Below are 41,380 nucleotides of genomic sequence, written 5' to 3'. Positions count from 1 at the left end.
GCCCGACCACGTCGAAGGTGATGTGGAACATCATCAGGGCAATGGCCAGGCCACCGACGATGGAGACGGTATTGGTAATACGGGACAACAGTCGACCAATGTGAAGCATGGATTGATCTCCACGATCAGATTCTGTAACCAGAAAAAGAGCGGCCCGTCGGGATATCTCCACAACGGACCCGCGCCACCTCATAGACCGTAGCTGGACACATCCACCTGCGAATAGACTTCACGCCAGAGAATGTCCCTCAGGGCTTCTTCGCTATCCATCTCCGCCCCCAGGCGGATCCAGCGGTCGAGGATCTTACGGAACTGCCTGATGCTCTCTTCCGTGTTCTCCAGGCCATAGCGTTCGGCGTATGTGGCGGCAATGGTATTCACATCATCCGCGACGAACTGCTCGGTAAAGTCCGCCAGGCCCGGGTCTGCCTCATGGACACTGATTCCCTGTTCCCGCGCATCCTTCAGGTTCTGGTCATTGCTCAGGTGGTAAGCCCAGATAATATGAGCGGCCATCGCGGCACTGGCCCTGAGGACATCGGTACGCCCCGCTTCACTCAGGGATGCCCAGGTATCCTGGTTAATGTTGGCCAGTGCGGTACCACCGTAACCACCCCCGGGGGCCCCGACGGTGATGTCGGTAACCACCTCATTCAACCGGAACACCGTCAGTTCCGTCGCTGTCTGAATGGTGCAGTCCACAACGCCCTGATCGAGTGCGTCGTAGACTTCATTGACAGACATCTGGACCGAGTTGGCCCCGATTGCCTGGGCCCAGCGGGAATGTTGCGGACCGCCACCGCGCAGTCGCATGCCCCGCGCGTCCTCCAGTGAGGTGACCGGCTGGTTGCAGAGCAGGGGCAACGGAGAGGTTGTGCCGGTCGCGGTGAACACCTGATTCTGTTGACGAAACTCCTCGACACACTCCTCACAGTGCGCCATGACATACTCGGCAACCGCGCCGCCGAATATGGCTCCGTGAGGTCCACTGAACTCCTGCTGGTCCAGGAGCATGGTCAACTCCGTGACCATGTGGGTGGAGGGGAACTCGTTCATGAAGTAGGTGGTCAGCACAACGCCCGCATCGGCCATGCCATCGCGCAGACCGGGCGAGGTTTCCATCAGGTTCAGGAGTGACAATGGATAAACCTTGGCCGACATCTCACCGTCACTTGCTTCCTCAAGGGCATCCGCCCATACCTGGGCGGATTCCGCAGGGATGGAACCCTGGGGGTAACCCAGGGCAAAACGCAGGTCAGCCTGGGCAATAGAACCCAGGCAAAGGCAGGCAGAGGCTGACGCCAGGGTCAGCAGTTTCTTGATAGTCATCTTTTCCCTCTTGGACTTATTGTCAGGATTGGTTATTCACTTCTGCATACAGCTCTTTCTTGGACAGCTTGCCCACGGGGGTTTTGGGCAATTCATCCCGGATCTCCATGCCCTGGATCATTTCGTGTTTACCGAGGCGGGAGCGTAAAAAGGTCTGCATGTCTTGCAGGGTTGGGTGAGGCGTGCCGTCCATGATCGTGACATAGGCCCGGGGGCTTTGACCCCGGTAACTGTCAGGCACGCCGATAACGGACACTTCCGACACGGCGGGATGCTCGTATATGGCTTCCTCGATGTTGCGCGGATACACGTTATAGCCGCTGCAGATAATCATGTCCTTGGTTCTGTCGACAATGTAGATGAACCCGTCTTCGTCCATGAAAGCCACGTCACCCGTGCGGAAATAGCCCTGCGAGGTCATTGATTCAGCGGTGGCGTCGTCACGCTTCCAATAGCCTTGCATCATGTTGGGGCCCTTGATGCACAGCTCACCGCGCTCGCCCGGGGGCTGCACCGTTTCCTCACCGTCCATCGACAGGATCTGCAGGTCCACGCCGGGCACGGCAACACCACAGGAACCCGCTGGCGCTGTCATTCCCTGGGGAGTAAAGGTGCCGACGGTTGACGTTTCCGTCATGCCCCAGCCTTCCTTGACGGTACACCCGGCCCGTTCCCTGAACCGCTGCTGTAACTCCACGGGCAGTGGTGCACCGCCAGAGTTGCAGAGTTTCAGGGAGTCCAGCCGGTAGTTCTCCAGTTCCGGGTAGGACAACAGCGCCGAGAGCATGGTTGGCACCGCCGGGAAAACGGTAATCCGTTCCTGCTGTATGGTCTCGAGGGCCTGCTTTGGATCAAACCGGAGCTGCTGATAAAGCGTGGCGCCGTCCCGCAGGCCAAAGAGCATGTTGACCATGATGGCGTATATATGAAATGGCGGAAGTACCGCCAGTATCCGCTCCTCTCCCGGAGAAACCGTCGTCACAAGGGCGGCCCCCAACTGGTCGGCCGCACTGGATATGGAGCGGTGAGTCAGCATGGCGCCCTTCGGGGCACCGGTGGTACCCCCGGTATACTGGAGCACCGCCAGGCTATCGGGTGCCCGCGCTTCCGGATAGGGCTGGAAGTCGCCGGCATTGTCCAGCAGAGCGGCGAAGGGGGTGACTCCGTCGGAAGGGACCTCGCTCAGCTCTCCCGCGGAGGCCATCTGGCCCCGGAGCTGATCCGGCGCACCGGCGAATTCCGCCACCGAACCGACTACCAGTCCTTTCAGACGCGAATCGCCCATAAACTGGGCTATCCGGGGCAGCAGCGCCTGGAGATCCACCGTAATGATCAGGTCTGTCTCGCTGTCGGCGATCTTGTGCTCAAGAATACGCTCGGCATCCAGTGGCGAGTAATTCACCACCACACCACCGGCCCTCAGCACCCCCATGAAACCGATGATGCAATGAGGACTGTTGGGCAGGTACAGACCGACATGAACCCCGGGCTTTACGCCCAGCGTCTGCAATCCTTTTGCTGCCCGGGATACCAGATCGTCCAGTTCCCGGTAGCTGATCTCGCGCCCCATGAAATGGATAGCCGACCGCTCCGGCCAACGACGAGCCGCATCGGTCAACATATCGTGAACCGCACGGCCAGACAGATCCGGCCGATGGGGGATGCCCGAAGGGTAACTGCTGAACCAGCGAGCATCCGGTGGAACCTGCTGATGACTCATCTTGGCAACCTCTCCACTTGATTGTTTTTATCATTCGGTTGCACCCGGAGCCCTGCGACACTATTCTTGGATTCCAGGCTGCAACATTTTTATATTTCGACACATGATGCAACAAAATAAAATAATGACGCAAGCACAGATGACACCACTGGCCAAAGCACTGGCCGGCGAAGCCAGCACAGGCGCAGCCTCTCCCCTTACGGCGCTGGAGGTCGGCCGGCAACGCTGGCTCGATTGTGAACGGATCAACATGGGGTCCATAGCGGATGAAGTGGGCGTCAACAGGGCCACACTGTTTCGCTGGGTAGGTAGTCGTGAACTGTTTGTGGGTGAAATTATCTGGTCGTTCTACCAGGACCTGATCGACAAGACCCTCGAAGCAACCTCCGGGGAAGGCCCCGACTACGTGGTAGCCGTTCTGGAGCAATTGCTCAGGAAGGTAGTGAACACGAAGCAGCTTCACCACTTCATCCGTCAGGACCCGGAGTACGCCATCCGCATCCTCACGTCCAGGTCCAGCCTCTTCCAGGCACGGTCCGTCAATATGGTTCGGGGGCTTATCGCCGAGCAGACCGGGAAAACCGACTGGACGCCCCCCATTCATCAGGACGATCTGGCCTTCCTGATTATCCGGGTAGGAGAGTCCTTTCTGTACGGTGATGTCATCAGCGGCCAGAAGACGGACATTGCTCAGACAACCACGGCATTCAGGCTCCTTTTGTCCGGGCAGGCCTGACCCTGAAAACCTGCCCAGGCATGCATCACCCTCCCCCAACAGAGCACTCAGGAGATAACTATGACAATAAACCGAAACCTCAATGGGCTTGTCGCAGGCCTCACTCTCGCCTGCCTGGCCGGCACCGGTGCTGCAACCGCCGAGCAACTGCGGTTTGCCACCGGCTCCCCTCAGAACACACTCGGTTCAAAGGGCATGGATGCCTTTATTGACGCCGTGGAAACCCGTTCCGGGGGAGATCTTACGGTCAAGGGGTATGCCCAGTCGCTGCTCAGCTTTATGGAAACGCCGTCCGGTTTGAGGGACAGCATGGCTGATCTTGGCCATGTACTGACGCCCTACTTTCCAGCGGATTTCCCCAACACCATCATGCTCACCGAAATGACCATGGCCCCCGAACTCTCAAGTGTTGAGGCAAAGACGGCCATGTTCGCCTATACCGGCGCGGTGACGGAGTACATCGTCAACGAATGCCCGGATTGCATCCAGGAGCATCTGGACCGGAACCAGGTCTATCTCAACCTGGTGAGCACCTCGCCCTATGGCCTGTTCTGCAACGACGCCGTTACCTCCTCGGAAGATATTGAAGGTCAGCGGATCCGGGTTGGTGGGCCGGTATGGTCCCGTTGGGTTGAAACCATGGAGGGCTCTCCGGTGTCCATACCGGTCAATGAAACCTACGAAGGGCTCAGCCAGGGTGTTGTGGACTGTACCGCCCACAACCTGTCGGACCTGCTCAACTTCAAGTTCATCGAAGTGGTCACCGATGTCACCATGGGCGTTCCGGGAGGCACCTTCGGCGGCGTAGGTACCAACATCAATGCAGACACCTGGCGCTCCCTGTCCACGGACGATCGCACGACCATTCTCTATGGTGCTGCACGGGCTTCCGCGGAAGTCGTCATGCTCTACTACGAAGATCACATGGAAGCGCTCCGTCAGATTGAGGAAAGCTCCGACATCACTCTGCACGAACCGGATCCGGAACTGGTCGAAGCCACTCGTGGCTTTATCGAAGAGGATCTCGAGACCGTCGCAGCCCACTACCAGGAACAGTACGGTATTGAGGATGCGGAAGAACGCATGGCGGCATTCCGCGAGACCCTGGCGGAATGGGTAAAAAAGGTCGAAGGCGTCAACACCCGGGAGGAACTGACCGACCTTTACTGGACGGAAGTCTTCTCCAAAATCGACGTAAGCACCTACAGCCTGTAAACATCCACTCCTCCATGGTCAGGTTGCAACCGGCCTGACCATGGCCTCCCCTCCCACGCCAGTAAAGATGCGGAAAAGGCACTAAAATTTTCCCTGATCGCACATATTGAACCATACTGACAGTAGCAACGGACCCTTGAGCAAACACCAACGTCAGGGACTACAGGCAGTGTGCAGCGGACGGTTCTCAAACTCGATCAGGGGCTCGGCTCATCAGTCGCCCAGTCGGCGGCTACCAGGCCCCATCCAGGTTATTGTCATTCTGATTGCGCTTTTGTTCGCAATACCGGCCACCCATGCCCGGACCATCACGCTTTCCACCGGAGAATGGCCCCCCTATTTCGACAGCAGCCTCGACAACCATGGCCTGCTGGCACAGATCATCACTGAAGCCTATGACAATGTCGGGATATCCGTTGATTACAGCTTCCTGCCCTGGTCCCGGGCCCTGGCCATGGCGCATCACGGCACCTATGACGGCTCGGCGGCCTGGAGCTGTACCGCCGCCCGCTCCGAAAACTTTCATTTCAGCCAGCCGATACTGCCCCTTTACTACGTCTTCTTTGTCCGCAAGGACAGTCAGTTCGATTGGCGGCAAATCGACGATCTCAAGGGGCTGACCATTGGCCTGACCCAGGACTATGCCTATGGCGACCAACTGACCTCGGCGGTGGACCGGGGGCTTGTAAACACGGACATGACGGCATCGGATGAATCCAACTTCCGGAAACTGCAAGCGGGACGGATAGACCTGTTCCCGATGGACCCGCTGACCGGACTGCAGATGATCGACCGGCTGTTCTCCGGGGCCGAAGCCCGGCAACTGACCTACCATCCACGCCCCATCCACCAGGCCAGCTATCACCTGATTTTCTCTAGGCAACAGGACAATGGGGGTGAACTGGCGCAACAGTTCAACCGGGGACTGGAAGCCCTTCGGTCCTCCGGTCGCTTTGCCGAAATACTCGACAGCCAGCTCGGGGACTCACAACGATGGCACGCACTGGACCCGTTACTGACGATCAAGCCTCCCCGGGGTCGTTGCAGGATCAATGACGCCAGAACCGTCGGGTTCCACAGCAAAAGCAGCCGTTGAACAGGGAGTAACCCCATGCAGGTCGGAGAAATCACCCAGAAACTGATCGACGCCGCCTCGGATGCGATCATCATCCTGGACGGGCACGGGCATATCCGCCACTTCTCCAGCTCGGCCGAAAACCTCTTCGGGCTGGAAGCACCCGCCTGCCTGGACCAGCACTTTTCCCTGCTGCTGGCGCCAAAACACCGCCAGGAAGTTGTGGACTGTTTTACCGAACTCCGCAACGGCGAGCACCCGCTGAACGGTGTGGGGTATCAGGTGACGGCCCAGGACCGGCAGGGGAATACCTTCCCCATGTCCCTGGAAATCGGGGAAGCCAAGCTGGAGGAGCACCGCCTGTTCATCAGTGTCTGCCGTGACCTGTCTGCAGAGCGTGATGCCACAGACCGACAACGTTCCGCGGAAAACCTGAACCGGGCGCTGTTCGAGGCGGCGGTGGATGCCATCATCACCATTGATGCCCGCGGGCACATACGCATGTTCAACCAGGCCGCGGAGTCACTGTTCGGCTATCAACGGTCGGAGGTACTGGACCGCAATGTCTCCCTGCTGATGCCCGATCACTACGCAAAACATCACGACGCCTATATCGACAACTATCTGCGCACCGGTGAGGCCAGGATCATCGGTATCGGTCGGGACGTGGTGGGCCAGCGCAAGGACGGCTCCCGCTTCCCCCTGCACCTGTCGGTTGGCGAGGCATGGCACCATAACGAAAAGCACTTTATCGGCATCTGCCATAATCTGTCCGACTACCATGATGCGTTGCGTAAACTGGCTGTGGCGGAAAAGCGCTACAAGGAGATCGTCCACAGCCAGACCCAGATGATCTGCCGGGTCGATACCGACCTGAAGATTACCTTTGCCAACCGGTCATTCATGAAATGTCTGGGCAAGTCCCACGGGGAACTGATCGGTACGCCCCTGTACCGTTTCGCCACCGAAAACGAGGCGGCCATCCGCGACCTGCTGGGTCAGCTGTTTGACGCCACCGACGTCCAGCAGCTAACCGTGAAAATGACCATGGCGGCACCATCACGGAAGCCACAGGTAGAATGGACCTTTACCCGGCCCGGGGGCAACGACGACGAAGCTGCGGAACTTCAGGGCTTCGGGGTGGACATCTCCGAAATGGAAGATGCCCGGCGCGAGGCGGACTACCTGAGAAACCATGACACGATCACCGGTCTCTATAACAAACAGGGGTTCATGAATGCACTTGCGTCCTGGACCTCGGGGGTACCGGCCTTCTCGGTCATCCATATCGACCTGGAAAACTTCGGACTGGTGAACCAGAGACATGGCTTCGACAGCGGTAACAGCGTCCTCAACGAGGTTGCCCGCCGGATCCAGTCCATCACCGGCAACACCAGCCTTGCCGCCAGGATCGGTGCCGACGATTTTCTCGTTGCCTCTCTGGTTTCCCGGTTACGGGAGGTCAGGGACGTCACGGGGCGGCTCGTATCCGGGATAGGGCGCAGTCTGCTGGTGGATGGCCAGGACCTCTCGATAGATGTCGCCATTGGTGTCGCCTTCTACCCGGAAGACAGCAAAGACCTCCATCGCCTGCCCGACCTGGCCGAATCCGCCATGAAGGACGCCCGCACCCGCAGGGAAACCATCGCCCTGTTCAACCGGGAATCCCACAGCCAACTTCACCGTCGCCTGGACATTGAGCAGGCCCTGAAGCGTGCCATTGAAGACCGGATACCCCATATCCTGCTGCAACCGAAGTACGACATTCCCTCCGGGCGGATATCCGGTTTCGAGGCCCTGGTCCGCTGGCAGGATCCGGAACTGGGCTTCATTTCACCCGCCGAGTTCATTCCCCTGGTGGAGCACTCCAGGCTCGGACAGCGTCTGGACCGGTATGTTATCCGACTGGCCTGTGCCGCCATTGGCAGGATTGCCAGCCTTAGCGACAGGCCACTCCCCGTTGCGGTCAATATCACCGCCCCCCACTTTTCCAACCCGGAACTGGCGGGGTTTATCCTGGGGCAGTTGGAAGCTGCCCGCCTCGACCCGAGGCTACTGGAGATTGAGCTCACCGAAGGGGTGTTCCTGGCCCCCAACGATACTGTCACCAATAACCTGTCTGCCCTCAGAAAAGCTGGTGTGAAAGTGGCCATCGATGACTTTGGCACCGGCTACTCGTCACTCAGTTACCTCAAGAACCTCCAGGTGGATGAGCTCAAGGTGGACAAGTCCTTCACCGATGAAGTCGCCACCAGTACCGGCAGGACGGTCCTGCAGGCCGTGGTGCTGATTGCAAAGGCATTCGGCCTGAAAGTCACCGCGGAAGGCGTGGAGACCCAGCAGCAGCTGGCCATACTGGAGGAACTGGGTTGCGACCTGGCCCAGGGATTCCTGCTGTCAAAACCCATCCCGGTCGAGGACGCCTGTCAGCTTTTGCAAAATTGACCCAGCGCAACTTCCCGCACGATTAGCCCCCGTTTTCGACAAAGTTGCTTGCCATGATTCTTCTGAAGCTGAGATGATTTAGTTAGAAAAGGCAGGTATTTTTCACTGGATGCATGAACCTGGCGGGTAAAATGCCCCAGTGACACTACCGGTCTTGCTGCCCCTGTAGTCAGGCAACGGCAACATGAGTCTAGGTCAGGCACTGCGCCAGTTCAGGAAACACAAAGGCCTCACCCTGGCCGAGCTGGCGGAAAAAACCGGGTCCCATGTGGGCAACCTGTCCCGCATTGAGCGGGACATGGCCAATCCAAGCCTGGACCTGCTCTACCGGATTACCCAGGCCCTGGAATGTTCCATGGCCGACATTTTCCTGGCATCCTGCCAAGGCACTGGCAAGGATCCGTCGCAAACCGCCCTGAACGCCGTGTTCGTCTCGCTGATGCAAAAGGACCGTGAACTGCTGCTGGACTTTGCCCGCCTGCTCCAGAAACGTACAAACCGGACCGCCACCACTCCCCGACCGAACGAGCCCTACCCTGAGGACGGTCCACCGCCCTAGGACCCTGCTTGTCAGGAAAGTGCGCTGATGCGTCGTGCCAGCCGCCGGTCCGCCAGCCCCACCAACAGGATACCCAGACCAATCAGGCAAAAGCCGACGATATCCATGCTACCCGGTCTTTCCCCCAGAATGACCGCCGATGAAATAAGCCCCACGGCGGGCACGGCTGCGGAACTGAGGGACATGGTCACCGCCGGCAGCGACCGGATGGCCCCCACCTGCGCGGCAACACAAACCCCGGAGGCCAGCGCGCCACTGAAGAAGATATTCACCAGGAAGGCCGGCTCCCAGCGGATGCTGGCCGCATCCTCCATTAACAGCGACAGGGGCACCAGCAGGAACACCGACGAGAGCAGTTGCCAGGGGATCAACGACAATACGTCACCGTGCCACCGGTGCTTGCGGACATGGACAAGCCCCGCCGTCCAGACCAGCGTCGCCAGCACAATCAGTCCGCCGCCAGTCAGCGTACCCGGTGCCTCCCAGTCGATGGTCAGGGGATTGAAAATAGCCATCAACCCCGCCAGCCCCAGGCCGGTACCCAGGGCCCGCGCCAGGGTAAACCGCTCCCCCAGGAACAGGGCCGCCGCCGGCACCACCCAAATCGGCGAGGTATAGGCCAGGATGGCTGCCCGACCGGCAGGCATGAACTGCATGCCCATGGTCACAAGGGTGATGAAGCCCATGTTCTGCAACAGCCCCACCGAGAATACCACCGGGATATCCGACCGATGGGGCACCCGCAGGATCCCCAGACAGCGGGCGATCACAAACATGGTGATGGTGCCCAGGATCATGCGCAGGGTGGTGTACAACAGCGGTGGGCTGTAACTCAGCCCCATCTTCAGGATCGGAAAGTTGATGCCCCAGGTCAGGGCGGTAAACGCCAGCAGCAGGTACCCGTTACGCCAGGCATAACCGGGTCCTGCCGCCGTCACGGCTTCGGCGGGTCGTGACATGGTCAGTGCTCAACCTTCAGCGCACTCTCATGCCAGTTGCGCAGGGCCCTGTCGGACATCCACACCATCAGGGCGAACAGCAGGATGCCGGTTACAGTGATCAGAATCAGGGCGGCGAACATCCTGGGAATCTGCAGGTTGTAGCCGGATTGCAGGATCATGTAGGCCAGCCCTGCCTTTGCCCCGCCGGTACCGGCCACAAACTCCGCCACCACGGCGCCAATCAGTGCCAGGCCGGAGCTGATCCGCAGACCGCCGAAGAAGTACGGCAGCGCGCCGGGAATCCGCAGCCGAACCAGTTCCTGCCAGCGACTGGCCCGGTACATGCGGAACATGCTCAGCAGGTTCGGGTCGACACTACGCAACCCCAGGGTGGTGTTGGAAATAATCGGGAAGATGGCCACGATCACCGCACAGATGGTCAGCGCCCAGGTGGTGTCATTGACCCAGATGATGATCAGCGGCGCAATGGCCACCACCGGTGTCACCTGCATCAGCACCGCGTAGGGGAACAGGCTGATCTCGATCCACTTGCTCTGCACAAACAGCAGCGATGCGGCGACACCGAGAATCACCGCGATAGCGAAGGCCAGGAAGGTCACCTTCAGGGTCATCAGCAAGGCATTAAACAACGACGGGAAGTCAGACACCAGCGACTGGCCGATGTCCACGGGGCTGGGCACCAGGTACTTGGGCACCTCAAACGCCATCACGGTGAACTGCCACATCAGCAGCACCAGTACGCCCACCAGCAGGGGGGCGGCAATCTGCACGAAGCGTTCATTACGGATCAGCGGGGTTTTCATGACTGGCTCTCCTCATCACGGTCCTCACCCATGGCGCTGGCCCGTTCCAGGGCCTGGGATACCTGTCGGCAGTATCCGGCGAATTCGGTGGATACCCGGAAATCCGGTGATCGCGGATAGGGTTCATCGATGGTGATATCGTCCACGATGCGACCAGGGCGGGCCGCCATCACCACCACGCGGTTGGACAGGTACACGGCTTCATAGACGCTGTGGGTGACGAACACGATGGTCCAGCCATTGTCCTTCCACAGTTTGAGCACATCGTCGTTGAGCTTGTTCCGGGTCATCTCGTCCAGCGCACCGAAGGGCTCGTCCATCAGTAGCAGATTGGGCTCGGTTACCATGGCCCGGGCGATAGAGGCACGCATCTGCATGCCGCCGGACAGTTCCCGGGGGAAGCTGTTATCGAAGCCCTGCAGGCCCACCATGCCCAGGGCGTCGTCGATCTTCCGCTCCGCCTCCGGCGACTTGCCCGCGTGCTCCAGGTCCAGGGGCAGGCGCACGTTCTTGCGCACCCGGGCCCAGGGCATCAGGGTGGCGTTCTGGAACACAAAGGCCAGCTTGCGTCCCTTGCTGCCGACCACACCGTAGTCCTGCTCCCACCACTTCACGGTACCGCTGGTCACCTCACCCAATCCCGCCATAATGCGCAGCAGGGTGCTCTTGCCGCAGCCGGATGGTCCCAGCAGGCTGACAAACTCACCCTCCTTGACGGTGAGATCGGCTCCTTTGAGGGCCACGGTGCCATTGCCATAGATCTTGTTGACGCCATCCACCTGCAGTACCGGGCGTGAGGCCGCAGCGCCGCTTTCAGGAGCGGTTGCCTCGGTCTCCGGCGCCGGGTTCAGGGGCATAACCTTGCTAGCTGTCATAGTGATGTCTCCAGGGCCGGCCGGACTCTCTGACCGCCCGGCATCAGGATGGGGTTAGCGTCGGCGCTTAGGGAAGCACCGGCTCTTCAGGCAGGAAGTCCAGGGTGTAGACCTTACTCAGGTCCAGGTCTTCCGACGCCAGGTCCGCTTCCACCATGAAGTCCCTGATCTTCTGCCAGCGCTCTTCGGTCATGACACCGATGCCCATGGTTTGGGCATCGCCACCGGTGACCAGCTCGTACTCCTTCATCTTTTCGATGCCGTAGGCGATCTGCTCCGGGGTCATTTCCGGGTTTTCCTGCATGATCAGCTCGTTGCCCGGGGCGGGATCTTCCAGGTAGCTCTTCCAGCCCTCCATGCTGGCCTGCACAAAGCGCTTCACCACATCGGGGCGTTCCTCGACCATATCGGTGGTCGTTTCGATGGTGGTGGCGTAGGGAGGGTAGCCGTAGTCGGACAACAGGAAGACGCTTGGCTCGATGCCGCCCTTGCGGATGGCGAAAGGCTCGGACGAGAGATAGCCCTGCTGGACAATACTCTCGTCGTTCAGAAAGGGCGCCACGCTGAAGGTATAGGCATGGACAACGTCATCCTCGAAACCATACTCCGCCTTCAGCCATGGCCAGAAGGTGGAATGGGCGAAGGTGGCGATATAGACCGGCAGTTCCTCTTCCTTGATCTGCTCGATGGATTCAATATGCGGGTGGGCTATCAGTGCCTGGGGATCCCCCTGCATGGAAGCGGCCACGGTCATTACCGGCAGCCCCTTCTCCACGGCGTTGATGTTGCCGATGGGGTAGCCCATCAACAGGTCATAGCGACCACTGACCAGTAACTGTGTGCCGTTGACCTGGGGGCCACCCATTTTGATTTCCACATCCAGGCCGTAATCCTCGTACAGGCCGGTGGCCAGGGCCTGGTAGAAGCCGCCGTGCTCGGCCTGGGCGTACCAGTTGGTGCCGAACACCAGTTTGTCCAGCTCCTCGGCGGATGCCGGTGACAGGGCCAGCATGCCTGCCATGGTGATGGCGCCGCCAAGCGTGGCGCGTGTTGATAGTGCCATGGAGTCTCTCCTGTGAATACGGCGACTGCGTCGCTCTTTAATTGACCATTTGTTCAGGTTTTTAAAAGCAACCGCCGTGCCACTCCCGGATAAACGGGAAACACCTTATATTTCATGACAATAAAACGATTACAGAGGATCCGGCAGCGCACTACGCTGACCCAGCTTCTGGCCAATTGCACCGGTTTTGATCATGAGCAGTGCTCTACAGCTAATCGGGATAGGGGGGAGCCATAAGGCACCGCCCCTCCCACACCACCCGGCAAGCGGGTCCGCACCGGGCGGTTCGAGAAGTTGAGGTCATGAGAGACGCGGCACTCCCAACCGATCGAAGTAGGCAACCGTCAGCACATTATGGATGGCAGACCGACTATTATGCCACCAGCGGCGGCTCAGGGCCGCCACCGATTCCGCAACCCAGGGGCTCGCGCCAAGGCGCAGCAGTTCCCGGTAAGTCGTCTTGCCCCGTCGCCATTGCTTAAGGTGAAGGGCTCTCAAGCGACGACGTATCCACTCATCCAGTGATCGCCGGATGCGTGGCGTTTGCGCCAGCCGGAAGTACCCTTTCCATCCCAGCAGGTAGCTGCGGAGTTTCTCTACCACCTGTTCAATACTGCGCCCGCCATTGCGGCGGGTCAGATGCCTGATCCTCCGCTTGAACAACTGCAACGCCTTGCTGGACAGTCCACGCCTTACCTCGCCGTCCCTCGTCTGCCATAAAGCATACCCAAGGAACTTACGACCGAACACGCTGGTAACCGCGCTCTTGGATTCGTTAACCCTCAGGCGCAGTTTGTTGTAGCAGCGGCGCAATAGCCGCATCACGCGTTCACCGGCTCGTTGACTGCGCACGTAGACATTGCAGTCATCGGCGTAACGGGCAAAGCAATGCCCCCGGCGCTCCAGTTCCTGATCCACCTCATCCAGCAGGACATTGGCCAGCAACGGCGAGAGCGGGCCGCCTTGCGGCGTCCCGTCTACGCGCCGGATGACCACGCCGTCATCCATGATGCCCGCATTCAGGTACGCACGAACCAGCCGGATGATCCCGGGGTCGTTCACGCGCCTCTTCAGACGGTCGATCAGGATGTCGTGGTTGACCCGGTCGAAGAACTTCGACAGATCAACATCCACCACGATGTGGCGGCCTTGCTGAGCGTAGCGTTGCGCAGCCAGCACCGCGTCGTGGGCCCGACGGCCCGGGCGGAAGCCGTAGCTGTGCTTGCTGAAGGTGGGATCAATCAGGGGTTGCAGCACTTGCAGCAGTGCCTGTTGAATCAGACGATCAGTGACGGTGGGTATGCCCAGTTCCCGCTCACTGCCGTCCGATTTCGGGATGCCTACCCGACGAACGGGCTGTGGCCGGTAAGAACCGTCCAGCAGCCGCTGGCGAAGCTCCGGCCACGTCCATCGCAGGTGTTCAGCGGTCTGGGCAACATCCAGCCCGTCCACACCTGCCGATCCCTTGTTGGCCTTCACGCGCTTCCATGCCCGTTGCATATTCTCTCGTGCGAACGCCTGCTCCAGCAGGCCTCGCCCTGCGCCCTCCGGTTCTCGTCGCGGGAGTCCTGTTTCATCGCTGGCCACTTCCGGCAAGGCTTCACCATCCCGTTCCGCGACCCGCCCCGCTGGCGCGGGCATCTGATGCGTTACAGTGCTCATCGACAAGGCGTTTGACGCTCCTTCTCGTTCGGCCCTTCGCCCTCAGTTAGCGGCTACTATGGCCTCTGCTGACTTCTCGCTCCGTGTTGCCACGTCGCCCTTTCAGGCATGAGGCGAGATCTCCCCGGGTAAGAACACACTCCTTCACCGCACAACCGCCGGATTTACACCACCTCGCCTTGACCACAAGAGCTTCGCGGCTTTTAGCCCGCTCGCCCTGCTTGGCGGTGCCTCGTACCCGATTCTTGTTCATCGGCTCGCGGTTTACGATCCACGCTTCCTCCCCACGGTCGGTCACCCTTCCGCAGTTGCGCTTCACTTCGTTCGCTGTGGCCAGCTCACGGGAGGACTTTCACCTCCAGGAGTGCGCCCGTGCCGGGCGCACTAAAAAAGCCGCCCGAAGGCGGCAATAAGGAAGACGCAACACTTGCATCTTCGTCCCTTAATCGGGAGCCTCAGCATAAGCGGCCAGCTCAACGGAGGCGGGTTCCGGCTCAATCTGGCGGGAGAGACGGGCCACCCTGGCACCAAGCGCCCGGGCAATCGCCAGTTCGTTGTCATCCACACCCCGGGCGCCATCAAATCCGGTGACCACGGAAGCCCCATAGGGCGAGCCACCCTTGGTGGTGCGCACCAGCTCCGGCACGCTGTGGGGCACCCCGGCCAGCACCATGCCGTGCTGCATGAACGGCAGCAGCAGGGACAGCAGGGTCATCTCGTTGCCGGAATGCATGCCCCCGGTGGAAGTGAAAGCGGCGCCCACCTTGCCGATCAGCGCTCCCTGTCGCCACAGCGGTGCGACTTCATCTATAAAGGCCCGCAGCGGCGTGCTCATCAGGCCATAGCGTGTGGGCGATCCCCAGACGATGCCCTGGGCCCAGGCCAGGTCGTCGGCGGTGGCCCTTGGCAGGTCACGGTATTCCGCCTGGGCGGCCACGAAGTCTTCCCGATCGGCGTCCACGCTGAATTCCGGCTCATGAATATCCACCCGACACAGGCGGACCTCGGCACCCTCTGACCCTGCGCCTTCGGCAATGGCCTTGGCCAACGCCAGGGTGGTGCCGTAACGGGAATCAACAACGACGGTGACGCGGCTTTCGTTCATGACAGGGGCCCTCAGTGCTTCTGGTTGCGCCAGAAGGTCTCGTGGACCTCGGCGGCCTCGTCCTCAAGTACCGGGCCGATCACCTCAACCTCACGCTGGCCGGAGGCGAACACCTCTCGGCAGGGCAGGTCCAGGGTCGGGTTCTCCGGATGGTTGCCGGTCATTTGCTTCAGGCGGTGCTCGCTGACGCCGTAGACCAGCCGCCCCAGCCCGGCCCAGTACGCGGCGCCGGCGCACATGCAGCAGGGCTCCGCCGATACATACATGGTGAAGGCGGCCATCTCTTCCGGTCGCCAGGTCTGGCTGGCGCGGGTCATCAGCACCCGCTCGGCGTGGCCGGTCATGTCCTGGTGTGGCAGGTAGGCATTGATCTGCTCCATCAGCACTTCCCCCTGGTCGTCCACCAGAATGGCGGCAAACGGATGGATGCCCTGGGCCGCGGCGCTGCTGGCCAGGTCCAGGGTCTTGCGGATGAACCGCAGGTCGGCTTTGCTTGGTTCCAATTCGGTAGTCCTCTTATAAAACGTGTCTCAACGGGCCTTGCGGGGCAGGCTCCAGGGGAAGAACAGCTGCTGGGTCCACTGCACGGACTTGAACAGCAGCAGGCTCACCACCGCCAGGAAAAACAGGCCGGCAAAGGCCTGGGGAATGCGGAAGAACGAGGTGGAGAACTGGATGAAGTAGCCAAGCCCCTCCTCGGCGGCCACGAACTCCGCCACCACGGCCCCGATAATGGCCAGGGTGATGGCCACCCGCAGGCCACTGAAGATGTGGGGAATGGCGTAGGGAATGCGGATCTGCCAGGTTTCCCGGCGTAGCGGCGCATCCAGCGAACGGCTCAACTCGACCAGTTCCTCCGGCGTCTCATTGATGCCCGTGGCGGTGGACACCACCAGCGGGAAGAACGTCAGCAGGCAGGTGATTAGCACCCGCGACGGATCGTCCGACCCCATCAGCACGATGATCAGCGGCGCCACCGCCACCACCGGCGTGGACTGGATCACCACCAGCAGCGGGTAGAGCGTGCGGCTCAGGAATTCCGAACGCATCATGGCAATGGCAATGGGGATAGCGACCAGTATGGACACCGCAAACCCCATCAGCGCCACCCTCAGGGTCGCCCAGAGGTGAGTGAACCAGCGGCTCATCTCCACCTTGAAGAAGGCATCGACAATGGCCGTTGGCGCCGGCAGCACGTATTCCGGTAACGAGAACACCTGGCATACCAGCTCCCACAACAGGATCAGCGCCAGGAAGAACAACCAGGGCGCGGCCATCAGAAGCGAGGCCCGCGTCCTGCCTTCAGGCAGCGTCAGGCTCATAGATATGCTTCCTCAGGCGTTCGGTGAGTTGCCCGAACCGTGGTTCGGAGATGGTATGGGCCGTCCTTGGTCGGGGGATATCCACATCCAGCACTTCAAGCACGGTGCCGGGTCGCTTGCTCATCACCAGCACCCGGTCCGCCAGCAGTACCGCCTCGGCGATGGAGTGGGTAATGAACAGCACGGTCTTGGGGTTCTCCTCCCAGATCTTCAGCAGGTCGAAGCCGATCTGCTCCCGGGTCATGGCGTCCAGGGCCGAGAAGGGCTCGTCCATCAGCAGGATATCCGGGTTCAGCAGCAGCGCCCGGACAATGCCGACCCGCTGCTGCATGCCACCGGACAACTCGTCCGGCATCTTGTTGGCAAAGCTTTCCAGGCCCGCCATCGCCAGCAGCTCGTCGGCGCGCTTCTCGTCATCCCGACCGTAACGGCCAAACTTGTGTTTGAGCGGGAACAGCACGTTCTTGCGCACCGTCAGCCAGGGCAGCAGGGTCGGCTTCTGGAACACGATGCCGACATCGTCCCGGGGCCCCGTGACCGGCATACCAAACACCGAGACCTCGCCCTCGGACGGTGTCAGCAGGCCGGAGATCATCCGCAACAGGGTCGACTTGCCGCAACCGGAGGGCCCCACCACCGCCACGAACTCGTGACGGCGGATGTCCAGGTCGATGCCGGTCACGGCCGGCGGCACCCCAGGAGTGGGATCGTACCGGTGCCCGACTCCGGAGAGCCGGACAAACGAACGATTGGTGGCGGGTTCCGTCATGCTTACAGGGCCTCAAGCAGAGTGCGGTCGATGATCGCTTCCGGATCCAGAACGTCCTTTTCCAGCTTTTCCGCCTGGGATACCCAGTCCCAGGTCAGCGCAACCCGGTCTTCGGTCAGGGCACCGAGGCCGTCCCGCTCGCTCACGTTGTTGACCACCAGCTCCATGGTGTCGCCGATCTGCGCGGTGGCCACGTCCACATCCACTTCCGGCACCATGCTGTTGAGGGCTTCCGCCGCCTGGCGCGGGTTGTCATGGGTGAACTTCAGGGACTTGTCGAAGGCCCGCATGAAGCGCTTGGCCACATCCGGGCGCTCGCTCAGGAACTTCTCGCTGGCCACCACGGAGGAGGAGTAGAGTTCAAGGCCAGCGTCGGACCAGGGCAACACCACCAGTTCGTTACCGGTGGCTTCAGCCTGATCGGCAAACAGGGCAATGTTGGTGACCCAGGCGATAATGGCGTCGGTGCCACCATTCATCAGCATGGGGCCCAATGCTCCCGGGTCCGCCTTGGTCAATTGGACCGCGTCTTCCGCCATGCCGTTCTCCTTCAGCACCAACGGCAGGAAGGCGTTGGACGAGGTGAACGGCGAGGTGGCGACTTTCTTGCCATCCATATCCGCCATCTCGCTGATGTCGTTCTTCTCCAGGGTGAAGAAGGCATGGGGCGCCTGGTTGAAGATGCTGTAGACGGCCTTCACCGGCAGGCTGTCATCCTGGGCCTTGGCCGCCATCAGGGCACCGATGTCGGCGCTGCCAATATCCGCCTGGCCAGTGGCGATCTTGGTGATCGCATCGGTGGAGCCACGACCGCTGGCGATGCTGACTTCCAGGCCTTCCTCCTCGAAGAAGCCTTCCTGGACACCCACATAGACCGGGGACTTGTCCCCACCCGGCAGCCAATCGAGCTGGTAGGTCACTTCGTCGGCGGCTAGTACCGACTGGGCCATGAGCCCGCCGGTCAATGAGGCCGCCAGCAGGAATGAACGTGTAAGACGCTTGTGCATGTGCTTTTCCCCTTTCATGGTTTATCGCCCGCCGAATTTTATTGATCATTCGGTCAGGTTTTATCAGGAGAAAGCAAACGACAGGCCAGCTTGGAAACGTCTGTTGCATAATTCCCGCCAGAACTGACGAACCGCCTGAAAAACGAGACCTTTCACCCTTCTACCCGCCTCCGGCCACAGGGCCACACCAGAAGCACTGAAACTCCAGCCCGGGCCAGGGCCTGTCGTTCAACCGGATCAGGCGCCCGAAACTAGTGCACAAAAACGCGACACGCCCTCATATGAGGCCGGTGTCCGGCGACGGTTCTGGTCGCAATCGCTCACAGGCCAACGGATTCCCGGCGTCGAGGTCCCGCCAGATCACAGTTCCCAATGGCACGCTTTATGAATTACTGACCACATGGACAATATTGCAGACAGAAAGTGGAGCCACACCATGAGCAAGAATTCCGGGGCGGGCGCCGCCCTGCCCGTCATCGACCTTTCCCTGCTGGCGGGAAACGAGGAACAGCGTCAGTCGCTGGCCCGATCCCTGAATAACGCCTGCCTGCATACCGGGTTCTTCTATATCTGTCGCCACGGTATTCCTGATGGCCTGATCGCCCGGGTCTTCCGGGAATCCCGGGCGCTCTTTGACCTGCCGGCAGAGGAGAAGGAGGCCATCAACAAGGCCCACTCAACGGCCAACCGGGGTTACGAACCGTTGAAGGGACAAACCCTGGAACCCGGCAGCCCGCCGGACCTCAAGGAAGGCTTCTATATTGGCGAGGAACTGGACGACTCGGATCCCCGGGTCCGGGCCGGACGCTTCAACCATGGCCCCAACCAGTGGCCTCCGGCATTGCCGACGTTTCGCGAGACCATGAGCGAGTATTTTGAGGCCATGAACGAGCTGAGCGACAGGATCATGCAGTCGCTGGCCCTGGCTCTGGACCTGCCACAGGACTTCTTCGACGATTTCTGCCAACAACCGCTCTCGACCCTGCGACTGCTGCATTACCCGCCGCAACCGCCGAACCCTCAACCCGGCGAGAAAGGCTGCGGCGCCCACACGGATTTCGGCGGTGTCACCATCCTGCTGCTGGACAACAACCCCGGGCTTCAAGTGTGGGATGCCGCCAACGACCGCTGGATCAATGCCGACCCGGTTCCCGGCACCTTCGTGGTCAACCTGGGGGACATGATTGCCCGCTGGACCAACGACCGTTACCGCTCCACGCTGCACCGGGTGGTCAACACGTCGGGGGCGGAGCGCTACTCGGTGCCCTTCTTCTACAGCGGTAACCCGGACCATGAAGTCGCTTGCCTGCCCTCCTGCCTGGCAGACGGCGACCAGCCCCATTACCCGCCCACCACCGTGGAAGCGCACCTGATGGAGATGTACCGGAGGACCTATGCCTGAAACAAAGGTGACGGCGGTGTTGATCCACGGGGCCTGGGCCGGCGGCTGGGTGTGGGACACCATTACGCCACTCCTGGAAGCCCGGGGGTTCCGGGTTCTGGCGCCGGATCTTCCCGGTTGCGGTGCGCGGCTCGGTGATCCTGCACAGGCCTCGCTGACCGCATGTGTCGACGACCTTGAACAACAGCTCAGTGCCATCACCGGGCCGCTGTTGCTGGTGGGGCATTCCGGCGGTGGTGCCGTGGCCACCCAACTGGCTGAGGCGGTCAGCGAGCGAGTCGTTGGTATCGCCTACCTGGCGGGCATGATGCTGCCATCAGGTACTGGTTTCGGTGAGCTCGTCGCCGAGATGGTCGATGCCTACCCGGAAGCGTCCGGTATCGGCCCATATCTCGAATGGGAGGCCGGAGGTCAGGTCTCACGGGTGCCGGCTCATGCCATTCGCGAGATTTTCCTGCAGGATGTCAGCGATGCGACAGCAAACCAGGCCATTCCCCGTTTTGGCCCCCAGGCCGAAGGCAGCCGCGCCCTGGTGCCGCACTGGACACCGGAGCGGTTCGGGCAGATTCCACGCCTGTATGTGGAAGCCCGCCAGGACCGCTCGGTGGTGCTGCCGGTGCAGCGCCAAATGCAGCAGTTGGTGCCCGGCGCACAAGCAGTATCACTGGATACCGGCCATGTGCCGCAAGTGGCAGCGCCGGAGGCGGTCGCCAATGCCCTGGCGGAATTTGTGTCGGTAAACAGCTCACCAACCTGATCCAGCCAACGGGAACGAAAAGGGCGGCAAACGCCGCCCTTTCTGGTCACGACTGAGTGTTCAGTCAGCGTGCACGGCTTCCACAAAGCTCAGATCAAAGGCCCTCTCCCAGTCCAGGTCCTCCGGCAGGGTATCGGCGGCCACCATGTCCTCAAAGAAGGCCTGCCAGCGCTCACGGGTCATCATGCCGTACTGGCCACCTTCGGCCGCACCGGACAGCAGGATACCTTCCTCCTGCATCTTCGCGTGGCTGTAGGCCAGCAGTTCATCCTGCATTTCCGGGTTGTCTTCCTTGATCAGGGCGTTGGCCGGTGCCGGATCCTTGAAGTAGGCTTCCCAGCCCTTGGCGGTTGCTTCCACCATCTTGCGCACCACCTCCGGATTCTCATCCACCATCTCGGCGGTGGTATCCAGGGTCGCGGAATAGGCTTCCCAGCCATAGTCCGCCAGCAGCAGGCTCTTGCCCTCTACGCCAGCCTGCTCCAGGAAGAAGCCGTCGTTGGTGACATAGCCCTGCTGGATGGTCTGTTCGTCCCGGATAAACGGCGCGAAGCTGTAGTCATAGGCCTGGAGCTGGTCGTCGGTATAGCCATACTCGGTCTTCAGCCAGGGCCAGTAGGCAACACGACCGGCGGTGGGTACCCGCATCGGCTTGCCCTTCAGATCCTCCAGGGAGTCGTTGCCGACACCGGTGTGAACCACCAGCGACTGGGGGTCTTTCTGGAAGAAGGCCGCCACGGTTACCAGCGGGATGTCCTGATTGACGGAATTGAAGGACTGCAGGGCATAGCCCATGATGAAATCCACGGAGCCGCCCATCAGCAACTGCACGTTGTTCACCTGGGGGCCACCCATCTTGATGGTGACATCCAGGCCGTAGTCCTCATAGATGCCCATGGCCTTGGCGGCGTAGAAACCGCCGTGCTCCGCCTGGGCGTACCAGGTGGTGGCCACGGTCACCGGCGTCAGTTCCTCCGCCTGGGCGAAGCCGGATAGGGCGCCGAGGGACAGGGTGATGCCGGCGGCCAGTGTCTTTAACGTTTTCATGGTTACTTCCTCATTCAGGGGATTCAGGTTCCGTAGGTATTGGTCAGCTTTTCGTGGAGATGCTGGCCCGCGGTAATCGGGCCATAGAGGGGCGGATTCTCCGCCGTCGCGCAGGAATCGATGCAGGCAATCTCCGCGTCCTTGTTGGGGTGACAGAAGAAAGCAATGGAATAGCGGTCCCGGTGGCGATGCTCCGGCGCCACATTGACCCGGTGGGGCGTGGAGCAGAACACGTGGTTGGTCCAGCGGTGCATCAGGTCACCGGTGTTGACCACCACGGTACCGGGAATAGGCGTTGCGCGGATCCATTCCCCGGCGCGGGTGCGCACCTCCAGGCCACCCACCTCGTCCTGGAACAGCAGGGTAATACTGCCGTAGTCGGTATGCGCACCAGCCCGGCTCTCGCCGTCATGGGGCTCGAAACCTTCCGGCAACGGTGGATAGTGGAGCAGCCTCAGGGTGTGGTGATGCCGGTTGTGGGCGTCCACGAAGAAATCCGACGGTTGCTCAAGCGCCAGGGCAAAGGCCTCCAGAACCCGGTCCGCGGTGCGAATGCATTCGTCCAGGAAATCCGTCATCACTGACTCGAACCGTGGATGACCAGCGGGCCAGAGGTTCCTGTGGACATCCCGGGGCTGTTCCGGCGCCAGGTTGAACGCCTCCTTCAGATCACCCGGGCGGGACGGATCCAGCCGTTCGCGTTTGATGCCCACATAGCCCCGATTGCTTTCCGCACTCTGCCAGGCCACCTGGTTCTTCTCGTCCTCGGGTAGCGCAAAGAAGTCCTTCGATGCCGCAAAGGCCTCCGTCAGTCGGTCTGCGGGCATGCCGCAATTGGCCAGGTAAAAGAACCCCCAGTCGCGGCTCGCCTGCCGCATCTGATCCGCCACCGCCTGCTGGTCCACCTGTGAGCCGTCGAGGAAGGGCCCGAAATCAATCACGGGTATCCCCTCCTGTGCCTGGTCCGCCATATTCTCCCCCGTTGCTTTTCCAGAATTTGTTAGCCAACTGGTCAGGATATCTGCAACGGATGTGCCACTTCCTGTATCGCTATAGAACGCCTGTTTATAGACCATGAAAGCAGAACCCTTGCTTCATGCAGGTGCACGGCGCCACTTTTATGACCATAAAGTCAGCCTTTCCACGAAACAGTGAAGGCACTACTCTTGCATGCGGTAAACGCTCCAATGTCCTGCAATGAGAAGACGACAGCAATGACACAAACGCTGCTACTGAAGAACGCCCGGGTCATCGCCACCATGGACGACGACCAGAGTGAGATCGACAACGGCTATATCCTGATCCGCGGCAACCGCATTGAGGCGATCGGCGCCATGGCCGAGTGCCCGGACGAAGCCGACCGCACCATCGACCTGGAAGGCCACGTGGTGATTCCGGGGCTGATCAACACCCACCACCACATGTTCCAGTCCCTGACCCGGGCGCTGCCCGCCGCCCAGAATGGCGAGCTGTTCGACTGGCTCAGCGCCCTGTTTCCGGTGTGGCGCAACATCACCCCGGCCATGCAGCGGGCCGCCAGCCGCACCGCCATGGCGGAGCTGATGCTGTCCGGCTGCACCACGGCGGCGGACCACGCCTACCTGCACGTCAACGGCATCACCCTGGATGACAGCGTGCAGGCGGCCACCGAGATGGGCATTCGCTTCCATGGCGCCCGGGGTGCCATGAGCCTGGGCCAGAGCCAGGGCGGGCTGCCGCCGGATGAGCTGGTGGAAACAGACGAAAGCGCGATCCTCAAGGACATGCAGCGGGTGGTGGAAGCCCACCACGACCACCGCCCAGACGCCATGGTGCGTGTCGCCCTGGCGCCCTGCTCGCCCTTTACCGTAACCACCGACCTGATGCGCGAAGCCGCCACCATGGCCCGGTCCCTGAAGGTGGGCCTGCACACCCACACGGCGGAAAACTGGAAGGATGTGGCCTTCAGCAAGGAACGCTATGGCATGACCCCCACGGAGTTCACCGAGGATGTGGGCTGGGTGGGCGACGATGTCTGGCACGCCCACTGCGTCCACCTGGACGAGCCGGGCATTGCTCTGTTCGCCCGCACCGGCACCGGCGTTGCCCATTGCCCCTGCTCCAACATGCGACTGGCCTCCGGCATCGCGCCGGTGAGGAAAATGCTGGATGCCGGGGTCAAGGTGGGCCTGGGGGTGGATGGCAGTGCCTCCAACGACACCGGCAACCTGCTGGACGAGGCCCGGCTGGCGATGCTGTCGGCGCGGGTGCGGGAACAGAATCCCGGTGACATGACCGCCCGGGAAGCCCTGCGTATGGCCACCCGGGGAGGTGCTGAAGTACTCGGGCGCGGTGATGCCCTGGGCCGCATCCAGCCAGGCTACTGCGCGGACATCGTCGCTTTCCGCACCGACGACATCGCCATGGCCGGCGGCCAGAGCGATCCGCTGGCCTCGCTGGTGTTCTGCACGCCGCCCCGGGTGGACTGGAGCATCATCAACGGTCGCGTGGTGATCGAGGAAGGACAACTGCTGACCCGGTCACTGCCCCATATTATTGAGGAGCAGAACCGGATGGCGGCGAGTCTGGCAGGCTAACGGGCTTTGAGATGATGGTAGCCCCGATCAAAGTAGACAAGGCTGCCCGAGTCCTCCCGCTGACGGACGCCGGCCACCTCGCAGAACAGGATGTCATGGGTACCGACGTTGACCCGTTTGCTGATGGTACAGTCGAAACTGACCAGGGCATCTTCAAGCAATGGCGCCCCGGTCACCGACTGTTCCCAGGTGGCGGCCGCAAAGCGTTCCTCCATGGAACTCCTGCCGCCAAACAGGTTTGACAGATCAGACTGGGTATCCGTCAGCGTGTTCACGCACAGAGCATCGTTGCGACTGAAGACATCGTAAACCGACGCACCGCGATTCAGGCACACCAGCAGGGTCGGGGGCTCATCGCAGACACTGCAGACAGCGGTGGCGGTAAAGCCTGCCCGTCCACCGGGGCCATCCGTCGTCACCACATTGACCGCCGCCGCCAGGGTCGACATGGCATCCCGGAAACTCTGCTTGTCCACCCGCGGCGGCATGGTCAGTACCTCACTTATTGAGTGCTGTGCTTTCATGGTGCTCTCCTTCTCAGGCCAGGCGACAGGCGTCATCAAACTCCAGACGCGGCAGCCGGCCATAGAGTTTGTCAGTGTCCCCGTAGCCGAGGTTGATCAACAGGTTGACCTTCCAGGTGGTGCCTTCAAAAAAGGCCTCGTTAACCCTGTTCGGGTCAAACCCCGACATGGGTCCCGTGTCCATGCCCAGCGAGCGGGCGGCCATTATCAGGTAAGCCGCCTGCATGGAACTGTTGCGGAAGGCCGTTTCATAGGCCATTTCCGGACTGCTGGTGAACCAGCTGCGGGCATCACCGTGGGGAAACAGGTCCGGCAGCTTTTCATAGAACTGCTCGTCGTAGGCCACAATCACCGTGACCGGCGCGCTCATGGTCTTGTCCCGGTTGCCGCTGGACAGGCACGGCTCCAGAGCCGCCTTGCCCTCGGCGGTGCGAACGAAGACAAGGCGGGCCGGGCCGCAGTTGGCGGACGTGGGGCCCATTTTTACCAGATCGTAGAGCTGGCGAAGGTCGTCATCATCAATTGGCCGGTCCTGCCAGCCGTTGTGGGTGCGGGCCCTGGTAAACAACTGACCGAGGGCCCGGTCATCCAGTATCTGGCTCATAGAGCCTCCTGTGTCTTGAACGAATGCGCGGGCAGTCGATGCCGCTGGAGATGGGCCAGCAGCAGGGCATTCACCCGTTCCGGTTCGGTTACATTGACGGCGTGACCACCAACGGGCAGCAGTCTCACACTGGCATTGGGCAGGCGCTGCGCCAGCTCCTGGGAACAGCTCCAGGGCACCAGGGCATCGTCGCGACTGCCCAGTACCATGGCGTCGGTTCGGACCTTTGCCAGGTCAACCGCCTTGGGCTGCCAGGCCTGAAGGGCGGCCATCCGACGCAACAGGTTGTCCCGCGACGGGAAACTGGCCAGCGCATGGGCGGACTCCTGTTCCAGCCACTCACTGTTCTCCGCGATCCACACCGGCGGATACAGGAACAGGGGCTGGGCTTCCAGATAAGCCGCCGGCCCCGCTTCATCAAGCAGGGTCCGCCGCACCGAGAAACACCGACGGGTATGGGCATTGGGTGACGCCCAGGCATTGATCAGGAACAGGCTGCCAACCCGTTCCGGCGCCCGTCGCGCCAGCTCGATACCGATCAGGCCACCGAGGGCATGGCCCACCAGATGTACCCGCCCGGCGTCTGCCGTGGTCAGCATCGCTTCCAGCTCATCGGCCATATCGGCCACGGTGTAATACTCGGGTATCTCGCCACCGCTGCGCCCGGTGCCGAAATGGTCGTACACCAGCACCCGATATCGCTCCCTCAACGCCGGCAACTGGGGTGCCCAGTAGTGTCCCGAGCCTCCCAGGCCGGCACTGAGCACCACGGTCTCGCCATCGGCGGGCCCCTGGCTTTCCCAGTAAAGGGTCGGTGCGCTGGAGCTCATCCCTTCCCCACATGCGCAATACTGGCGATTTCCACCAGGGCGTCCGGCTTCACCAGACCACACTGGATGCAGTAGCGGGCCGGCTTTTCGCCGGGAAAGTACTCGGCGTAGACCTTGTTGACCGCCCCATAGTGGGCCCAGTCGGTGACCATGATCATGTTGAAGGTGACATCGTCCATGGTACCGCCAGCGGTTTCGACAACGCCCTTGATGGTCTCCAGCACATGGCGGGTCTGGGCCTCGGGGTCGCCCACATGGACCACGTTGTTGTCCTTGTCGAACGGCAGGGTGCCGGCAACATAGACAATGCCATCAGCCATGGAGCCAGGTACGTAGGGGGCCAGCGGCTTGCCGCTGCCTTCTGGAATAATGGAAGTCTTGGGCATGATGAACTCCTTGGATTATGCAGTAGTCGTTGGGGATGGTTGGCTTTCAGCGGCGTTACCCGCCTGTGAGAAGGTGCGGCAGAAGTCCTCGGTGGAGGACACCCAGCCGAAGAAGGTCTCGATGTTGTAGAGCGCCGCCTGCTGGATGTAGTCCGGTCCGGCCTGGTGGGTGGCATCCGCCAGCACGACACCGAAATACTCCAGGAAGAAGCCATCCCTCAGGGTGGATTCCACGCAGACATTGGTGGCAATACCGGTGAACACCAGGTTGCGGATACCCCGGCTGCGCAGGATGCTGTCGAATGGCGTGTTGAAGAAGCCGCTGTAGCGTGGTTTGGGAATAACAATGTCACCGTCCCGGGGCTGCAGCTCATCCACCAGGTCATAGTCCCAGGTGCCCTTGGCCAGCAGGCTGCCGCTCAGCTCCGGCTCCCGCCGCATGGTTTTCAGGGCGTTGGACTTGTACCAGTTGGGAGATCCCGGGCCGCCGGCTTCCACATACTCCGGATCCCAGCCATTCTGGAAGAAGATCACCGGCATACCCGCGGCACGGGCCGTGGCGACAGCCCTCTGGATCTGTCGGATCACCGGTCCGGTGGCGGATACATCAAAACCGGCCCGGTCGAGGTAGCCGCCAATGGTGGAATAGGCGTTCTGCATGTCCACGACCACCAGAGCGGTTTCGCTGGCCCGCAGGTGCAGTGACTCCGGCTTGCCGGCCAGTTCCAGTAACGGCTCCGCACCGGTATTCAGGGCATAGCCGGACTGTTCCGTTGCGATACTCATAGCGCCGGCTCCAACTGCTCATTCACATGGGCACGGCTCTTCATCAGCGGCTGGATATGCTGGCCGAAGTCTTCCACACCCTTAACGAAGTCATCGAAGGTCAGCATGACACCACTGGTGCCTTCCACCGTGGCCACTTCATCCAGCATGCGGGCAACGGTTTCGTAGGAGCCCACCAGGGTGCCCATGTTGATATTCACCGCCGAGGTGGGATCCGCCATCTGGCGAACGTTGGTATCGGACTTGGAGGTCTTGTCCGCGGCGCCCTGCTCGCCCAGCCAGGCGATGGCTTCTTCGTCAACGCCTTCCTTGTACCACTCCCAGCGTTCGCGGGCTTCTTCATCGGTTTCAGCCGCAATAATCATGAACAGCGCCACGGAACTGACGTCCCGACCACTGTTCTCGGTGGCCTTGACCAGACGTTCCACGGTGGGCGCAAAGGCGGTCGGGGTATTCACGCCCTTGCCGAAGCAGAAGTTGTAGTCGGCGTATTTGGCCGTGAAGGCCATGCCGGCCTCGCTCTGACCCGCGCAGATCACCTTCATGTCGGCCTTGGGAACGGGGCTGACCCGGCAATCGTCCATCTGGAAATGCTCGCCCTTGAAGTCGCTGCGGCCGGTGGCCCACAGCTCCCGCAGTACCTGCGCGTACTCGCCCAGATACTCATAGCGGGTTCCGAAGAACTCATCTCCCGGCCAGAGCCCCATCTGGGAGTACTCGGGCTTCTGCCAGCCAGTCACCAGGTTGATGCCGAAACGGCCATCGGAGATGGAGTCGATGGTGGAGGCCATCCGCGCGACGATCGCCGGTGGCACCGTCAGGGTGGCAGCAGTGGCGAACAACTGGATCTTGCTGGTGACGGCCGCCAGGCCGGCCATCAGCGTGAACGACTCCAGGTTGTGCTCCCAGAATTCGGTCTCACCGCCGAAGCCCCGCAGCTTGATCATCGACAGGGCGAAATCGAAACCGTAACTCTCGGCTTTCTGGGTGATTTCCTTGTTCAGCTCAAAGGTGGGCATGTACTGGGGCGCATTGCGCGAGATCAACCAGCCGTTGTTGCCAATGGGTATGAAGATTCCGACGTTCATCTGTTTCCCCTCGGGTTGCCAATAGGAAGGTGGACTCAAAGATCCTGCCCACCGATGTCAACGAGTCGGCTGCATAATATTGACCAGAATCATTTTTTATTTTTATTTTCATGATCTTGACTAATTCATTCTGATTTTTTCAGACCATTTGGTCCGAATTAGAGCACTTGGTTTGTGCGGTACGTGCTTTTTTGGGGCAGATCAGGGCATCGCCACGGATAGCTTTCCAGCGGACGTTCCGGTGCTAGAATGGGCCGGCCATTTTCCCAGCGGAGGATTCAGTGAGCGCCATCAGACGAGGCAAGGAGCCTGCAAAGGCCAGCAAGCGAAAGCGCCAGCGTGTCCCCACGGCGGCGTCGCTGAACCGGCGGATGCGCCACACCGAAAGGAAGAGGAGTGCGATACTGGAGGCCGCCCTGGCCACCTTTTCCCAGTACGGCCTGCACGGCGCGAGCATCGACCAGATCGCGAGCCGGGCCGATGTCTCCAAGACCAACCTGTTCTACTACTTCAGCAACAAGGAAGAGCTGTACACCAGTGTGCTGAGTTACCTGCTGGACCTGTGGCTTCAACCGTTGATGGCCTTTACCGAAGACCAGGATCCCATTGACGCGATCAGGGACTATATAAGGGTGAAGCTGGAGTTCTCGCGGGATCATCCGGCGGAATCCAGGCTGTTCTGCATGGAAGTGATGCAAGGGGCGCCGTTACTGCTCAATCAGCTGCAGCAGCCTCTCCATGACCTGGTGGAAAACAAGGTTACCGTGATCCGTGCCTGGATCGACCAGGGCAAACTGGCCCCTATTGAGCCCTACCACCTGATCTTTTCCCTTTGGGCGACCACCCAGCATTACGCCGACTTTCGGGTACAGGTTGAGGCCGTGGCCGGCAAAACACTGGATGATCCCGATTTTTTCCAGGAAACACTGACCAGCCTGGAAAAGCTTGTCCTTGATGGCTTGAGGCCTCGCAACTGACGCCAGTCAACTGAAGCCGACACCACCTCCGGGAGCATCACGCTCCCGGACGGGTGCCCAGGCCATCCCCGTAATTCTGTTCCCTCCACCCGAAGCCCGCCCTCAATTTGTGCCCATCTTCAAACCATACGCTCTAAGTTGGACCATTTGATCCACATCAGAAAACCATGAATTCGTAACGTGTTGTTTTAGAAGGATCAACCGAAGTGGCACATTTGCTGCTTTGCCCTCCGTCAAGCGAGATAGGTCCCTATTCGGCTACTGCCTGACCGGACTCTCGCAATAACCGACCTGTCACGAGGGCATGCGCCATGAAGCTGCAACATGTACCAACCATTGATCTCGGGCCCTATTTCGAGGGCTCTGCCGAAGGTAAACAACAGGTGGCCGAAGCGGTTGACCGGGCCTGCCAGGACATCGGTTTCCTGGTCATCACCAACCACGGCATCCCCAAAGAGCTGGTGGAGCGCGTCTACAACCTCAGCCGGCAATTCTTCGATCAGCCCATGGCGGAAAAACGCAAGGCCGACCGCCCGAGGCCGGACATGGTCCGTGGTTACAGTGCCGTTGCCGAAGAGAGCCTGTCCTACTCCCTGGAAGAGGCCGCCCCCGGTGACCTGAAAGAGTCTTTCTCCATCGGCCCGGTCGGCGTACCGGACGACGACTATCACCTGGGGCCCGCAGCCGGCCCGCATTTCGCCCCCAATGTGTGGCCGGAAACCGTTGACGGCTTCCGCGACGCCTACTGCGACTATTTCGAGGCCATGAGCGATCTGGCCCGCTCGCTGATGCGCATCTTCGCCCTGGCCCTGAAACTGGACGAGCATTTCTTCGACGACAAGATCGACAAGGAAATCAGCATGCTGAGGACCCTCAGCTACCCCAACATGGGCACCAATATCGAAGAGGGACAGATGCGGGCCGGCGCCCACAGCGACTACGGCAGCCTCACCATCGTCAAGCCGGACGATTCCCCCGGCGGGCTGCAGGTACGCAACCAGAACGGCGACTGGGTGGATGTGCCCTACGTTGAAAACGGCTTTGTGGTGAATATCGGCGACCTGATGATGCGCTGGACCAATGACCAGTGGATCTCCACCCTGCACCGGGTGGTTAACCCACCGCTGGACGCCAGCGCCACCCACCCGCGCCAGTCGATCGTCTTTTTCCACCAGCCCAATTACGACGCCATCATCGAGTGCCTGCCCAGCTGCCTGAAAGACGGCGAGGGTCCGCTCTACCCGGCGGTGAGCTCCGGCGACCACCTGAAGTCCAAGTTCGTCAAACAGACCACCTTCGGCGGCAACAAGCAGGAGGTGGCCTGATATGAGCACCCTGTCCTACGTCAACGTTTTCGCCAAGGACATCGAAGCCCTCAGTGGTTTCTACCGGGACCTGTTCGGGTTCCGGGAGATCCCGGAGATCCACTCCCCCATCTTCCGGGGCCTGGATACCGGCCGTTCCTGCATCGGCTTCAACGCCCTGGACGCCTATGAACTGCTCAAGCTGGAGGATCACGCCGATACCAAAGGCTGCAAGTTCCTGCTCAATATCGACGTTGACAGCAAAGAGGAAGTGGACCGCTTTGTGCCCGACGCCGTAGCCGCCGGTGCCATCCTCATCAAGGAGCCCTATACCACCTATTACAACTGGTACCAGGCCGTGCTCCTGGATCCCGAAGGCAATGTATTCCGCATCAATCGCATGATGTAAATCGCCCCACCCAACCAAAGGAAGTATCCATAATGAGAAACCTCGTACTCAGTGCCTGTCTCGCGCTGGCCAGCTTCTTTGGCCTGGCAAACACCGCGGCCGCCGAGGGCCTTACGCTCGACGGGCCACCCAAAGTGGCCATGCTGTATATCTCACCCACCAACGATGGCGGCTGGACCCAGGCCTTTGAAGAAGCCCGCCAGCGCCTGGAGGACAAGCTGGACATCAAGATCCAGTATGTGGAGAGCGTGCCCGAATCCGCCTCCGCGATTCGACCGGCCGTTGAGCGCTTCATCCAGCGCGGCGCCAACATCATCATCGGCACTGCTTTCGGTTACTCCGATACCTTCAAGTCGCTGTCCGAAGAGTACCCGGACGTGGCCTTCCTGAACGGTTCCGGCACCACCAATGGCCCCAACCTGCTGTCGTTCTATGGCCGCACTTATGAAAGCCAGTATCTCTGTGGCATGGCCGCCGGCGCCGCCTCGGAAACCGGCAAACTCGGTTTCGTCGCCGCCAACCCGTTCGGCCAGGTGAACTGGACGATCAATGCCTACGCCATGGGGGCCCGTGAGATCGACCCCGATGCCACCGTTACCGTGGTCTACACCGGGGCCTGGAACGATCCCACCAAGGAGCGCTCAGCCACCAAGGCCCTGATTGACCAGGGCGCCGACGTGATCGGCCAGCACGTGGATACCCCCACCCCGCAGCTGGTCGCCCAGGAAAACGGCGTTTATGGCACCGGTCATCACCGGGATTTCCGTGAGTTTGCACCGGAAGCCACCGTCTGCTCATCCGTCTGGGTCTGGGACCGTTTCCTGAAAACCGAGCTGGAGAAAATCATTGCCGGCAACTGGGTACCCCGGGAAAACGGCGCCCTGTTGTCCATGGAAGAGGGCGGCACCGACATCGCCTGCTGTGGCCCGAACATCAGTGACGACGAGGAAGCCCGGATCATGGCGGCCCGTGAAAAACTCATGAACGGTGAGCTGGACATCTACGCCGGCCCCCTCAGTGACCAGGACGGCAATGTGAAAGCGGCCGAAGGTGAGAGCATCCCGGATGGCGAACTCTGGCAAATGGATTGGTTCGTTGACGGAGTGATCACACAGCAATGAGTCAACAGAACGCGATCCAGCTGAATGGCGTCAGCAAGACCTTCGATGGTTTCAGGGCCCTCGCTGATGCTGAATTCACCGCCAAATGGGGAGAAGTCCATGCCCTGCTGGGGGAAAACGGAGCCGGAAAGTCGTCCCTGATGAACATCGTGGCCGGCCTCTATGGCCCCGAAGGCGGATCGCTGTTCATTGATGACAACCCGGTCAAGCTCCGTGGCCCCAAGGAGGCCGCGAAACTCGGCATCGGCATGGTGCACCAGCATTTCAAGCTGGTGACACCCTTCACCGTGGCCGAGAACATCCTCCTCAACCTGGGCCATATCCAGACCAGCGGGCTTTACCGGGAGCGCCTGCGCCGGGTGTCTGATGACATCCGTGCCATGGCCGACCGCATCGGGTTCAATATCGACCCCGATGCCCCCATTCATCAGCTCTCCATCGCTGAACAGCAGCGGGTGGAGATTCTCAAGGTCCTGCTGGCAGGTGCCAAGGTGCTGATCCTCGATGAGCCCACCGCCGTGCTGACCGAAGAGGAAGCCGAGCGCCTGCTGACCACCGTCCAGGGGTTTGCCCGGGAGGGCGCCGCCGTCATCCTGGTCACCCACAAGATGAACGACGTGTTGCGTTATGCCGACCAGGTCACCATTATGCGCGGCGGCCGCACCGTCACCAGCCTCAGGCCGGATTCGGTATCGGTGGACGAACTGGTCCGCCTGACGGTAGGCGAATCCACCACCAACGCCGACCAGCCCAGTGCCGAACGGACACCCGGCGAGCCCTACCTTCGGGTCAGTGGCCTGACCAGCACCGACGGTCGCCGGGCCCTCAATGGGCTGGACCTGACCCTGAACCGGGGCGAGATCTATGGCATCGCCGGTGTCGGCGGCAACGGCCAGAGCGAACTGGCCAATGCCCTGATGGGCATACCGGAACCGGTACAGGGCGAGATGGAAATCATCGGCGAAGGCGACCTTGCCGATCTGGACGCGGCGCGGCGCCGTGCCCTGGGAATCGCCTCGATTCCTGCCGACCGCTACGGTTCGGCTCTGGCGGGCCCGCTCTCCATCGCCGACAACTTTGCCCTCGGCGATATCCACTCCGGCCGCTACGGCCCCTTCTGGTACCTGAAAAAAAGCACCATCGAGGCGGACGCCGCTGAAGCGGTTGACCAGTTCGATGTCCAGGGCGTGCGCTCACTCAAGCAGAAGGCCGCCCTGCTGTCCGGCGGTAATGCCCAGAAACTGGTGATCGCCCGGGAGTTCAGCCGCCCGCCCCGACTGGTGCTCGCCCACAGCCCCAGCCGGGGCCTGGATGTCAAAGCCACCGAGGCTATCCGGGAACGTCTGCGGGCCGCCCGGGACGATGGCGCTGCCGTCCTGCTGATCAGCGAGGACCTGGACGAAGTCATGGCCATGGCCGACCGGATCGGGGTCATGTCCGCCGGCCGCATCGTGGCCGAATTTTCCCAGCCGGCCGACCGTCAGGCCATTGGACAAGCCATGGTGAATCATGTCTGAACTTGCATTACGACGCCCCCTGATGAACCGCCGGTACACCCTGGAGGTGCGCCAGCAGATGGCCTGGCCCTGGCAGGCGATGATCCTGACCGTCTCGCTGGTCCTGGGCCTGCTGATCTCCGGCGCCATCCTGGTGTGGGCCGGCGTGCCTGCCGGCGAACTGTTGAACGAATTTGTGTTCCTGACCCTGTTTGACGCCCAGAGCCTGAAGGCGGTTCTGTTTCAGGCATCACCACTCATTATGGTGGGCCTGGCCGGCTGCCTGGCATTCCGCGCCAAGTTCTGGAACCTGGGCCTGGAAGGCCAGATGATCTTCGGTGCCATCGGCGCCACCGCCATCACAATGTGGGAAATTGGCAGCCCCGCCATGCGCCTGCCGCTGATGATCATCGCCGCCATGGCCTGCGGCCTGCTGTGGTCGGTGGCTCCGGTGCTGCTGCGACTGAAACTGCAGGTGAACGAGATCGTCTCGACACTGATGCTGAACTACATCGCCATCAACTTCCTGCTGCACCTGATGTACGGCGCCTGGAAGGATCCCAAGGATGCGTTCCCCTATTCCCCGAAGTACGAGAGCTTTGAGCTACTGCCTGACCTGGCCAATGGCCTGAGCCTGTCGATCCCCATCGCTATCGGCACCGCCCTGCTGGTGCTGTGGTTTGTGAGCATCTCCCGTGGCGGCCTGTATCTGCGCTTTGTGGACAAGAGCCCCCAGGTGGCACGGTCGGTGGGCGTACCGGTGGCACGCACCATCCTGCTGGCGGTGTTGTTCTCCGGCGCCCTGGCAGGCCTGGCCGGGCTGATGGTGGCCGCCGGTCAGGAAGGCCGGCTGACCCACTCCTTCTACGTGGGCTACGGGTTCTCCGGCATCCTGATCGCGTTCCTGGCTCGCAACAACCCCATTGCCGCCACCTGCGCCGCGCTACTCATCGCCACCCTGTTTGTGGCCGGACGCAGCCTGCAGGTGTTCTACCAGATCCCGTTCGCCATGGTGCAGTTGATCCAGGCGGTACTGGTGATCTGCGTGGCCTCCTCCGACTTCTTTATCCGTCACCGCATTCGCCGCGTACAGGCGGGAGACTGACCATGGACCTGATTACAAGCTGGATCGGCAACATCCCCGAATTCGCCGTGCCCTTCGCCCTTGCTGCCCTGGGGTTGATCATCACCGAGAAATCCGGCGTCCTCGCCCTCGGGGCCGAGGGTCTGATGCTGGTCGGTGCCGTCGCCGGCATTGGTGCCTACCTGACGTTTGAGCAGAACGCCGTGGCGTTGATCATGGCCATGGTGGCCGCCAGCGTGGTGTCCCTGCTATTTGCGCTGATGGTGCTGGTGATGCGCATCAACCAGGTCATCTCCGGCCTGGTGCTGGTGTTCTTCTGCCAGGGCCTGAGCACCCTCTTCGGTACCCTGATGGGGTGGACCAACCAGCCGGTTCCGGGACTGGACTCCATTGCCCTGTGGCCATTATCCGAGCTGCCGTATGTCGGGCGTTTCTTCGTACAGAATATCGTCGTCTATCTGACGCCGGCGATTTTCCTGGTCACCGTGTGGGCCCTGTATCGGTCGACGCCGGGGCTGCGGCTGCGGGCGGTGGGGGAGAACCCCCAGGCGTCGGATGCAGCGGGCATCCCCGTGCTGGGCTACCGTCTTGCCGCCATCGTGGTGGGCGCCGCCCTGATTGGCCTGGCCGGGGCCTTTATCTCGGTACTCAGCACCAAACTGTGGATTGCCAATATGACCGGCGGTCGCGGCTGGATTGCGGTCGCCCTGGTGATCTTCGCCCGCTGGTCGCCGTGGAAGGCACTGGCCGGCGCCATACTGTTCGGCTGCATTGAAGCGCTGATCCCCCAGCTGGCGGCCTCCGGCATCAAGCTGTCCCAGTACTTCGTGTTCATGGCGCCCTACGCCATCACCCTGGGCGTGATGATCTGGGTAGCGGCCAGCAAGAGGGACACCAGCAGTCAGCCGGGTGCCCTGGGCACCCCCTTTATCCGTGAAGAACGCACCTGACGCCCCAAACAGGATTCCTGGAGAATACGTTGAAAAAGACTCTGTTTATTACCGGTGCCACTTCAGGCTTTGGCGCCGCCACTGCCCGTCTATTCGCCCGCGACGGCTGGTCCGTCGTGATCAGCGGACGGCGGGACAAACGTCTGCAGGCCCTCAGGGACGAACTCAGTTTCCTGGTTCCCGTGCACACAATGACGCTGGATATTCAGGACTCGGATGCCGTCAGAAAGGCCGTCGACGCACTACCGCAGAACTTCCGGAATATACACACACTGGTGAACAACGCCGGACTCGCCCTGGCACCCGATGCCATGCAACGGGTGGCGTTATCCGACCTGCACACCATGATCAACACCAATATCACCGGCCTGGTGAACGTCACCCATGCCCTGCTGCCCCACCTGATTCGGACCGGAGCCGGCGCCACTATTATCAATATGGGCTCCACCGCCGGTGAATGGCCCTACCCCGGCAGCCACGTCTATGGCGCCACCAAGGCCTTCGTCAAACAGTTTTCCTACAATCTGCGCAGCGACCTCCAGGGCACCGGTGTGCGGGTGACGGACCTGGCCCCCGGCATCGCCGAAACCGAATTCTCGGTGGTCCGCAATGGTGGTGACCGGTCAGCCGCCGAGGCCGTCTATGAGGGCACGGTGCCCCTCACCGCATGGGACGTGGCCGAGCAGATTGCCCATATCGCCAACCTGCCGGATCACATCAACATCAACCGGGTGGAAATGGTACCGGTCAGGCAGGCCTGGGGGCCTTACGCCATCCACCGTGACGCCACTCAACCGTCCCCCGTGCCAACACAGGAAGCCTGAACCATGCCGAAACTGAACCGGCACTGACCACGTTTGCCTACGAATTTGGTGAGGTTGTGACCACGGAAAAGATACTGCAAAGACTGCAAAGGCAGGACTGATAGCGTAAATCAGCCTCCGGGCACATCAGCTATGGGCCGGGCATTGCCCCGGCCCTGGCTCGCGCCGTTACCGATCAGATGTGTACTCCCGCACCGGTGGCTCGAAACCGAAGTCCCGGCCATCCACCACCGTCACGTCATTGTCCCAGGGCAACTGGTACTCCCCCTTCACCATGTCCTGCATGAAGGTATACGGGCAATCCCCGGCTCCGCCCTTCACCGCCACATATCCCCGGTGACCCAACTGGTAGATGTTGTTTTCGACACCCCAGTGGATACGGGCCTCGTCCACCAGGTCGGGGCGCACTTCCGCGGTAATGATCTCATCCGCAAAGCCGCTGCCTTCCACCATGGGCTGGCCATCGAAGTTGACCACCATGCCCTCGCCCATGGAGTTGAAGGTACCGTCGCTACCGGCCAGGCAGACATTGGCGGTGACCATCAGGTTGCAGAAGGCATTGGCCTGGTTGGTGATCTTCCAGGCATGGCGGATGGGCGGGGTGTAACCGGCCGTGCGCAGCATGATGTTGGCCCCCTTGTAGGCGCACTCCCGGGCCACTTCCGGGAACATGCCGTCGTGACAGATGGCCAGCGCAAGGCGGCTGCCATTGGGGCCGTCGCACACCGGAATACCCAGGTTGCCTGGCTCCCAGGGTTCCACCGGCACCCACGGATGCAACTTGCGATAGAACAGGCGCACCTCACCGGTATTGTCGATGATTACCCCCGTGTTGTATGGATTGCCTCCGGGGTTGTGCTCCATGATGGAAAAGCAGCCCCAGATATCATGCTCACGACAGGCCTGGCGGAACGCGGCCATTTCCGGGCCATCGCGGTCACACATAATGGCCGGATCAATGTTCATGGACAGGCCATGCAGGCAGTACTCGGGAAACACCACCAGGTCCATTACCGGGGACTGTCGGCGGGCTTTACCGACCAGGTCACACACACGTGCAGTCTGGGCCTGCAACTGTTCTGGCGTTGCCACGTCTGGCAGCTGCAACTGCACCAGTCCGATCACCACCCCATTCGGGGACTTGTTCAAACCACCTAATCCGCTCATTCCGCTTCCACTCCTGTTTCGATAGGACAATGTCGGAAGCGGATGAGCAGGAAGCATGCCAGGCGACCGTCAGCCGGCGCTGGACTCAGTCTCCATGGCCCGCTCACGCCGGCGCATTTCCAGCTGGGCCAGGGTCACCTCACGGCTCTTGGCCTGGCTCTCATGGATATGGGCACGCAGCATGGCGGTGGCACCATCCAGGTCGTTGGCCAGGATGCGCTGGCAGATCTCGTGATGCTCCCGATAGGTCTTCATCACGCTGTCCCGGTCCGGCAGCCCCAGGCGGCGCACGATGCGGATATGGTTGTTGACGTCCCGCAGGTACTGGACCAGCACCGGGTTGCCACAGAGCCCGGCCAGCCGGATATGGAACGACTCTTCCGCATCCTTGAACTGCTCCGAGCCCTCCACGCCGTACCCCAGCCGCTCGGGGTCCCAGTCCTCCGCCAACTGTGCCACCTCCCGGTACGGAATGCGCTGCCCCATCAGGGCAATACCCTCAAGCTCCAGACCAACCCTGACATCGTAGTACTCCGCCAGCTCAAACACGTCGAGCTGGCGGATGTAGCAGCCATGCTTGGGCCGGATGGTGAGGTAGCCCTCCACCGCCAGCCGTTGCAGTGCCTCCCGCACCGGTGTCCGGCTCACCCCGAAGCGCTGCGCCAGCTCGGTTTCGGTGACCCGGCTGCCGGGATACAGCTCAAGATTCATGATGCCCTGGCGCAGGTCCTGGTAGATGCGGTCAGTGGTCCATTTCCTGGGTGATTCGGTCATGATTCGTTCCCTGCGGCTCTGTTGCATACATCATTCATCAAGAAACCCCGGATTTCAATCACTCTGATAACTCCCGGGCCCGCCTACTGCGCACCACGGGGATGCAAACGCGGGATTCCCGCACCATAAAAGGTCGCCATAAACAGCGTCACTGCTCGTTTATTACGCAAGGAACAGGATGAACGCCGTCATCAACCCCGGCCCCACGAGCCTCAGGAGCAGATGGCACGAACCATGCAATGTTGTATACAACAAATAATCCAACTCAAGGCTTGCTCGCATGGAGATCCAGCTCTACAACATCACCAAGCGGTTCGGGGAGGTTACCGCCAACGATGGTATCTCCCTGGATATACGCCAGGGTGAAGTCATCGCCCTGCTCGGCGAAAACGGCGCCGGCAAGAGCACCCTGATGAAGATGCTGTTCGGACTCTACCCACCAGACGAAGGCAGCATCCTCATCAATGGCCGGGAAACCAGCATCGACTCCCCCCAGAAGGCCATGTCGCTGGGCATCGGCATGGTGTTCCAGCAGTTCAACCTGGTACCGGCCCTGTCAGTGCTGGACAACCTGTTGCTGGCCTACCCCAGGCCGCCGTTCTGGACCTTCCGTCGCCTGTTTGGCGAAGGCGCATCACAACAGAAGGTACTCGCTTATCTGGAGGAGCTCGCTCCGGGCCTGGATCCCGATACCCTGGTGCGGGACCTGTCCGTCGGACAGCGTCAACTGCTGGAACTGGTCAAGGTACTGAACCTGGACGCCAGGGTGCTGATCCTGGATGAGCCCACCTCAGTACTGCCGCCCCAGGAAGCGGAACGCCTCTGGGGGCTGATCCGCAAACTGGCCGAGGCCGGCCGCAGAGTGGTGCTGATTACCCACAAGATGCAGGACGTCATGGCCTGTGCCCATCGCGTGGTTGTAATGCGGGCCGGCCAGATGGTACAGACCCTGGCCAGGGAGGCGTGCAGCGAGGCCTCACTGGTCAGCCTGATGATGGGTGACAGCAGCCAGCGCTCCGACATTGATACCGATACCCGGTCGGACTTTGCGGGCAAGCCGCCCCGGATCAGCATCCGCAACCTGCATGCCCGCCACGGCGTCCAGTCAGTCGAGGACATCAACCTCGATATCGGCCCGGGCGAGATCCTCGGCATTGCCGGGGTTTCCGGCAACGGCCAGCACCTGCTGGCCGACTCACTGGTGGGCCTGACGCCCTTGAGCCAGGGCGAGGTCATTATCGACGGCACCAGTCTTCATGCGGCCGGTCGCGCGCCCCGGACCTCAGACCGGGTGGCCTACATTCCCGAGCAGCCGGCGGTCAATGCGGTGGCCAGCGACCTGTCACTGACCACCAACGTCGCCCTCTCCCACTTCCGCCAGCTTCGCTTCTTTCCCGCCTGGGAACCGGTGGAAGAGAACACCCGGGACATCATCCGCCGTTACCAGGTCCGCCCCGACAATCCGGCCCTGCAGGCCGGCCAGCTGTCGGGCGGTAATCTGCAGAAACTCGTGGTGGGCCGTGAACTCCAGGGCCAGCCGGACCTGATCGTGGCCGCCTACCCCACCATGGGACTGGACGCCGGTGCCGCCCATGACATCTACCAGGCCCTGTTCGCCAAGGCCCGTGACGGGGCTGCCGTGCTGTGGATTTCCGAAGACCTGGACGACCTGATGTCCTATGCCCACCGCATTGCGGTTCTGCAGGGCGGCCGGGTGTCCGGCATGTTCGACCCGCAGCAATGCGACCGGCTGGATATCGGTCGTGCCATGACCGGTGAACAGCCATCCGCTACAGAAGTCCCTCCGGCACAGACACCCGCTGAATCCCAGGCGAGGACCGCATCATGACAACGATTACCCAACCTTTCGTCAGGTTCGGACTGCGCCTGCTGGGTGGCCCGACCGGCGCCGTTCTGGTCATGACAGCCACCTTTGTGGTGGCGGCGCTGGCCTTCTTTGCCATCAATGGCCGGGAATCGATACCTCTGTTCCAGGAAATGGTCATGGGGGCCTTTGGTGACAGCTATTCATTCAGCGAGACCCTGGTCAAGACCGCCCCCATCCTGCTGACCGCACTGGCGGTGGCACTGCCGGCCCGCCTGGGCCTGATCAGCGTGGGTGGTGAGGGACAGCTCTACCTCGGCGCCCTGTTCGGCACCGGTGCCGTGCTGGCGGCGGTGGATCAGCCCGGCTGGCTGCTGATGCCCCTGATGCTGGCCGGGGCCATGGCGGGTGGGGCCCTGTGGGGCGTGATCCCCGGGCTCCTCAAGACCCGCCTCGGGGTGAACGAAACCATCTCCACCCTGTTGCTCAACTACGTGGGGGTGTTGCTGGTCAGCTTCGTGGTCCACGGTCCCTGGAAGAACCCCAACTCCCTGGGCTGGCCCGCCACCATTGAATTCCCGGAAGGCGCCATCCTGCCCCAGTTCTTTGATACCCGGGTCCATATGGGCCTGGTGTTCGGTGTGGTCGCCGCCATCGTGTTGCACATCCTGGTCACCCGCAGCCGCTGGGGCCTGGGTCTTCAGGTCAGCCGCAGCAATCCGAGGGTGGGCGCCACTGCCGGCATCTCCTACGAACGTAACGTGCTGATCGTCATGGCTGTCGGCGGACTACTGGCCGGGCT

40 protein-coding genes (1 of these 40 cut by a window edge) are annotated in these 41,380 nt (G+C 61.4%); 18 read left to right on the top strand and 22 right to left on the bottom strand.

Annotation, left to right across the window (positions count from 1 at the left end; all coding sequences use genetic code 11):
* Nucleotides 1–189: 189 nt before the first annotated feature.
* On the bottom strand, nucleotides 190–1,329 hold the full coding sequence (locus RO069_RS10460; RefSeq protein WP_328187335.1) for a C4-dicarboxylate TRAP transporter substrate-binding protein: 1,140 nt from the start codon (nucleotides 1,327–1,329) through the stop codon (nucleotides 190–192).
* Between the two features lie 22 nt (nucleotides 1,330–1,351).
* Complete coding sequence (locus RO069_RS10455; protein ID WP_328187334.1) at nucleotides 1,352–3,049, bottom strand: long-chain-fatty-acid--CoA ligase; 1,698 nt, start codon at nucleotides 3,047–3,049, stop codon at nucleotides 1,352–1,354.
* A 124-nt stretch (nucleotides 3,050–3,173) separates the two neighbouring features.
* Between RO069_RS10455 and RO069_RS10450 the strand changes: the two genes are divergently transcribed.
* The 5 genes from RO069_RS10450 to RO069_RS10430 all read left to right on the top strand — a co-directional run bounded on the left by RO069_RS10450 (nucleotide 3,174) and on the right by RO069_RS10430 (nucleotide 9,079).
* Nucleotides 3,174–3,785, top strand: coding sequence for a QsdR family transcriptional regulator (locus RO069_RS10450; protein ID WP_328187333.1), 612 nt, complete (start codon nucleotides 3,174–3,176; stop codon nucleotides 3,783–3,785).
* Between the two features lie 60 nt (nucleotides 3,786–3,845).
* A complete protein-coding gene (locus tag RO069_RS10445) occupies nucleotides 3,846–5,000 on the top strand; it encodes a C4-dicarboxylate TRAP transporter substrate-binding protein (protein WP_328187331.1) in 1,155 nt (384 codons plus the stop codon).
* 274 nt (nucleotides 5,001–5,274) lie between these two features.
* Nucleotides 5,275–6,096, top strand: coding sequence for a substrate-binding periplasmic protein (locus tag RO069_RS10440; RefSeq protein ID WP_328187330.1), 822 nt, complete (start codon nucleotides 5,275–5,277; stop codon nucleotides 6,094–6,096).
* A gap of 15 nt (nucleotides 6,097–6,111) precedes the next feature.
* Complete coding sequence (locus RO069_RS10435; protein WP_328187328.1) at nucleotides 6,112–8,520, top strand: sensor domain-containing protein; 2,409 nt, start codon at nucleotides 6,112–6,114, stop codon at nucleotides 8,518–8,520.
* Between the two features lie 184 nt (nucleotides 8,521–8,704).
* Nucleotides 8,705–9,079 carry a helix-turn-helix domain-containing protein gene (locus RO069_RS10430; RefSeq protein WP_328187326.1) on the top strand — a complete coding sequence of 125 codons (375 nt, stop codon included), beginning with the start codon at nucleotides 8,705–8,707 and terminating at the stop codon, nucleotides 9,077–9,079.
* A gap of 11 nt (nucleotides 9,080–9,090) precedes the next feature.
* On the opposite strand, the gene RO069_RS10425 is transcribed toward RO069_RS10430, so the two are convergent.
* The 10 genes from RO069_RS10425 to RO069_RS10380 all read right to left on the bottom strand — a co-directional run bounded on the left by RO069_RS10425 (nucleotide 9,091) and on the right by RO069_RS10380 (nucleotide 18,647).
* Nucleotides 9,091–10,038, bottom strand: a complete 948-nt coding sequence (locus tag RO069_RS10425) for a DMT family transporter (protein ID WP_328187325.1) — start codon at nucleotides 10,036–10,038, stop codon at nucleotides 9,091–9,093.
* A 2-nt stretch (nucleotides 10,039–10,040) separates the two neighbouring features.
* The gene (locus tag RO069_RS10420; RefSeq protein WP_328187323.1) at nucleotides 10,041–10,844 is read right to left on the bottom strand and encodes an ABC transporter permease; all 804 of its coding nucleotides are present in this window, start codon (nucleotides 10,842–10,844) and stop codon (nucleotides 10,041–10,043) included.
* Nucleotides 10,841–11,719, bottom strand: coding sequence for an ABC transporter ATP-binding protein (locus RO069_RS10415; RefSeq protein ID WP_328187321.1), 879 nt, complete (start codon nucleotides 11,717–11,719; stop codon nucleotides 10,841–10,843). The genes RO069_RS10420 and RO069_RS10415 overlap by 4 nt, the downstream gene beginning before the upstream one ends.
* Before the next feature lie 67 nt (nucleotides 11,720–11,786).
* Nucleotides 11,787–12,782: an ABC transporter substrate-binding protein gene (locus RO069_RS10410; RefSeq protein ID WP_328187320.1), complete on the bottom strand. Its 996-nt coding sequence runs from the start codon at nucleotides 12,780–12,782 to the stop codon at nucleotides 11,787–11,789.
* Between the two features lie 300 nt (nucleotides 12,783–13,082).
* The gene (ltrA, locus tag RO069_RS10405) at nucleotides 13,083–14,450 is read right to left on the bottom strand and encodes a group II intron reverse transcriptase/maturase (protein ID WP_442915360.1); all 1,368 of its coding nucleotides are present in this window, start codon (nucleotides 14,448–14,450) and stop codon (nucleotides 13,083–13,085) included.
* Between the two features lie 436 nt (nucleotides 14,451–14,886).
* A complete protein-coding gene (gene wrbA / locus RO069_RS10400) occupies nucleotides 14,887–15,549 on the bottom strand; it encodes an NAD(P)H:quinone oxidoreductase (RefSeq protein ID WP_328187318.1) in 663 nt (220 codons plus the stop codon).
* 11 nt (nucleotides 15,550–15,560) lie between these two features.
* Nucleotides 15,561–16,031, bottom strand: coding sequence for a nucleoside deaminase (locus tag RO069_RS10395; protein WP_442915363.1), 471 nt, complete (start codon nucleotides 16,029–16,031; stop codon nucleotides 15,561–15,563).
* Nucleotides 16,032–16,079: 48 nt separating this feature from the next.
* On the bottom strand, nucleotides 16,080–16,871 hold the full coding sequence (locus tag RO069_RS10390) for an ABC transporter permease (RefSeq protein ID WP_328187315.1): 792 nt from the start codon (nucleotides 16,869–16,871) through the stop codon (nucleotides 16,080–16,082).
* Entirely contained in the window at nucleotides 16,852–17,640 is a 789-nt protein-coding gene (locus RO069_RS10385) for an ABC transporter ATP-binding protein (RefSeq protein ID WP_328187314.1), read from the bottom strand. The genes RO069_RS10390 and RO069_RS10385 overlap by 20 nt, the downstream gene beginning before the upstream one ends.
* 2 nt (nucleotides 17,641–17,642) lie before the next feature.
* The gene (locus RO069_RS10380) at nucleotides 17,643–18,647 is read right to left on the bottom strand and encodes an ABC transporter substrate-binding protein (protein ID WP_328187312.1); all 1,005 of its coding nucleotides are present in this window, start codon (nucleotides 18,645–18,647) and stop codon (nucleotides 17,643–17,645) included.
* 436 nt (nucleotides 18,648–19,083) lie between these two features.
* On the opposite strand from RO069_RS10380, the gene RO069_RS10375 reads away from it, so the two are divergent.
* The gene (locus RO069_RS10375; protein WP_328187310.1) at nucleotides 19,084–20,049 is read left to right on the top strand and encodes an isopenicillin N synthase family dioxygenase; all 966 of its coding nucleotides are present in this window, start codon (nucleotides 19,084–19,086) and stop codon (nucleotides 20,047–20,049) included.
* Nucleotides 20,042–20,806 (top strand): alpha/beta fold hydrolase, encoded by a 765-nt coding sequence (locus RO069_RS10370; protein ID WP_328187308.1) that lies wholly within the window; start codon nucleotides 20,042–20,044, stop codon nucleotides 20,804–20,806. Before RO069_RS10375 ends, RO069_RS10370 begins: the two co-directional genes overlap by 8 nt.
* A 60-nt stretch (nucleotides 20,807–20,866) precedes the next feature.
* On the opposite strand, the gene RO069_RS10365 is transcribed toward RO069_RS10370, so the two are convergent.
* Both RO069_RS10365 and RO069_RS10360 read right to left on the bottom strand, forming a co-directional pair.
* Nucleotides 20,867–21,853 (bottom strand): ABC transporter substrate-binding protein, encoded by a 987-nt coding sequence (locus RO069_RS10365; protein ID WP_328187306.1) that lies wholly within the window; start codon nucleotides 21,851–21,853, stop codon nucleotides 20,867–20,869.
* A gap of 23 nt (nucleotides 21,854–21,876) precedes the next feature.
* Nucleotides 21,877–22,824 carry an isopenicillin N synthase family dioxygenase gene (locus RO069_RS10360; protein WP_328187304.1) on the bottom strand — a complete coding sequence of 316 codons (948 nt, stop codon included), beginning with the start codon at nucleotides 22,822–22,824 and terminating at the stop codon, nucleotides 21,877–21,879.
* Between the two features lie 243 nt (nucleotides 22,825–23,067).
* On the opposite strand from RO069_RS10360, the gene RO069_RS10355 reads away from it, so the two are divergent.
* Complete coding sequence (locus tag RO069_RS10355; protein WP_328187303.1) at nucleotides 23,068–24,429, top strand: 8-oxoguanine deaminase; 1,362 nt, start codon at nucleotides 23,068–23,070, stop codon at nucleotides 24,427–24,429.
* On the opposite strand, the gene rutF is transcribed toward RO069_RS10355, so the two are convergent.
* From rutF to rutA, 6 genes are read right to left on the bottom strand one after another with little or no spacing between them, the layout of a single operon-like run.
* Nucleotides 24,426–24,953 carry an NADH-dependent FMN reductase RutF gene (gene rutF, locus RO069_RS10350; protein WP_328187301.1) on the bottom strand — a complete coding sequence of 176 codons (528 nt, stop codon included), beginning with the start codon at nucleotides 24,951–24,953 and terminating at the stop codon, nucleotides 24,426–24,428. The genes RO069_RS10355 and rutF overlap by 4 nt on opposite strands.
* Before the next feature lie 13 nt (nucleotides 24,954–24,966).
* Nucleotides 24,967–25,557 (bottom strand): malonic semialdehyde reductase, encoded by a 591-nt coding sequence (locus RO069_RS10345; RefSeq protein WP_328187300.1) that lies wholly within the window; start codon nucleotides 25,555–25,557, stop codon nucleotides 24,967–24,969.
* Nucleotides 25,554–26,387, bottom strand: a complete 834-nt coding sequence (rutD, locus tag RO069_RS10340; protein WP_328187298.1) for a pyrimidine utilization protein D — start codon at nucleotides 26,385–26,387, stop codon at nucleotides 25,554–25,556. The genes RO069_RS10345 and rutD overlap by 4 nt, the downstream gene beginning before the upstream one ends.
* Nucleotides 26,384–26,773: a pyrimidine utilization protein C gene (gene rutC, locus RO069_RS10335; RefSeq protein WP_328187297.1), complete on the bottom strand. Its 390-nt coding sequence runs from the start codon at nucleotides 26,771–26,773 to the stop codon at nucleotides 26,384–26,386. Before rutC ends, rutD begins: the two co-directional genes overlap by 4 nt.
* A gap of 15 nt (nucleotides 26,774–26,788) precedes the next feature.
* Nucleotides 26,789–27,559, bottom strand: a complete 771-nt coding sequence (gene rutB / locus RO069_RS10330) for a pyrimidine utilization protein B (protein WP_328187296.1) — start codon at nucleotides 27,557–27,559, stop codon at nucleotides 26,789–26,791.
* Nucleotides 27,556–28,647, bottom strand: coding sequence for a pyrimidine utilization protein A (rutA, locus tag RO069_RS10325; RefSeq protein WP_328187294.1), 1,092 nt, complete (start codon nucleotides 28,645–28,647; stop codon nucleotides 27,556–27,558). The genes rutB and rutA overlap by 4 nt, the downstream gene beginning before the upstream one ends.
* A 371-nt stretch (nucleotides 28,648–29,018) precedes the next feature.
* Between rutA and rutR the strand changes: the two genes are divergently transcribed.
* From rutR to RO069_RS10285, 8 genes are all read left to right on the top strand, one after another.
* On the top strand, nucleotides 29,019–29,624 hold the full coding sequence (rutR, locus tag RO069_RS10320; RefSeq protein WP_442915362.1) for an HTH-type transcriptional regulator RutR: 606 nt from the start codon (nucleotides 29,019–29,021) through the stop codon (nucleotides 29,622–29,624).
* A 311-nt stretch (nucleotides 29,625–29,935) separates the two neighbouring features.
* Nucleotides 29,936–30,949: an isopenicillin N synthase family dioxygenase gene (locus RO069_RS10315; RefSeq protein WP_328187292.1), complete on the top strand. Its 1,014-nt coding sequence runs from the start codon at nucleotides 29,936–29,938 to the stop codon at nucleotides 30,947–30,949.
* 1 nt (nucleotide 30,950) lies between these two features.
* The gene (locus RO069_RS10310; protein ID WP_328187290.1) at nucleotides 30,951–31,337 is read left to right on the top strand and encodes a VOC family protein; all 387 of its coding nucleotides are present in this window, start codon (nucleotides 30,951–30,953) and stop codon (nucleotides 31,335–31,337) included.
* Nucleotides 31,338–31,369: 32 nt separating this feature from the next.
* Nucleotides 31,370–32,458: a BMP family ABC transporter substrate-binding protein gene (locus tag RO069_RS10305; protein WP_328187288.1), complete on the top strand. Its 1,089-nt coding sequence runs from the start codon at nucleotides 31,370–31,372 to the stop codon at nucleotides 32,456–32,458.
* Nucleotides 32,455–33,975 carry an ABC transporter ATP-binding protein gene (locus tag RO069_RS10300; RefSeq protein WP_328187287.1) on the top strand — a complete coding sequence of 507 codons (1,521 nt, stop codon included), beginning with the start codon at nucleotides 32,455–32,457 and terminating at the stop codon, nucleotides 33,973–33,975. The genes RO069_RS10305 and RO069_RS10300 overlap by 4 nt, the downstream gene beginning before the upstream one ends.
* On the top strand, nucleotides 33,968–35,059 hold the full coding sequence (locus tag RO069_RS10295; RefSeq protein ID WP_328187285.1) for an ABC transporter permease: 1,092 nt from the start codon (nucleotides 33,968–33,970) through the stop codon (nucleotides 35,057–35,059). The genes RO069_RS10300 and RO069_RS10295 overlap by 8 nt, the downstream gene beginning before the upstream one ends.
* A gap of 2 nt (nucleotides 35,060–35,061) precedes the next feature.
* Nucleotides 35,062–35,988, top strand: coding sequence for an ABC transporter permease (locus tag RO069_RS10290; protein WP_328187283.1), 927 nt, complete (start codon nucleotides 35,062–35,064; stop codon nucleotides 35,986–35,988).
* A 29-nt stretch (nucleotides 35,989–36,017) separates the two neighbouring features.
* Nucleotides 36,018–36,812, top strand: a complete 795-nt coding sequence (locus tag RO069_RS10285) for an SDR family NAD(P)-dependent oxidoreductase (RefSeq protein ID WP_328187282.1) — start codon at nucleotides 36,018–36,020, stop codon at nucleotides 36,810–36,812.
* A 168-nt stretch (nucleotides 36,813–36,980) separates the two neighbouring features.
* Here the strand turns inward: RO069_RS10285 and RO069_RS10280 are convergent, their stop codons facing one another.
* On the bottom strand, nucleotides 36,981–37,979 hold the full coding sequence (locus tag RO069_RS10280) for a formamidase (protein WP_328187281.1): 999 nt from the start codon (nucleotides 37,977–37,979) through the stop codon (nucleotides 36,981–36,983).
* A gap of 69 nt (nucleotides 37,980–38,048) precedes the next feature.
* Nucleotides 38,049–38,753, bottom strand: coding sequence for a GntR family transcriptional regulator (locus RO069_RS10275; protein WP_328187280.1), 705 nt, complete (start codon nucleotides 38,751–38,753; stop codon nucleotides 38,049–38,051).
* Between the two features lie 280 nt (nucleotides 38,754–39,033).
* Between RO069_RS10275 and RO069_RS10270 the strand changes: the two genes are divergently transcribed.
* Together RO069_RS10270 and RO069_RS10265 are read left to right on the top strand one after the other, a co-directional pair.
* Nucleotides 39,034–40,602, top strand: coding sequence for an ABC transporter ATP-binding protein (locus RO069_RS10270; RefSeq protein ID WP_328187279.1), 1,569 nt, complete (start codon nucleotides 39,034–39,036; stop codon nucleotides 40,600–40,602).
* Nucleotides 40,599–41,380, top strand: the 5' portion of a protein-coding gene (locus RO069_RS10265) for an ABC transporter permease (protein WP_328187277.1). Its footprint extends 277 nt past the window's final position; 782 of the gene's 1,059 nt are visible here — the first part of the coding sequence; it begins with the start codon at nucleotides 40,599–40,601; its stop codon lies off the right edge, out of view. Before RO069_RS10270 ends, RO069_RS10265 begins: the two co-directional genes overlap by 4 nt.

This window comes from Marinobacter sp. OP 3.4 (assembly GCF_036224885.1).
Classification (GTDB): Bacteria; Pseudomonadota; Gammaproteobacteria; order Pseudomonadales; family Oleiphilaceae; genus Marinobacter.
The sequence above is the reverse complement of the archived record's forward strand: the minus strand, read 5'-3'. Positions and strand labels throughout refer to the sequence as shown.

Excerpts from the sequence above, each read along its gene's own strand:
- RO069_RS10460 (WP_328187335.1), bottom strand. The coding sequence starts at position 1,329 with ATGACTATCAAGAAACTGCTGACCCTGGCGTCAGCCTCTGCCTGCCTT.
- RO069_RS10455 (WP_328187334.1), bottom strand. The coding sequence starts at position 3,049 with ATGAGTCATCAGCAGGTTCCACCGGATGCTCGCTGGTTCAGCAGTTAC.
- RO069_RS10450 (WP_328187333.1), top strand. The coding sequence starts at position 3,174 with ATGACGCAAGCACAGATGACACCACTGGCCAAAGCACTGGCCGGCGAA.
- RO069_RS10445 (WP_328187331.1), top strand. The coding sequence starts at position 3,846 with ATGACAATAAACCGAAACCTCAATGGGCTTGTCGCAGGCCTCACTCTC.
- RO069_RS10435 (WP_328187328.1), top strand. The coding sequence starts at position 6,112 with ATGCAGGTCGGAGAAATCACCCAGAAACTGATCGACGCCGCCTCGGAT.
- RO069_RS10430 (WP_328187326.1), top strand. The coding sequence starts at position 8,705 with ATGAGTCTAGGTCAGGCACTGCGCCAGTTCAGGAAACACAAAGGCCTC.
- RO069_RS10425 (WP_328187325.1), bottom strand. The coding sequence starts at position 10,038 with ATGTCACGACCCGCCGAAGCCGTGACGGCGGCAGGACCCGGTTATGCC.
- RO069_RS10420 (WP_328187323.1), bottom strand. The coding sequence starts at position 10,844 with ATGAAAACCCCGCTGATCCGTAATGAACGCTTCGTGCAGATTGCCGCC.
- RO069_RS10415 (WP_328187321.1), bottom strand. The coding sequence starts at position 11,719 with ATGACAGCTAGCAAGGTTATGCCCCTGAACCCGGCGCCGGAGACCGAG.
- RO069_RS10410 (WP_328187320.1), bottom strand. The coding sequence starts at position 12,782 with ATGGCACTATCAACACGCGCCACGCTTGGCGGCGCCATCACCATGGCA.
- wrbA (WP_328187318.1), bottom strand. The coding sequence starts at position 15,549 with ATGAACGAAAGCCGCGTCACCGTCGTTGTTGATTCCCGTTACGGCACC.
- RO069_RS10390 (WP_328187315.1), bottom strand. The coding sequence starts at position 16,871 with ATGAGCCTGACGCTGCCTGAAGGCAGGACGCGGGCCTCGCTTCTGATG.
- RO069_RS10385 (WP_328187314.1), bottom strand. The coding sequence starts at position 17,640 with ATGACGGAACCCGCCACCAATCGTTCGTTTGTCCGGCTCTCCGGAGTC.
- RO069_RS10380 (WP_328187312.1), bottom strand. The coding sequence starts at position 18,647 with ATGCACAAGCGTCTTACACGTTCATTCCTGCTGGCGGCCTCATTGACC.
- RO069_RS10375 (WP_328187310.1), top strand. The coding sequence starts at position 19,084 with ATGAGCAAGAATTCCGGGGCGGGCGCCGCCCTGCCCGTCATCGACCTT.
- RO069_RS10370 (WP_328187308.1), top strand. The coding sequence starts at position 20,042 with ATGCCTGAAACAAAGGTGACGGCGGTGTTGATCCACGGGGCCTGGGCC.
- RO069_RS10365 (WP_328187306.1), bottom strand. The coding sequence starts at position 21,853 with ATGAAAACGTTAAAGACACTGGCCGCCGGCATCACCCTGTCCCTCGGC.
- RO069_RS10360 (WP_328187304.1), bottom strand. The coding sequence starts at position 22,824 with ATGGCGGACCAGGCACAGGAGGGGATACCCGTGATTGATTTCGGGCCC.
- RO069_RS10355 (WP_328187303.1), top strand. The coding sequence starts at position 23,068 with ATGACACAAACGCTGCTACTGAAGAACGCCCGGGTCATCGCCACCATG.
- rutF (WP_328187301.1), bottom strand. The coding sequence starts at position 24,953 with ATGAAAGCACAGCACTCAATAAGTGAGGTACTGACCATGCCGCCGCGG.
- RO069_RS10345 (WP_328187300.1), bottom strand. The coding sequence starts at position 25,557 with ATGAGCCAGATACTGGATGACCGGGCCCTCGGTCAGTTGTTTACCAGG.
- rutD (WP_328187298.1), bottom strand. The coding sequence starts at position 26,387 with ATGAGCTCCAGCGCACCGACCCTTTACTGGGAAAGCCAGGGGCCCGCC.
- rutC (WP_328187297.1), bottom strand. The coding sequence starts at position 26,773 with ATGCCCAAGACTTCCATTATTCCAGAAGGCAGCGGCAAGCCGCTGGCC.
- rutB (WP_328187296.1), bottom strand. The coding sequence starts at position 27,559 with ATGAGTATCGCAACGGAACAGTCCGGCTATGCCCTGAATACCGGTGCG.
- rutA (WP_328187294.1), bottom strand. The coding sequence starts at position 28,647 with ATGAACGTCGGAATCTTCATACCCATTGGCAACAACGGCTGGTTGATC.
- rutR (WP_442915362.1), top strand. The coding sequence starts at position 29,019 with ATGCGCCACACCGAAAGGAAGAGGAGTGCGATACTGGAGGCCGCCCTG.
- RO069_RS10315 (WP_328187292.1), top strand. The coding sequence starts at position 29,936 with ATGAAGCTGCAACATGTACCAACCATTGATCTCGGGCCCTATTTCGAG.
- RO069_RS10310 (WP_328187290.1), top strand. The coding sequence starts at position 30,951 with ATGAGCACCCTGTCCTACGTCAACGTTTTCGCCAAGGACATCGAAGCC.
- RO069_RS10305 (WP_328187288.1), top strand. The coding sequence starts at position 31,370 with ATGAGAAACCTCGTACTCAGTGCCTGTCTCGCGCTGGCCAGCTTCTTT.
- RO069_RS10300 (WP_328187287.1), top strand. The coding sequence starts at position 32,455 with ATGAGTCAACAGAACGCGATCCAGCTGAATGGCGTCAGCAAGACCTTC.
- RO069_RS10295 (WP_328187285.1), top strand. The coding sequence starts at position 33,968 with ATGTCTGAACTTGCATTACGACGCCCCCTGATGAACCGCCGGTACACC.
- RO069_RS10290 (WP_328187283.1), top strand. The coding sequence starts at position 35,062 with ATGGACCTGATTACAAGCTGGATCGGCAACATCCCCGAATTCGCCGTG.
- RO069_RS10280 (WP_328187281.1), bottom strand. The coding sequence starts at position 37,979 with ATGAGCGGATTAGGTGGTTTGAACAAGTCCCCGAATGGGGTGGTGATC.
- RO069_RS10275 (WP_328187280.1), bottom strand. The coding sequence starts at position 38,753 with ATGACCGAATCACCCAGGAAATGGACCACTGACCGCATCTACCAGGAC.
- RO069_RS10270 (WP_328187279.1), top strand. The coding sequence starts at position 39,034 with ATGGAGATCCAGCTCTACAACATCACCAAGCGGTTCGGGGAGGTTACC.